51 protein-coding genes and 2 pseudogenes (1 of these 53 only partly in view) are annotated in these 56,313 nt (G+C 72.4%); 15 read left to right on the top strand and 38 right to left on the bottom strand.

The genetic code is table 11. The features are described 5' to 3' along the window. A protein-coding gene (locus tag ABZY13_RS14800; RefSeq protein ID WP_356630531.1) for an SURF1 family protein crosses the window boundary here: on the top strand, window positions 1-217 show its final stretch. The gene continues 647 nt to the left of window position 1, outside the view; 217 of the gene's 864 nt are visible here — the last part of the coding sequence; its start codon lies off the left edge, out of view; it ends in the stop codon at window positions 215-217. A gap of 72 nt (window positions 218-289) precedes the next feature. Here the strand turns inward: ABZY13_RS14800 and ABZY13_RS14795 are convergent, their stop codons facing one another. From ABZY13_RS14795 to ABZY13_RS14785, 3 genes are all read right to left on the bottom strand, one after another. Next, window positions 290-1,591: a hypothetical protein gene (locus ABZY13_RS14795; protein WP_356630529.1), complete on the bottom strand. Its 1,302-nt coding sequence runs from the start codon at window positions 1,589-1,591 to the stop codon at window positions 290-292. After that, entirely contained in the window at window positions 1,588-2,271 is a 684-nt protein-coding gene (locus ABZY13_RS14790) for a SigE family RNA polymerase sigma factor (RefSeq protein WP_356630527.1), read from the bottom strand. The genes ABZY13_RS14795 and ABZY13_RS14790 overlap by 4 nt, the downstream gene beginning before the upstream one ends. Before the next feature lie 333 nt (window positions 2,272-2,604). Next, window positions 2,605-3,651 carry an aspartate-semialdehyde dehydrogenase gene (locus ABZY13_RS14785; protein WP_356630525.1) on the bottom strand — a complete coding sequence of 349 codons (1,047 nt, stop codon included), beginning with the start codon at window positions 3,649-3,651 and terminating at the stop codon, window positions 2,605-2,607. 45 nt (window positions 3,652-3,696) lie between these two features. Here ABZY13_RS14785 and ABZY13_RS14780 point away from each other — a divergent pair, with 45 nt between their 5' ends. Further along, window positions 3,697-3,945: a hypothetical protein gene (locus tag ABZY13_RS14780; RefSeq protein WP_356630523.1), complete on the top strand. Its 249-nt coding sequence runs from the start codon at window positions 3,697-3,699 to the stop codon at window positions 3,943-3,945. Here the strand turns inward: ABZY13_RS14780 and ABZY13_RS14775 are convergent. The 4 genes from ABZY13_RS14775 to ABZY13_RS14760 form a co-directional block, all read right to left on the bottom strand. Continuing rightward, on the bottom strand, window positions 3,924-5,201 hold the full coding sequence (locus tag ABZY13_RS14775) for an aspartate kinase (protein ID WP_356630521.1): 1,278 nt from the start codon (window positions 5,199-5,201) through the stop codon (window positions 3,924-3,926). The genes ABZY13_RS14780 and ABZY13_RS14775 overlap by 22 nt on opposite strands. A gap of 229 nt (window positions 5,202-5,430) precedes the next feature. Next, window positions 5,431-6,090, bottom strand: a complete 660-nt coding sequence (locus tag ABZY13_RS14770) for a DUF5063 domain-containing protein (RefSeq protein ID WP_356630711.1) — start codon at window positions 6,088-6,090, stop codon at window positions 5,431-5,433. 1 nt (window position 6,091) lies between these two features. Further along, window positions 6,092-6,691, bottom strand: a complete 600-nt coding sequence (gene recR, locus ABZY13_RS14765; RefSeq protein WP_356630519.1) for a recombination mediator RecR — start codon at window positions 6,689-6,691, stop codon at window positions 6,092-6,094. Between the two features lie 61 nt (window positions 6,692-6,752). Beyond that, on the bottom strand, window positions 6,753-7,094 hold the full coding sequence (locus ABZY13_RS14760; RefSeq protein WP_356630517.1) for a YbaB/EbfC family nucleoid-associated protein: 342 nt from the start codon (window positions 7,092-7,094) through the stop codon (window positions 6,753-6,755). A 234-nt stretch (window positions 7,095-7,328) separates the two neighbouring features. Here ABZY13_RS14760 and ABZY13_RS14755 point away from each other — a divergent pair, with 234 nt between their 5' ends. Beyond that, entirely contained in the window at window positions 7,329-8,093 is a 765-nt protein-coding gene (locus ABZY13_RS14755; RefSeq protein WP_356630515.1) for an SLATT domain-containing protein, read from the top strand. 396 nt (window positions 8,094-8,489) lie between these two features. On the opposite strand, the gene ABZY13_RS14750 is transcribed toward ABZY13_RS14755, so the two are convergent. From ABZY13_RS14750 to ABZY13_RS14740, 3 genes are all read right to left on the bottom strand, one after another. Continuing rightward, a complete protein-coding gene (locus ABZY13_RS14750; RefSeq protein WP_356630513.1) occupies window positions 8,490-10,307 on the bottom strand; it encodes a protein kinase in 1,818 nt (605 codons plus the stop codon). A 140-nt stretch (window positions 10,308-10,447) separates the two neighbouring features. Further along, on the bottom strand, window positions 10,448-10,918 hold the full coding sequence (locus ABZY13_RS14745) for a MarR family transcriptional regulator (RefSeq protein ID WP_356630511.1): 471 nt from the start codon (window positions 10,916-10,918) through the stop codon (window positions 10,448-10,450). Further along, window positions 10,915-11,535, bottom strand: coding sequence for a DJ-1/PfpI family protein (locus tag ABZY13_RS14740; RefSeq protein ID WP_356630509.1), 621 nt, complete (start codon window positions 11,533-11,535; stop codon window positions 10,915-10,917). The genes ABZY13_RS14745 and ABZY13_RS14740 overlap by 4 nt, the downstream gene beginning before the upstream one ends. A gap of 185 nt (window positions 11,536-11,720) precedes the next feature. Between ABZY13_RS14740 and ABZY13_RS14735 the strand changes: the two genes are divergently transcribed. The 3 genes from ABZY13_RS14735 to ABZY13_RS14725 all read left to right on the top strand — a co-directional run bounded on the left by ABZY13_RS14735 (window position 11,721) and on the right by ABZY13_RS14725 (window position 14,690). Next, a complete protein-coding gene (locus ABZY13_RS14735; RefSeq protein ID WP_356630507.1) occupies window positions 11,721-13,112 on the top strand; it encodes an aspartate aminotransferase family protein in 1,392 nt (463 codons plus the stop codon). A gap of 109 nt (window positions 13,113-13,221) precedes the next feature. Next, window positions 13,222-13,923, top strand: a complete 702-nt coding sequence (locus tag ABZY13_RS14730; RefSeq protein ID WP_356630505.1) for a GntR family transcriptional regulator — start codon at window positions 13,222-13,224, stop codon at window positions 13,921-13,923. 116 nt (window positions 13,924-14,039) lie between these two features. Then, entirely contained in the window at window positions 14,040-14,690 is a 651-nt protein-coding gene (locus ABZY13_RS14725) for a hypothetical protein (protein ID WP_356630503.1), read from the top strand. Window positions 14,691-14,713: 23 nt separating this feature from the next. Here the strand turns inward: ABZY13_RS14725 and ABZY13_RS14720 are convergent, their stop codons facing one another. The 3 genes from ABZY13_RS14720 to ABZY13_RS14710 all read right to left on the bottom strand — a co-directional run bounded on the left by ABZY13_RS14720 (window position 14,714) and on the right by ABZY13_RS14710 (window position 16,779). Continuing rightward, window positions 14,714-15,004, bottom strand: coding sequence for a hypothetical protein (locus ABZY13_RS14720; RefSeq protein WP_356630501.1), 291 nt, complete (start codon window positions 15,002-15,004; stop codon window positions 14,714-14,716). Window positions 15,005-15,042: 38 nt separating this feature from the next. After that, window positions 15,043-15,351 carry a hypothetical protein gene (locus ABZY13_RS14715; RefSeq protein WP_356630499.1) on the bottom strand — a complete coding sequence of 103 codons (309 nt, stop codon included), beginning with the start codon at window positions 15,349-15,351 and terminating at the stop codon, window positions 15,043-15,045. 144 nt (window positions 15,352-15,495) lie between these two features. After that, entirely contained in the window at window positions 15,496-16,779 is a 1,284-nt protein-coding gene (locus ABZY13_RS14710; RefSeq protein ID WP_356630497.1) for an adenylosuccinate synthase, read from the bottom strand. 187 nt (window positions 16,780-16,966) lie between these two features. Between ABZY13_RS14710 and ABZY13_RS14705 the strand changes: the two genes are divergently transcribed. Then, window positions 16,967-17,830 carry a diacylglycerol kinase family protein gene (locus tag ABZY13_RS14705; RefSeq protein WP_356630495.1) on the top strand — a complete coding sequence of 288 codons (864 nt, stop codon included), beginning with the start codon at window positions 16,967-16,969 and terminating at the stop codon, window positions 17,828-17,830. 100 nt (window positions 17,831-17,930) lie between these two features. On the opposite strand, the gene ABZY13_RS14700 is transcribed toward ABZY13_RS14705, so the two are convergent. Next, window positions 17,931-19,136 (bottom strand): cytochrome P450, encoded by a 1,206-nt coding sequence (locus ABZY13_RS14700; RefSeq protein ID WP_356630493.1) that lies wholly within the window; start codon window positions 19,134-19,136, stop codon window positions 17,931-17,933. Window positions 19,137-19,373: 237 nt separating this feature from the next. Next, a complete protein-coding gene (locus tag ABZY13_RS14695) occupies window positions 19,374-21,290 on the bottom strand; it encodes a rhamnogalacturonan lyase (RefSeq protein WP_356630491.1) in 1,917 nt (638 codons plus the stop codon). A gap of 647 nt (window positions 21,291-21,937) precedes the next feature. Here ABZY13_RS14695 and ABZY13_RS14690 point away from each other — a divergent pair. Together ABZY13_RS14690 and ABZY13_RS14685 are read left to right on the top strand one after the other, a co-directional pair. Continuing rightward, a complete protein-coding gene (locus ABZY13_RS14690; protein ID WP_356630489.1) occupies window positions 21,938-23,137 on the top strand; it encodes an alpha/beta fold hydrolase in 1,200 nt (399 codons plus the stop codon). 140 nt (window positions 23,138-23,277) lie between these two features. Beyond that, window positions 23,278-23,529: a hypothetical protein gene (locus ABZY13_RS14685; RefSeq protein ID WP_356630487.1), complete on the top strand. Its 252-nt coding sequence runs from the start codon at window positions 23,278-23,280 to the stop codon at window positions 23,527-23,529. 354 nt (window positions 23,530-23,883) lie between these two features. On the opposite strand, the gene ABZY13_RS14680 is transcribed toward ABZY13_RS14685, so the two are convergent. The 3 genes from ABZY13_RS14680 to ABZY13_RS14670 form a co-directional block, all read right to left on the bottom strand. After that, window positions 23,884-24,549, bottom strand: a complete 666-nt coding sequence (locus tag ABZY13_RS14680) for a response regulator transcription factor (RefSeq protein ID WP_356630485.1) — start codon at window positions 24,547-24,549, stop codon at window positions 23,884-23,886. After that, window positions 24,546-25,886, bottom strand: a complete 1,341-nt coding sequence (locus tag ABZY13_RS14675; RefSeq protein WP_356630483.1) for a histidine kinase — start codon at window positions 25,884-25,886, stop codon at window positions 24,546-24,548. Before ABZY13_RS14675 ends, ABZY13_RS14680 begins: the two co-directional genes overlap by 4 nt. A gap of 132 nt (window positions 25,887-26,018) precedes the next feature. Further along, window positions 26,019-26,885, bottom strand: a complete 867-nt coding sequence (locus ABZY13_RS14670) for an alpha/beta hydrolase (RefSeq protein WP_356630481.1) — start codon at window positions 26,883-26,885, stop codon at window positions 26,019-26,021. 198 nt (window positions 26,886-27,083) lie between these two features. Here ABZY13_RS14670 and ABZY13_RS14665 point away from each other — a divergent pair, with 198 nt between their 5' ends. Beyond that, the gene (locus tag ABZY13_RS14665) at window positions 27,084-27,689 is read left to right on the top strand and encodes a TetR/AcrR family transcriptional regulator (RefSeq protein WP_356630479.1); all 606 of its coding nucleotides are present in this window, start codon (window positions 27,084-27,086) and stop codon (window positions 27,687-27,689) included. Window positions 27,690-27,723: 34 nt separating this feature from the next. On the opposite strand, the gene kynU is transcribed toward ABZY13_RS14665, so the two are convergent. The 9 genes from kynU to ABZY13_RS14620 form a co-directional block, all read right to left on the bottom strand. Further along, window positions 27,724-28,911: a kynureninase gene (gene kynU, locus ABZY13_RS14660; RefSeq protein WP_356630709.1), complete on the bottom strand. Its 1,188-nt coding sequence runs from the start codon at window positions 28,909-28,911 to the stop codon at window positions 27,724-27,726. 52 nt (window positions 28,912-28,963) lie between these two features. Further along, entirely contained in the window at window positions 28,964-29,794 is an 831-nt protein-coding gene (locus ABZY13_RS14655) for a tryptophan 2,3-dioxygenase family protein (protein ID WP_356630477.1), read from the bottom strand. Between the two features lie 144 nt (window positions 29,795-29,938). Further along, window positions 29,939-30,352: a DUF3151 domain-containing protein gene (locus ABZY13_RS14650; protein WP_356630475.1), complete on the bottom strand. Its 414-nt coding sequence runs from the start codon at window positions 30,350-30,352 to the stop codon at window positions 29,939-29,941. Window positions 30,353-30,549: 197 nt separating this feature from the next. After that, window positions 30,550-31,581: a class II fructose-bisphosphate aldolase gene (gene fbaA / locus ABZY13_RS14645; RefSeq protein WP_356630473.1), complete on the bottom strand. Its 1,032-nt coding sequence runs from the start codon at window positions 31,579-31,581 to the stop codon at window positions 30,550-30,552. A gap of 140 nt (window positions 31,582-31,721) precedes the next feature. Then, window positions 31,722-32,273 (bottom strand): orotate phosphoribosyltransferase, encoded by a 552-nt coding sequence (gene pyrE, locus ABZY13_RS14640; RefSeq protein ID WP_356630471.1) that lies wholly within the window; start codon window positions 32,271-32,273, stop codon window positions 31,722-31,724. A gap of 10 nt (window positions 32,274-32,283) precedes the next feature. Next, window positions 32,284-33,072: an aldose 1-epimerase gene (locus ABZY13_RS14635; RefSeq protein WP_356630469.1), complete on the bottom strand. Its 789-nt coding sequence runs from the start codon at window positions 33,070-33,072 to the stop codon at window positions 32,284-32,286. 51 nt (window positions 33,073-33,123) lie between these two features. Continuing rightward, a complete protein-coding gene (locus ABZY13_RS14630; protein WP_356630467.1) occupies window positions 33,124-34,011 on the bottom strand; it encodes an SRPBCC domain-containing protein in 888 nt (295 codons plus the stop codon). A gap of 63 nt (window positions 34,012-34,074) precedes the next feature. Then, window positions 34,075-35,718: a polyamine aminopropyltransferase gene (locus ABZY13_RS14625; protein ID WP_356630465.1), complete on the bottom strand. Its 1,644-nt coding sequence runs from the start codon at window positions 35,716-35,718 to the stop codon at window positions 34,075-34,077. 299 nt (window positions 35,719-36,017) lie between these two features. Further along, on the bottom strand, window positions 36,018-36,566 hold the full coding sequence (locus tag ABZY13_RS14620; protein WP_356630463.1) for a DUF2617 family protein: 549 nt from the start codon (window positions 36,564-36,566) through the stop codon (window positions 36,018-36,020). 875 nt (window positions 36,567-37,441) lie between these two features. Here ABZY13_RS14620 and ABZY13_RS14615 point away from each other — a divergent pair. Then, complete coding sequence (locus tag ABZY13_RS14615; RefSeq protein WP_356630461.1) at window positions 37,442-38,635, top strand: pyridoxal phosphate-dependent aminotransferase; 1,194 nt, start codon at window positions 37,442-37,444, stop codon at window positions 38,633-38,635. A 48-nt stretch (window positions 38,636-38,683) separates the two neighbouring features. Here ABZY13_RS14615 and ABZY13_RS14610 read toward each other — a convergent pair whose 3' ends face one another. Both ABZY13_RS14610 and clpB read right to left on the bottom strand, forming a co-directional pair. Continuing rightward, the gene (locus tag ABZY13_RS14610; RefSeq protein WP_356630459.1) at window positions 38,684-39,223 is read right to left on the bottom strand and encodes a YbjN domain-containing protein; all 540 of its coding nucleotides are present in this window, start codon (window positions 39,221-39,223) and stop codon (window positions 38,684-38,686) included. Window positions 39,224-39,509: 286 nt separating this feature from the next. Continuing rightward, a complete protein-coding gene (clpB, locus tag ABZY13_RS14605) occupies window positions 39,510-42,107 on the bottom strand; it encodes an ATP-dependent chaperone ClpB (protein WP_356630457.1) in 2,598 nt (865 codons plus the stop codon). A 147-nt stretch (window positions 42,108-42,254) separates the two neighbouring features. Between clpB and ABZY13_RS14600 the strand changes: the two genes are divergently transcribed. Continuing rightward, window positions 42,255-42,677 carry a TIGR03618 family F420-dependent PPOX class oxidoreductase gene (locus ABZY13_RS14600; RefSeq protein WP_356630455.1) on the top strand — a complete coding sequence of 141 codons (423 nt, stop codon included), beginning with the start codon at window positions 42,255-42,257 and terminating at the stop codon, window positions 42,675-42,677. 272 nt (window positions 42,678-42,949) lie between these two features. Here the strand turns inward: ABZY13_RS14600 and ABZY13_RS14595 are convergent, their stop codons facing one another. Both ABZY13_RS14595 and ABZY13_RS14590 read right to left on the bottom strand, forming a co-directional pair. Next, entirely contained in the window at window positions 42,950-43,285 is a 336-nt protein-coding gene (locus ABZY13_RS14595) for a hypothetical protein (RefSeq protein WP_356630453.1), read from the bottom strand. After that, window positions 43,282-43,566: a hypothetical protein gene (locus ABZY13_RS14590; protein ID WP_356630451.1), complete on the bottom strand. Its 285-nt coding sequence runs from the start codon at window positions 43,564-43,566 to the stop codon at window positions 43,282-43,284. The genes ABZY13_RS14595 and ABZY13_RS14590 overlap by 4 nt, the downstream gene beginning before the upstream one ends. 104 nt (window positions 43,567-43,670) lie before the next feature. Between ABZY13_RS14590 and ABZY13_RS14585 the strand changes: the two genes are divergently transcribed. Next, window positions 43,671-44,687 (top strand): helix-turn-helix transcriptional regulator, encoded by a 1,017-nt coding sequence (locus ABZY13_RS14585; RefSeq protein WP_356630449.1) that lies wholly within the window; start codon window positions 43,671-43,673, stop codon window positions 44,685-44,687. Here ABZY13_RS14585 and ABZY13_RS14580 read toward each other — a convergent pair. Both ABZY13_RS14580 and ABZY13_RS14575 read right to left on the bottom strand, forming a co-directional pair. After that, window positions 44,641-45,714, bottom strand: a complete 1,074-nt coding sequence (locus ABZY13_RS14580) for a LuxR C-terminal-related transcriptional regulator (RefSeq protein WP_356630447.1) — start codon at window positions 45,712-45,714, stop codon at window positions 44,641-44,643. The genes ABZY13_RS14585 and ABZY13_RS14580 overlap by 47 nt on opposite strands. A 227-nt stretch (window positions 45,715-45,941) precedes the next feature. Further along, a complete protein-coding gene (locus ABZY13_RS14575; RefSeq protein ID WP_356630444.1) occupies window positions 45,942-47,051 on the bottom strand; it encodes a substrate-binding domain-containing protein in 1,110 nt (369 codons plus the stop codon). A 292-nt stretch (window positions 47,052-47,343) separates the two neighbouring features. On the opposite strand from ABZY13_RS14575, the gene ABZY13_RS14570 reads away from it, so the two are divergent. After that, entirely contained in the window at window positions 47,344-49,074 is a 1,731-nt protein-coding gene (locus tag ABZY13_RS14570) for a PA14 domain-containing protein (protein WP_356630442.1), read from the top strand. A 71-nt stretch (window positions 49,075-49,145) separates the two neighbouring features. On the opposite strand, the gene ABZY13_RS14565 is transcribed toward ABZY13_RS14570, so the two are convergent. From ABZY13_RS14565 to ABZY13_RS14545, 5 genes and pseudogenes are all read right to left on the bottom strand, one after another. After that, entirely contained in the window at window positions 49,146-49,598 is a 453-nt protein-coding gene (locus ABZY13_RS14565; protein ID WP_356630707.1) for a helix-turn-helix domain-containing protein, read from the bottom strand. Window positions 49,599-49,611: 13 nt separating this feature from the next. Further along, window positions 49,612-50,784, bottom strand: coding sequence for a molecular chaperone DnaJ (dnaJ, locus tag ABZY13_RS14560; protein WP_356630440.1), 1,173 nt, complete (start codon window positions 50,782-50,784; stop codon window positions 49,612-49,614). Window positions 50,785-50,820: 36 nt separating this feature from the next. Next, on the bottom strand, window positions 50,821-51,477 hold the full coding sequence (gene grpE / locus ABZY13_RS14555; RefSeq protein ID WP_356630438.1) for a nucleotide exchange factor GrpE: 657 nt from the start codon (window positions 51,475-51,477) through the stop codon (window positions 50,821-50,823). After that, entirely contained in the window at window positions 51,474-53,318 is a 1,845-nt protein-coding gene (gene dnaK / locus ABZY13_RS14550) for a molecular chaperone DnaK (RefSeq protein WP_356630436.1), read from the bottom strand. The genes grpE and dnaK overlap by 4 nt, the downstream gene beginning before the upstream one ends. A 917-nt stretch (window positions 53,319-54,235) precedes the next feature. Further along, window positions 54,236-55,198, bottom strand: a pseudogene (locus ABZY13_RS14545) (MraY family glycosyltransferase); the annotation flags it as partial. A gap of 327 nt (window positions 55,199-55,525) precedes the next feature. Between ABZY13_RS14545 and ABZY13_RS14540 the strand changes: the two are divergent. Next, window positions 55,526-56,313 (top strand): annotated as a pseudogene (locus ABZY13_RS14540) (Fe-S oxidoreductase); the annotation flags it as partial.

Below are 56,313 nucleotides of genomic sequence, written 5' to 3'. Positions count from 1 at the left end.
CTACACCGGCGAGTGGTTCGTGTTCGCGGGCTTCGTCGTCTTCATGTGGTTCCGGCTGTTCCGCCGCGAGGCGGAGTTCGTCCGGGACGCGGAGATGGGGCTGCTCCCCCAGGAGGCCCAGGATCCCCGGGAAACCCCGGAAACCCCGGACTCCCGGGGGTCGCACGAACCGCAGGAGGACCGGCGGACGCCGGCCCCCAGCGACGTCCAGGCCTAGCCCCCGGCCCTCCAACGCTCCACCAGGCCCTCCGGGTCCACCAAGCCCTCGGTTCCTCCGGGCCCTCCGGGCCTAAACGCCCGCCAGCACCCCGGTCCGGTACACCGTCCCCGCGCAGGCGTTCGTCACCGTCGCCGAGACCGTCGGGGAACCCGCCTCCGCCGTGTAGGAGACGACGACGCTGCCGTCCTGGGTGCCGTCCGCCCCGAACAGCTGCGGGGCCACCCCGGTGTCGCCGCCGGTGGAGCTGCCGTCCGTGGTGGTGCCGGGGTTCTGCGTGGGCGACGGGGCGGGCGAGGGGCCGCCCGTGTCGCCGCCGTCGGTCTCGCCGGAGTCCGTGGGGCAGGTCTGTGAGGGCACCCAGGCGAACCTGACCTCGTAGGAGGAGCCCGGCTGGAGGACCAGCTGGGGAACCTCGGTGGACGGGTCGGGCAGTGCGGCCGCCGCGTCGCCCGAGGTGTGGGCGAGCACGCTGATCCGGGTCGGGTCGGCCGCGCCCTGGGCGAGCGGGCTGACCGTGCCGGCGCCGCCGACCGTGCAGCCCGCCTCGGAGACGTTGGTGATGCGGAAGGTGCCGTAGACGGAGCCCGCGGAATCGGGGACCTCCGTGGTGGCGGTGGCCGAGCCGAGCTGGTCGGCCGTGCAGACCGGGGCGGTCATGGCCGCGGTCGCCGAGGGGTACGCGTCGGCGGCCTTCTCCGCCTCGTCCACGGGCCGTCCGCTCTCGCCGTCCGCGCCCTCGGTCCTCCCGCCGTCGGCCTCGCCGTGGTCCTTCTGCTCGCCGGAGCCGCCCGAGGTCTGCTGCGCGCCCTCGGTGCTGAGGCCGTCGCCCGAGCCGCCCTGCGCCTGGGAGCCGTGGCCGGCGATCGAGGGGTTGGCGTCGGAGCCGGAGGAGTGGGAGATCTGCACGGCGGCCGGTACGGCGGTGCAGACGAACAGCGCCGCGGCGACCATGCCGACGGCGGCCTGCCGCTTGCGTGCCTTCCGGGCGGGAACCGCCCGGCGCAGATGGTCCAGCGTGCCGTCGCGAGGCTCGATGTCCCGCACCGCCTGGTGCAGCAGCCTGCGCAGTGCCAGCTCGTCCGAGTCGAGCCCGGCGGGTCCCTGACCGTCGGGGCCCTGGTCGTCGGGGCCGTGGTTCACAGTTCCGTTCCCAGCGTGCGAATGGTTCGGCTGTTCCTCTTGCGCCTCGGTCGGCTCCCGCAATGTACCGGAGTCGTCCGCACCGACCGGACGGGCCGGGCCGCCCCCCGCGGGGACGGGACCGGCCGGGTCGTCCCCCGCACGGGGCTCGCCGTCGCGCGTCGGCTCGCGCCACTCGTACGGCTCGTGCGGCGCGTGCGGGTGCCGCCGCCCCTTGTCGTCGTCGGTCATGCCGGCGCCCCCATGGCGACGCGCAGGGCCGCGATGCCGCGCGAGCCGTACGCCTTCACCGAACCCAGCGAGATGCCCAGGGTCTCGGCGACCTGGGCCTCGGTCATGTCCGCGAAGTAGCGCAGCACCAGCACCTCGCGCTGGCGGCGCTGGAGGCCCTTCATGGCCTTGATCAGGGAGTCGCGCTCCAGCTGGTCGTACGCGCCCTCCTCCGCGCTCGCCATGTCCGGCATCGGCTTCGACAGCAGCTTGAGGCCGAGGATGCGGCGGCGCAGCGCGGAGCGGGAGAGGTTGACGACCGTCTGGCGCAGATAGGCCAGGGTCTTCTCCGGGTCGCGGACGCGTTTGCGCGCGGAGTGGACGCGGATGAAGGCCTCCTGGACGACGTCCTCGCAGGAAGCGGTGTCGTCCAGTAGCAGGGCGGCGAGGCCCAGCAGGGAGCGGTAGTGGGTGCGGTAGGTCTCGGTGAGGTGGTCGACGGTGGTGCCGGCGGCCACGACGCCGTCGACGCTGTCGGCGCCGTCACGCGGACTGGGGATGCGGGCGGGCCGCGCTGCGGGCATGGGCGCGATCACCGGCATGCCGCCGGGCGCGCCGGACGCACGGAGGTGCGGCGGGCGCCGGGGCGGCCGGAGGGCCGTGCCGCGGGCCGCCACGGGGAAGTCGAGTACGTCTGCCACGCCAGTTGGACACGTCCGACCGGGTGAGGGTTGTACGTGCCGGACGTCACGTTCGCTCGCGCCTCGTCAGGCAGCACGGCCGACGGTGCCTCATTCGCCCTCATACATCCCGCTCTTCCCCTATGTCCCGTACGAGCGGGCGTCCCCTTGCCCGCTCTCGGCGTCCCCACGCCTGGCAACCACACCCGGAAGGGCGACCGCAAAGACGCGCCCCGCCTTCCGCGCGGTTGCGGGGGCGGGGAGAAAATCTTCGAACGCCGCTGGGCGCGGATCAAGAGCTGCGGATCATCGTCCGACTCACATCTCTTCCGGAGATCCTACAAACCGATCGACTCATGATCGGAACATGTTTTCACCGGACCACTCGGCGGCGATCAGTTCCGCGATCTGCGCGGTGTTGAGCGCGGACCCCTTGCGCAGATTGTCGCCGCAGACGAACAGCTCCAGCGCCGTGGGGTCGTCCAGCGCCCGCCGCACCCGCCCCACCCAGGTCGGATCGGTGCCGACCACGTCCGCGGGCGTCGGGAACTCCCCCGCCGCCGGATCGTCGAAGAGCACCACGCCGGGCGCCGTCGCGAGGATCTCCCGCGCCCGGCCGACCGTCACCTCGCCCTCGAATCGGGCGTGCACGGTCAGGGAGTGCGCGGTCACCACCGGCACCCGTACGCACGTCACCGCCACCGGGAGCCCCGGCAGCCCGAGGACCTTGCGGGTCTCGTCGCGCAGCGTCAGCTCCTGCGAGGACCAGCCGTCCTCGCGCGGCTGTCCGGCCCACGGCACGACGTTGAGCGCGACCGGCTCCGGGAAGGGCCCGGTGTCGTCCCCCACCGCCCGCCGTACGTCCCCCGGACCGGTCCCCAGCTCGGTGCCGGCGACCAGGGACAGCTGCCGGCGCAGCGTCTCCACGCCCGCGCGTCCGGCCCCGCTCACCGCCTGGTACGAGGAGACGACCAGCTCCCGCAGCCCGAACCCGGCGTGCAGCGCGCCCAGGGCGACGATCATGGAGAGGGTGGTGCAGTCGGGGCCGGCGACGATCCCGCGCGGACGGGCGCGGACCTTGTGCGCGTTGACCTCGGGCACCACCAGGGGCACCTCCGGGTCGGCCCGGAAGACGGGCGAGCCGTCCACGACGACCGCGCCCCGGGCCGCGGCGCGCGGCGCCCATTCGGCGGCGACCGCGTCCGGCACGTCGAACATGGCGATGTCGACCCCGTCGAAGGCGTCCTCCGACAGGGCGACCACCTCGACCTGCTCGCCGCGCACGGCCAGCTTGCGGCCGGCCGAGCGGGGCGAGGCGATCAGCCGGATCTCGCCCCAGACGTCTGCGTGCTGGGACAGGATCTGGAGCATGACGGTGCCGACGATCCCGGTCGCTCCCACGACCGCGAGCGTCGGCCTGCCGGTACGGCCGGCGACGGGACGGGCGTGCTCGGCGGGCCGGGCAAGTTCGGCGCGGCCGGCACGCTCGGCCCGGTCGTCACGACCGGCACGGTCGTCACGACCGGCACGGCCCGCACCACCGGCACGACCTGCAGCGCCGACACCACCGGCACGACCGGCACGACCGGCACCGCCGACACCGCCAGCACGGTCCGCACCACCCGCACGGCCGACACCGCCGGCGCGGCCGGCACGCTCGGCCCGGTAGGCCATCAGCGGCCGGTGCCCCCGTAGACGACGGCCTCGGTGCTGTCGGAGTCGAGTCCGAAGGCGGTGTGCACGGCGCGCACCGCCTCGGGCACGTCGTCGGCGCGGGTGACGACCGAGATGCGGATCTCGGAGGTCGAGATCAGCTCGATGTTCACGCTCGCGTCCGACAGCGCCTTGAAGAAGTCGGCCGTGACGCCCGGGTTGGTCTTCATGCCGGCGCCGACGAGGGAGATCTTGCCGATCTGGTCGTCGTAGCGCAGCGAGTCGAAGCCGATGCCGCCCTTGTTCTTCTCCAGCGCGTCGATGGCCTTGCGGCCCTCGGCCTTCGGCAGCGTGAAGGAGATGTCCGTCAGGCCCGTGGAGGCCGCGGACACGTTCTGCACGATCATGTCGATGTTGATCTCGGCGTCGGCGATCGTGCGGAAGATCGCGGCGGCCTCGCCCGGCTTGTCCGGCACGCCGACGACCGTGACCTTGGCCTCGGAGGTGTCGTGCGCGACACCGGAGATGATGGCCTGCTCCACCTGCTTGTCCCCTTGCTCGATCGGCTCGCTGCTGACCCACGTGCCCTGGAGCCCGCTGAAGGAGGAGCGGACGTGGATCGGAATGTTGTACCGGCGGGCGTACTCCACGCACCGGTGGAGCAGCACCTTCGACCCGGACGAGGCCAGCTCCAGCATGTCCTCGAACGAGATCCAGTTGATCTTCCGGGCCTTCTTCACCACGCGCGGGTCGGCGGTGAACACGCCGTCGACGTCGGTGTAGATCTCGCAGACCTCGGCGTCGAGCGCGGCGGCGAGGGCCACCGCGGTGGTGTCGGAGCCGCCGCGGCCCAGCGTGGTGATGTCCTTGGTGTCCTGGCTGACGCCCTGGAAGCCGGCGACGATGGCGATGTTGCCCTCGTCGAGCGAGTCGCGGATGCGGCCCGGCGTGACGTCGATGATCCGGGCTTTGTTGTGGACCGAGTCGGTGATGACACCCGCCTGGCTGCCGGTGAACGACTGGGCGGAGTGGCCCAGGTTTTTGATCGCCATGGCCAGCAGCGCCATGGAGATACGCTCTCCGGCGGTCAGCAGCATGTCGAGCTCGCGCCCGGCAGGGATCGGGGAAACCTGCTCGGCGAGATCGATCAGCTCGTCCGTCGTGTCGCCCATCGCGGAAACCACGGCGACCACCTGGTGGCCGTTCTTCTTGGCTTCCACGATCCGCTTGGCGACGCGCTTGATGCCCTCGGCATCGGCTACGGAGGAGCCTCCGTACTTCTGCACGACAAGGCCCACGTGCGCTCCTCGCTCATTCCGTCTCTTTCCGCACGTACGCATATGCGGTGCGGTCGGCTCAGTCTAACGAGCGTCCGAAAAACCCCTCCGTGATACCGCATGGTGAGATTTCCGCCGGACGTCCGTCCAGGCGGGCTCATGCCCGGGCCGCGCGCGGACCACTCGGAAAGTGCGCCGGGTCACAGGGACGCGGGCCGTACGGGCCGTCTCACCGCGTACGCGCGGCGCCTCATGTGGCCGGGCGCAGCCCCAGCGGGCCGCCGATCTCCTCCGCCATCACCTTGCCGGCCTCGAACTCCAGGGTGTCGTCGCCGACGCTCTGGTCGGTGTCCAGGCCGTCCAGCTCCTCCAGGGGCTGGTTGAGGCGGACGTGCGCGACCACCGACTGCAGGGCGCGCAGGCACGCGGAGGCGGTGCCGCCCCAGTTGGAGAAGTAGGAGAACTGCCACCACCACAGCGCCTCCGTGGTGCGGCCGGCCCGGTAGTGGGCCATGCCGTGGCGCAGGTCGGTCATGACGTCCGCGAGGTCGTCCGAGATGCGGGCGGGCACCGGCGCCCGGCGCGGTTCGTAGGGGTCGAAGACCTCGGAGTAGACGTCGATCGGCTCCAGCAGCCGGGCCAGGTTCTCGCGCAGACCGTCCACGTCGGGCTCGGGGCCCAGGTCGGGCTCGTAGCGCTCGTCGGGGAGGATGTCCTCGTGCGCGCCCAGCCGGCCGCCGGCCAGCAGCAGCTGGGAGACCTCCAGCAGGAGGAAGGGAACGGCCGAGTCCGGTTCGTCGCCCCGGGCGACCTCGGTGACGGCGACCAGGAAGCTCTCGATCTGGTCGGCGATCTGGACCGCGAAGTCGTCGGGGTCGCGCGTGGCGACGTGCAGCGTGGCGTCAGACATCTCAGACATCTAGGAGTCGTCTCCCCTCGAAGGCGCGGCCGAGGGTGACCTCGTCCGCGTATTCCAGGTCGCCACCCACCGGGAGGCCGCTGGCCAGGCGGGTGACCTTGAGGCCCATGGGCTTGATCATCCGGGCGAGGTACGTCGCTGTGGCCTCGCCCTCCAGATTCGGGTCCGTGGCCAGGATCAGCTCGGTGACGGTGCCGTCCGCGAGGCGGGCCAGCAGCTCCCTGATCCGCAGATCGTCGGGTCCGACGCCCTCGATCGGGCTGATCGCCCCGCCCAGGACGTGGTAACGGCCGCGGAACTCACGCGTCCGCTCGATGGCCACGACGTCCTTCGGCTCCTCCACGACGCAGATCACCGAGGGGTCGCGGCGGGCGTCACGGCAGATGTTGCACCGCTCCTCCTGCGCGACGTTGCCGCACACCGCGCAGAAGCGGACCTTCGCCTTCACCTCCATCAGGGCGTGGGCGAGGCGTCGTACGTCGGCGGGTTCCGCCTGGAGGACGTGGAAGGCGATCCGCTGCGCGCTCTTGGGACCGACGCCGGGCAACCGCCCCAGCTCGTCGATGAGGTCCTGGACCACGCCTTCGTACAACGGACTGCCGTCCTTCCGGGGTATGACGTTCTGTTCGTACGGTAGTTTCCCGCGGGCCTTCTTAGAAGGGCAGTCCGGGAATGCCGCCGCCGCCCAGCCCCTGGGCCAGCGGGCCGAGCTTCTGCTGCTGGAGCGTCTGGGCGTTCTCGTTGGCCGCCTGGACGGCCGCGACGACCAGGTCGGCGAGGGTCTCGGTGTCCTCCGGGTCCACCGCCTTCGGGTCGATCACCAGGGCGCGCAGCTCTCCGGCGCCGGTGACGGTCGCCTTCACCAGCCCGCCGCCCGCCTGTCCCTCGACCTCGGTCCGCGCCAGTTCCTCCTGGGCGTTCGCCAGGTCCTGCTGCATCTTCTGGGCCTGCTGCAGCAGCTGCTGCATGTTCGGCTGGCCACCACCGGGAATCACGATCAGCTCCTTGGCACCGCTCGGTACGGCTGTTCAGCACGAGCCTACGTGGTCCGCGCGGCCGTCGCCCCAGCACTCTTTCGAGTGAGGCGATGCGCCGTCCTATACCTGATCAAGGCCCTCTTCCGGGCGGAAAAGTGACGAAACCCGCAGCTTCGCCACCCATTGGGCGGTAGGAAGGGGTCCGGCGCATCGGATCAGCCGTGATCAGCAGTGATCAGTAGGGAGTGCCGGGTGGGTCAGCCGGAGACGCAGCCCGAGGGACCGCCGGACGAGAGACCGCCGGACGAGGGGCGGCGCGAGGACCCGGCCGGTCCCCGGCCGGGCGACCTGGCCGGACGGGCGTTTCCGCTCGGCGACTGGGGCGATCCGGCCCGGCGGCTGGACGAGCTGTACCGCTGGGTGGAGCGCGGGGCGCTGGACACGGCGGCCTGGTATCTCGCCGACCGGGTGCGCAAGCGGCGCGGGGCGCGGGCGCTGCGCTGCGGGGCGGCGGCCGGGGCGGTGACCGGGGCGGCGCTGCCGCTGCTGGATCTGACCGGGGTGCTGGGCGGGGCGGCCCCGTGGGGGTGTCCGGCGCTGCTGCTGGCGGTGTCCTGCGTGGCGGTGGACCGGTTCTTCGGGGTGACGTCGGGCTGGATGCGGGACATGGCGACCGCGCAGGCGGTGCAGCGGCGGTTGCAGGCGTTGCAGTTCGAGTGGGCGGCGGAGAGCGTGCGCGAGGTGCTGGGCCCGGCGGAGGGCACGGCCGGGGAGGCGGCGGAGCGGTGCCTGGGGGTGCTGCGGCGGTTCGCGGAGGACATGGCGGAGCTGGTGCGGGCGGAGACGGCGGACTGGATGGTGGAGTTCGGCGCGCGGTCCGCTCCGCTCGGCGTCCGGTCGGCGATGGCGCCCGGCGCGCGGGCGGAGCCGGGTCCGCCGCCGGGCCGTTTCCCGGTCCCCCCGGGTCCGGCCCGGCCGAACATGCCGCGCCAGCGGCCCCCGGAGGCGCGGGGATGAAGTCTGGCGGCGCGGGGGCGGGGCTCCTCGGCTCGGGTCAGCGGCAGAGGTCCCGGCGCTGGCCGCAGGGGATGTGGCCGTGGTCCCTGATCGTCTTCCGGCTGGTGTTCTCGTCGAGGTGGGCGAGGAAGCTGTGCGCGAGGGTGCCGGGGGGCGGGTCGCCGTAGGTGTAGGCGTACTCGACGCCCCGGTACGGGCAGCTGTCCCACCCGGCGCTCGTACCAGAGCATCACGCCCGACGCGACGATGCCGAGGAGCGCGGTGACCACGGCGACGACGTTCTCGGCCCTGAGAAGTTCCCCCACGGCCGGAAACCGTACGGCTGTCCGAACAGGCCGTCAGCTCCCCGTCCGGGAGGCTGGCCCGTCGTTCAACTCACCTCCCCCGTACGTCACTTCACTGCTCGTTGTAGGTGACCGTCTCCCCGGTCGCGGTGTTCACGCGTTCCAGCGTGCCGTCCGGCAGCAGCGTGATCTCGGTGGCGGGGCCCGGCGCGCAGGTGGGCGCCTCACCGGCCGTCACCCGGGAGGGGCCGATGCGCACCGGGCCGTCCGTGCCCGGGTCCGCCGCCAGGTCCGCCTCGAACTCGCAGTGGTAGCGCCCGCCGCCCTCGGCGGGTCCGTCGGCGACGAGGGTCAGCACCGTGTCGCCGACCTCGCCCTGCCGCAGGGTCAGCCGCCGGGTGTCGCTTCCGTCCGCGCCGGTGTCCGCGGCCCAGGCGCCCACGTAGTCGGCGGGTATCGCGCCGTCCTGTGAAGCGGAGGGCGACGGGGACGGCGAGGGCGGCGGCGACGAGGCGCCGGTCGGGCCGGAGGTCACGCGGTCGCCGTCGGCGGTGGCGGTGGCGGTCGGCCCGGCCTTGACGTCGTCGCCGTCGCCGTCGCCGCTGAGCAGGGCGTACACCGAGCCGCCCGCGCCGAGGGCGACGACCAGCGCGACGGCGACCAGCGCGGCCGTACCGCGCCCGCTGCGCCGGGACTCCTCGGGCGGAGGACCGTAGGGCGGAGGACCGTAGGGCGGCGTGGCGGCGGTGCTGTAGGGGTTGTAGGGCGCCGGCTGCCCGTATCCGCCGGGCCCGGCGGGACCCTGGGGCTGCTGCGGGTGGCCGTACGCCTGGTGCGGGTAGCCGTAGGCGGGGTGCGACGGGGGCGTGGCGCCGGGCCCGGGGGGCACGGCCGTCGGGGCCGGGCGGCCGGGCGTGGCGGCGGGCGTCTCGTCGGGGGCGGGAGAGTGTTCCGGCGAGGGGGAGGCGTGCTCCGGCGACGGGGAACGGGGCAGGGTGAGGCTCGCCGTCTGCGGGTCCTCCGTGTCCAGCAGCCGAACGGCGTGCCGGCCGAGCTGGGCCACCAGCGCGCCGGGCAGCCAGGGGTCGCGGGAGCGTCCGTCGGAGACGGTGTCCTCCGCGCCGGTGCGCTCCAGGATCCGCTCCAGCGTCGGCCGGGCGGCCGGATCCTTGCGCAGACAGTCCCGTACGAGGTCGGCGAGGCCCTCGGGGACCCGGGAGAGGTCGGGTTCCTCCTGGGCGATGCGGAACATCAGGGCGTGCACCCCGCTGTCGGCGTCGCCGAAGGGCATCGCGCCGGTGGCGGCGTACGCGAGCACCGAGCCGAGGCAGAACACGTCGCACGCCGGCGTGATCCGGTCCCCGCGCACCTGTTCCGGCGCCATGAAGCCGGGGGAGCCGACCAGGGCGCCGGTGCGGGTGAGGCCGCCCTCGGACACGGTCTCCATGGCCCGCGCGATGCCGAAGTCGATGACGCGCGGCCCGTCGATGGTCACCAGCACGTTGGACGGCTTCAGGTCGCGGTGGACGATGCCAGCGGCGTGGATGTCCCGCAGGGCGTGCGCGAGCCCGGCGGCCAGGATGCGCACCGACCGCTCGGGCAGCGCCCCGTGCTGCCGCGCGACGACCCGCTCCAGGCTGGGCCCGGCGACGTAGCCGGTGGCCACCCAGGGCACCGGCGCCTCGGTGTCGGCGTCGAGCACGGGCGCCGTCCAGTGGCCGCCGACCTGCCGCGCCGCCTGCACCTCCTGGCGGAACCGCGCCCGGAACTCCTCCCGCGCGGCGAGTTCCCGGCGTACGAGCTTCACCGCGACGGTACGGCCCCGGTCCGACCGCGCGAGATAGACGTGCCCCATCCCGCCGGCGCCGAGCCGTGCCAGCAGCCGGTACGCGCCGATGCGCGGCGAATCCCCAGGCCCGAGCTTCTCCATGGCCGCGTCATCCTCCCCGTGCGTGGGCGCCGCCGCCCACAGCCCGACCATAATGCCGCCGGATGAAGAGTCGGCCGGGACCGGGTCCGCGGTTCCCGGCCCGACCGGCGTCAGCCCCCGTCCCCGCCCCGTCCCCGGCGTCAGCCCCCGTCCCCGGCGGCCTCCGCCGGAAGCCCCGCCTCCTCCAGCGCCCGCGACAGCCGCTCCAGCGCCCGTACGGCCTCCGCCAGCCCGTCGTCGCCCAGCGCCTCGGCGAGGCGGTCGGCGTAGGCGGCGTGGCCGGGGCCGATGCGGGCGACGGCGGCCAGGCCCTCCTGCGTCGGTGCGAGGAGTTTGGCGCGGCGGTGGGCCGGGTTGGGCCGGTACTCGGCGAGTCCCCGGTCGACCAGCAGGTCGGCGACGCGCTGCACGCTCTGGCGGGTGATGCCCATGACGCGGGCGATCCCGGCCACCGGCAGCGGCTCGCGCAGCACCGCGCCGAGCACCTGCCACCAGGCCGCCGTCAGCCCGGCCGGCCGCGCCAGCTCCTCGGCGACGGCGAGGAACTGCCCGTTCAGCCGGAACACACCGAGCGCGCCACGGCTGAACAGGTCCTGTCGCTCCCGGCTCACCGCGCCTCGGCCCCCTCCAGGACGGCGTACGCCTCGGCGTCGGAGTCGTGGAACAGCCGGTACCAGGCGTCGAGCACCTCTGCCTCGTACACCCCCAGCAGTCCGAGGATCTCCCGGGCGAAGGCGACCGGCTCGGTCGGCCCGGCGGTGATCAGACCGCGGTCGGCGACCGCGTCGGCGTCGACGTACCGCTCGCCGCCCCGGTAGCCGGTCGCCGCGAGGTAGAAGGAGACGGCGCTGGTGTGGTCGCGGTCGTCGAGCAGGCCCTCGCGGGCGAGCCCGGCGGTGGCGCCGCAGATCGCGGCGACGGGCACCCCGGCGTCCAGGAAGGCGCGGGCCGCGCGGGCGAAGGGGGCGAGGTCGTCGCCGGCCTCCCAGAGGTCGGCGCCCGGCAGGATCAGCAGGGAGCTGTCCCCGGGGCGCAGGTCGGCCAGCGCGAGGTCGGGACGGATGCGCAGTCCGCCGATGCTGCGGACCTCGTCGCCGGAGGGGCCGACGGTGCGCACGTCGTACCCGGCGCGGGCGAGGGACGCCGTCGCGTGGCCGGTCTCCCAGTCGGCGAGCGTGTCGTAGACGGCGAGATGGACGGGCTTGTCAATACGGCCGCTGCTGCTCATGGCTCCTCCTGGGGGTGAGGACCATCCGCCCTCATGACAGAAGGCTGTCATTTAGACAGCTTCCTGTCAACAGTGGCCGGCGGACTCGGACGGGCCTGCCCGTCGACAACCTGTCGCGGAAACCCCCGCACCGCAGACAGGACGCCGATACCGCCTCCCCCGCCCCGACGCCTACGCTCGCCCGCATGACCCCTCAGCCCCACCAGCCCCAGCAGGCCCACCAGGTCCACGAGGTCCACCCGCAGGCCGGTGCCGCCGTGAAGGCAGCGGACCGCGCGCACGTCTTCCACTCCTGGTCCGCCCAGGAGCTCATCGACCCGCTCGCCGTCGCCGGCGCGGAGGGCTCCTACTTCTGGGACTACGACGGCAGGCGCTACCTCGACCTCACCAGCGGGCTCGTCTTCACCAACATCGGCTACCAGCACCCGAAGGTCGTCGCCGCGATCCAGGAGCAGGCCGCGCGGATGACCACCTTCGCGCCCGCGTTCGCGGTCGAGGCCCGGTCCGAGGCGGCCCGGCTGATCGCCGAGCGCACCCCGGGCGACCTGGACCGGATCTTCTTCACCAACGGCGGCGCCGACGCCGTCGAGCACGCGGTGCGGATGGCCCGGCTGCACACCGGCCGGCCCAAGGTGCTGTCGGCGTACCGCTCGTACCACGGCGGCACCCAGCAGGCCGTGAACATCACCGGCGACCCGCGCCGCTGGGCCTCCGACGGCGCCTCGGCCGGGGTCGTGCACTTCTGGACGCCGTTCCTGTACCGCTCCCGCTTCTACGCGGAGACCGAGGAGCAGGAGTGCGCCCGGGCGCTGGAGCACCTGGAGACCACGATCGCCTTCGAGGGGCCGACGACCATCGCCGCGATCATCCTGGAGACGGTGCCGGGGACGGCGGGGATCATGGTGCCGCCGGCCGGTTATCTGGCCGGGGTGCGGGAGATCTGCGACAAGTACGGGATCGTGTTCGTGCTGGACGAGGTGATGGCCGGGTTCGGGCGGACCGGCGAGTGGTTCGCGGCGGACCTGTTCGGGGTCGTGCCGGACCTGATGACCTTCGCCAAGGGCGTCAACTCCGGCTATGTCCCGCTGGGCGGCGTGGCCGTCTCCGAGGAGATCGCGAAGACCTTCGCCCGGCGGCCGTATCCCGGCGGGCTCACCTACTCCGGGCACCCGCTGGCCTGCGCCGCGGCCGTCGCCACGATCAACGTGATGGCCGAGGAGGGCGTCGTGGAGAACGCCGCCCGGCTCGGCGCGTCCGTCGTCGGACCGGGGCTGCGGGAGCTGGCCGCGCGCCACCCGAGCGTGGGCGAGGTGCGGGGCGTCGGCATGTTCTGGGCGCTGGAGCTGGTGCGCGACCGCGTCACCCGCGAGCCGCTGGTGCCGTACAACGCGGCCGGAGAGGCGAACGCCCCGATGGCCGCGTTCGCGGCGGCGGCCAAGGCGCACGGCGTCTGGCCCTTCGTCCACATGAACCGCACCCACTTCGTGCCGCCCTGCAACGCGAGCGAGGCGGAGCTGAAGGAGGGCCTCGCGGCGCTGGACGCGGCCCTGTCGGTCGCCGACGCGTACACGCAGTGAGCACCGGGGGGCATACGGCGTAAGTACAAGGGGGCATACGACCGCGTATGGTGGCGTGCTCGTAGACATGTACGAGCACGTCGTATACGCGTAGAGGAGTCCCCCGACCATGCCCGGCACCGGCGGCAACGGCGCTGTCACCCGTAGCACCCTGCGGCAGCAGATCGCGGACGCGTTGCGGGACGAGGTGCTGGCCGGGCGGCTGGAGCCGGGGAAGGCGTTCACGGTCAAGGAGATCGCCGACCAGTACGGCGTCTCCGCGACGCCCGTGCGCGAGGCGCTGGTCGACCTGTCGGCGCAGGGGCTGCTGGAGGCCGACCAGCACCGGGGCTTCCGCGTCCGCGAGTACTCCGTCGACGACTTCCGCGACCTGATCCAGGCCCGCTCCCTGGTCACCGGCGCCATGTTCCAGGCCCTCGGCTCACGGCACCCGGACTACCCGGAGGCCGAGGAGGCGAGCATGGCCGCCGCATTCGCCGTGGTGCGCCGCCGCGGCGAGGAGGCCCAGCGCGCCGCCCTCGCCGGCGACCTGACCGTCCTCATCGGCTACGACCTGCGCTTCTGGCGCGAGCTGAGCAATCTGTACGGCAACGCCTACCTCGCCGAGTTCCTGCACCGGACGCGGGTGCAGACGTGGGCGTGCACGGTCCAGCACCTGCGCCGGATGACCGACCTGCGCGGACGGCTGTGGGCCGGGCACACGGAGCTGGTCGACGCCCTGATGAGCCGGGACCCCGAGGCCGCGCGGTCGGTCGTCGCCGGGCACAACGCGTACGCCCTCGAACTGATCGAACGGCTCGCCTCCGGCTGACCGGCCCGGCCGGTGGGTATGGGAGGTGCACGGGAGGGGACCTGTGCGGTCCCCAGCCATTACGCTGCCCAGAACCATCGTGCGATCACCGGACGACCGCCCCGAGGAGCCCCCTTTTGGCCTGTGACCTGTGGCTGGTACCGCTCGTCGACGTGTTGTGCCACACCCCCGACAACCCCTTCGCCGAGGAACTCGCGCAATACAACAAGGTGCTCGCCGAGGCCGGGCTGCCGCCGGTGCCGGTGTACCAGTACATGCCGGGCCTGTCCGGCGAGGTCGCCCCGGTGGCCGGGTTCGACTACGACGCGCTGCACTTCCTGCGGCGCGCGTATCTGCTCCAGGTGTGCGGTCTTGCGGTGACGCCGGTGGACGAACTGGGCGGCGACTACGAGCAGTTGCTGGAGATGTTCGAGGCGACGGCCCAGCGCTCCCACCTTGTCTGGCACTACGACCACGCCGGGGCATACGTCCCTCTCGACTTCCCGCACCCGCTCGCCGACGACGAACTCCTCGCGGGCGGCGGCCCGTTGGGCTCGTCCCAGGCGCTGCTGCGGGAGCTGGAGTTCGTGGCCCCGTCGATCGGCATCGACCCGGCCAACCCGCCCGCGGTACCCCAGGCCCCGCCCGCTCCCACGGAGTTGGAGGAGCCCGCCGTACCGCCCCCGTACGACCCCAGCCCCTTCGCCCGCGAACGGCATGTGTGGCTCGGTCTGCACGCGGCGGCGACGCGGAGTCTGGCGCAGGGGTCGATGATCGTCTTCAGTTGAGGACTGCGGGGGCAGGGGTGGGATCAGCGCAGCTGGGAGATTCCCTTCTGCAGATCGTCGCGGTTCATGACCGGGAACACCTCGACGTCGGCGCCGAGCCGGTCGAAGAGGGGCTCCAGCTTGGGGGGCAGCTCCGAGCTGTCCTGCATGTCGCAGACGAGGAAACAGGTCCGGCATCCGCCGTGGGGCCCGAAGTAGGCGGCCTCCGGCTGGATCCGGTCGAGGATCTCGCCCATGAGTTCGGGCATCTTGCCGCTGCGGAACACTTCGTTCGACTGGTCCGTGTCCAGACTGGCCTTGATCATCACGCGCATCGCGATCACCTCTTCCGGACGACGCACAGGGCACGGGATCAGGATATGCCCGTTATGTCGGCAAGGGGCGGTCGGTCGCAGGAGCGCCGGTGCTCCAGGTGCGGGAAGAGGGCGTCCCCCTGGCCCGCCGGAACGTCCAGCGGGTACGCGGCGCACATCCGGTCGTAGCGGCGGTCGGTGTCGAAGTCGAGGACGAAGGTGACCCGGCCGCTCCCGGAGCCGTGGACGTGCCTGCTTGCCCGGACGTCCCAGAACCTGAGAGGCGCTCCGGCCTCGACGGTCGCCAGCGTGTTGGGTCCCGCGGACCACAGGTCGCCCGTGCTGAACGGGCCCCCGGGCTGTCGCACCCCGCCGTTCGCGCAGTGGATCACCCGAACGAGGGGCGTGAGCCCGGCGTGGGCCGGGAACGCCGCCGCCACAAGCCCCCGGACGCCCTCCGGCGGCCGGCCGTCAGTGCGGACCGGCCGCCGGAGGGGCGGGGCATGGTCGTCCTACAGGAACGAGTTGATCTGGATCGTCTCGTCCCGGCCCGGGCCCACGCCGATCGCGGAGATCGGGGCGCCGGACATCTCCTCCAGGGCCTTCACATAGGCCTGGGCGTTCTTCGGGAGGTCGGAGAACGACTTCGCCTTGCTGATGTCCTCGCTCCAGCCGGGGAGCATCTCGTAGACCGGCTTCGCGTGGTGGAAGTCGGTCTGCGAGTACGGCAGTTCCTCGACGCGTCTGCCGTCGATCTCGTACGCCACGCAGACCGGGATCTGCTCCCAGCCGGTGAGGACGTCGAGCTTGGTGAGGAAGAAGTCGGTCAGGCCGTTCACGCGGGTCGCGTAACGGGCGATGACCGCGTCGAACCAGCCGCAGCGCCGGTCGCGCCCGGTGGTGACGCCGCGCTCGCCGCCGATCCGGCGCAGGGCCTCGCCGTCCTCGTCGAACAGCTCGGTCGGGAACGGGCCGGCGCCGACGCGGGTCGTGTACGCCTTCAGGATGCCGATGACCCGGCTGATCTTCGTCGGTCCCACGCCCGCGCCCGTGCAGGCGCCGCCCGCGGTCGGGTTGGAGGAGGTGACGAAGGGATACGTGCCGTGGTCGATGTCCAGCAGCGTGCCCTGGCCGCCCTCGAAGAGCACGACCTTGTCGTCCTCCAGGGCCTGGTTGAGCACCAGCACCGTGTCGGCGACGTAGGGCGCCAGCTTGTCGGCGTAGGCCAGCAGCTCCTCGACCACCTGGCCGACGGCGATGGCGCGGCGGTTGTAGAGCTTGGTGAGGATCTGGTTCTTGACGTCGAGCGCCGCCTCCACCTTCTGGGTGAGGATCGACTCGTCGTACAGGTCCTGGACGCGGATGCCGACGCGGTTGATCTTGTCCGCGTAGGTCGGGCCGATGCCGCGGCCGGTGGTCCCGATCTTGCGCTTGCCGAGGAAGCGTTCCGTCACCTTGTCGACGGTCACGTTGTACGGCGTGATGATGTGGGCGTTACCGCTGATCAGGAGCTTGGACGTGTCGACGCCGCGCTCGTTCAGACCGCTCAGCTCGGAGAGCAGGACCGAGGGGTCGACGACGACTCCGTTGCCGATGACCGGCGTGCAGCCGGGGGACAGGATCCCGGAAGGGAGCAGGTGCAGGGCGTACTTCTGATCGCCCACGACCACCGTGTGGCCGGCGTTGTTACCGCCCTGGTAACGCACCACGTAGTCGACGGATCCACCGAGCAGGTCCGTCGCCTTTCCCTTGCCTTCGTCACCCCACTGAGCACCGAGCAGCACAAGTGCGGGCACGCGCGTACACCCCTTCCGGGCGGGGCATGTCCAAGGTCGGGGGCGTACGCGGCGGAGCGTTCCACCGCGTGCACCGCGACCGTCATTGGCCGCCAACCGTCGGACCGGGTGCCCCGGAATAGACGAAGCCCCTGGCGCAATAGCGCAAGGGGCTCTTGCACAAAGATGCTACCCGAGGAAGCGAGGCATGACCGAGGTGGCGACTTCCCGGACGTCCGAACGGCTGCTCGTGATCATCGATCCGGTTGCTCTGCGGGCCGACGGGGAGTCCGCCCGGATCGCGAAAGACGTGCTCAGCGCGGGTGCGGCGACCAAGGTGTGCGTGCCGGAGGGGCCGGAGGAATTCGCCCGGGCGCTGGAGCGCCGGGGGTCGCGGCGGCCGGTCGTGGTGGGCGACGACCGGGCCCTGCTGCGGGCGGTGTCCCTGCTGCACCGCCGGCGCGAGCTGGCCGGATGCGCGCTGTCGGTGGTGCCGGTGGGCGGCGCGCTCGCCCTCGCCCGGTCGCTGGGGGTGCCGACGGGAGCGGTGGCGGCGGCGCGGGCCGTGCTGGAGGGCGCGGAACGGCGGCTGGACCTGCTCGTCGACGACAGCGACGGGGTGGTGCTCGGCGCGCTGCGCATCCCGCCGGTGGGGGCGCCCCGGGAGGAGCGGTCCGCCGAGGCGGGGCACCCCTGGCTGCGCACCTGCCAGTCGCTCGTCCGCACCCTGGTCCCGGCCCGCCATCCGTCCCGCCTCGCCGCCGCCCCGGGCGACGGTCCCTCGCGGCTGCGGGTGGAGGTGGACGGGCGGACCCTCGTCGACCTGGACCAGCCGGTGCAGGGCGTGTCGGTGAGGCCGGGCGGTCCCGGTGGCCGGGCGCGGGTGGAGGTGCGGCCGGCGTCGGTGGGCGCGGAGGCTTCGCCGCTGCTGACCGAGGGGCGCACGGTGACGGTGTCCGGGGCGCACTTCCGCTACCGCGCGGACGCGGCGGTGCGGGGGCCGGTGGGGACGCGGACGTGGGCGGTGCGGGAGGGGGCGTGGGGGCTCGTACTGCCGACGGGGCGGGCGTGAGGCAGCCCCTCTGTCCGGCTCTGCTCGTTCACGGCGGGCCCTCTGTGCGTCTCGTCGGTGGCGGCGACGACTGACCGGCTCCCGTGTCCGCACTCCCCCGTCAGCCCACCTCCACCCGCAACTCCTCCATCCCCCGGATGACGAAGTTCGGTTTGCGCACCGGTTCCTCCGCGAGGGCCAGGGTGGGCGCCCGTACCAGCAGGGCCCGCATGGAGGCGGCCAGCTCGATGCGGGCCAGCGGGGCGCCGATGCAGTAGTGGATGCCGGCGCTGAAGGAGATGTGCGGGTTGTCCGTGCGGGCCAGGTCCAGTCGGCCGGGGTCGGCGAAGACCCGGTCGTCGTGGTTGGCGGAGCCGAAGAGGAGGGCGATCTCGGCGCCGCGCGGGATGGTGACGCCGTCGACCTCGATGTCGTCCAGCACCCAGCGCTCGAACAGCTGGAGCGGGGTGTCGTAGCGCATCAGCTCCTCGACCGCGGTGGGGACGAGGGAGTGGTCGGCGCGCAGGGCGGCGAGCTGGCCGGGGTTGCGGAACAGGGCCGCCCAGCCGTTGACCGTGGCGTTGACGGTGGCCTCGTGACCGGCGTTGAGGAGCAGGACGCAGGTGGAGATCATCTCCTGCTCGGTGAGGCGGTCGTCCTCGTCGTGGGCGGCGATGAGGCCGGAGATCAGGTCGTCGCCGGGCCGCTTGCGCCGTTCGGCGATGAGCTCGCGCAGGTAGTCGGAGAACTCGACCGACGCCCGTACCGCCTTCGCCGCCGTCTCCTCGGAGGGGTTCAGCTCGTACATCCCGCAGATGTCGGCCGACCAGGGCCGCAGGGGCGCGCGGTCGGACTCCGGGATGCCGAGCATCTCGGCGATCACGGCGACGGGCAGCGGCTCGGCGACGTCGGTCAGCAGATCCCCGCCGCCCGCCTCGACCAGCGCGTCGACCAGGTCGCCGGCGAGGGCGTCGACGTACGGCTTCAGGCTCTCGACGGTGCGGGGGGTGAACGCCTTGGACACCAGACGCCGGATGCGGGTGTGGTCCGGTGGTTCGAGGTCGAGCATCCCGTGGTCGTTGAGCGTGTGGAACGGCTCGTGCTCGGGGGGCGGGGGCGTCCGCCCGAACTCGTCGTGCGAGAAGCGGTGCAGATACGTCCGCCCGAGCCGCCGGTCGCGCAACAGCGCCGAGACGTCCGCGTGGTGCGGGACCAGCCACTGGTCGGTGGGCTCGAAGTAGTGCACCCGGCCCCGGGCGCGCAGCTCGGCGTAGGCGGGGTACGGGTCGGAGACGAACGCCGGGTCCCAGGGGTCGAAGGCTGCCATGGGGGGACGCTAGCCGGGTGGGTGGGGGTGTGACCAGGGGGAACGGACGCGGCACGGACCGATTGGACGGCGCGCACGGCACGGACGGCACGGATGGCGGCGCGCGCGGCGATGATCTCGCCGTGCGCGCCGCCATCCTCGGGGGGTGCCGGTGCCGGTGCCGCGGTCCCGGCCCCTCCCCGGTGCGGCGCCCGTCAGCTCGTCAGTCGCGTCAGCCCGTCAGTCGCGTCATTCGCGTCATTCGCCCGCGTAGCGGATCGCCGGGCGGGCCGGCCGGTCCATGTCCTGGCCGATGAAGTAGCCGGTCCACGGAGGCTGGTTGTAGCCGACGTTCTGCCAGGCCACGCCGAGGCGGTAGACCGGGTCGTGCATCAGGGTGGGCAGGCGCAGGCCGGTCTCGGCGGTGGTGGTGAAGATCCGCAGCGCCGACTCGTCCGACGTGCGCAGGACGACCTCCTCACGCCAGTCGCCGAGCAGGTCGGCCTGGAGGGACGGGTTGCCCTTGGTGCCGTTGTTCGAGTACACGCCCTGCGGCGTGAGGATCTTCTCCTCCCGCTGCGTCGCCGGGTTCCACTCGGCGATGTACGGGGCGCCGCCCGGCGCGGGGTTGGCCTCGTCGTACTCGTGGTTGAGGATCTCGCGCAGCGGGTCGCCGTCCCACCAGATCATGTGGTTCGCGGAGGGGATGGCGGTGCCGATCTTCGTGCCGTCGGCGGCGCGCAGGTCGCCCTCGCGGGAGTTCCACGCGCCGGTCGCCGTGACCGCCCAGGACTCGGCGCCCGGGTGGGCCGGGTCGATGTCGCCCGCCGCGCCTCGGCCGGTGTCCCGGGTGCCCGGCATGGACCACAGCACCTCGCCGGTCCGCGCGTCGCGGAACGTTCCGCCGCGGTTGCCGGAGGCGCTCATCGACTCGTGACTGGCGAAGACCTCCAGGCCCTCGCGGGCGGGGTCGAGGTCGCTCACGTGCAGAGCGTCGCCGTGGCCCAGCCTGGTGGAGTAGAGGCCGGTGCCGTCGTCGTCCAGGGTCATGGAGCCGTAGACGATCTCGTCCCTGCCGTCCTGGTCGACGTCGGCGACGGACAGCTGGTGGTTGCCCTGGCCCGCCCACTGCGCGCCGGCGTCCTTCGAGTCGAACGTCCAGCGCTTCTCGAGACGGCCGTCCGCGTAGTCGTAGGCGACGAGGACGGTGCGCGTGTAGTAGCCGCGGGCGAAGACGACGGAGGGCTTCTTGCCGTCCAGGTAGGCGACGCCCGCGAGGAAGCGGTCGCCGCGGTTGCCGTAACAGTCGCCCCAGTCGCACACGCTTCCGCGCCCGGGCTCGTAGTCGACGGTGTGGCGGGCCGCACCGGTCCTGCCGTCGAAGACGGTCAGGTACTCGGGGCCCTCCAGCACGTACCCCCGCGTGTTGCGGTAGTCCGCGTCCGCGTCGCCGAGGGTCCTGCCCTGGCCGTCGACCGTGCCGTCCGCGGTCTTCATGACCACCTCGGAACGGCCGTCACCGTCCAGGTCGTAGACCATGAACTGCGTGTAGTGCGCGCCCGAGCGGATGTTGCGGCCGAGGTCGATGCGCCACAGCTTCTCGCCGTCCATCGTGTACGCGTCGATGACGGTGTTGCCCGTGTAGCCGGCCCGGGAGTTGTCCTGGGCGTTGCTCGGATACCACTTCTGGACGATCTCGTACCGGCCGTCGCCGTCCAGGTCCCCGACGGACGAGTCGTTGAGGTGGTAGGTGTACGCCTTGCCGTCCGGGGTCGTGCCCCCCTCGGGCCGGTCCACGGGAATGTCCTTGTACGGCTGCGCCTCCACGCCGAAGACACGCGTGCGCCCGGTCACCTCGCCCTTGCGCACCTCCTCGATCCGGTACCGGGAGCCGGCCGTGCCGTCGAGGTCGGTGAAGCTGGTGGCGTCGGTCAGCGGCTGATCGGTGATCCGCTTTCCGTCGCGCAGGACGTGGAAGGCGACGTCCTCCCGGTCCAGACCGAGCAGACGCCAGGAGACGAAGACGCCGTCGTCCGTCATCAGGGCCACGGGAGCGCGGTCGAGCTTCTCCATGAGGCGCTTCACCGTCGTGGCGGCGGAGGCGGCGGTGTCCGGGCTCTCGCCGGTCTCGGCCATGGCGGGCCCGGCGAGCCCGGCGGCACAGGCGGCGAGCACGACCGCGACCGCTCCGACGGCCGCGCCTCTACGGCGAGCCGGACGGCGTACGGGTGACGTGGCCATCGGTACTCCTCTGGGTGGGGTGGGGTGGGGACGGGGGTTCGGGCAGGGATCCGCCGACCGGCCGCAGAAGGTGACGAGGTGAAACGTTTCATCGACCTCGTCGAACCTGCCGCTAGAAAGCGCATTCCATGGGAGGGGAGCCTGTCCGCCGCCCGGAGGTGACGTCAAGACTCGTGCACACACTTCTCCAGAGCGGAGGTTGATTCGTTTCATCCGCCGGGTGGTCAGCCATCGTCGGCAACTGACACCCGCGGACGGCCCAGCGCCCGCCGTCGGGACCACCGGGACCGCCGCCGAAGTTGCCCGCTACGCCGAACGGGTGAAGGCTGGTGAGGGCAGGGCTTCATGCCCTCACCAGGTTCGCGGCGCCGGACGCGCCGCTCGCGTGTGACTCCATGCTCTGTGCCCGCCGAGACGACCCGCGCCGGTCGGGCAGGAACGCATCTGCCGCCGCCGCTCGCCGCACATGCCCGTCAGGCCGGCCTGCGAACCCGTCCCGCTCCCCGTCTCCCGGGGACGGCGGAGGTATCGGCCAACCCCGGGACAACAGTCACTCAGGGCGAGCAGTCACCGGAGCAACCATGTCGCACCTCACTCCCACCGACCACAAGGTGAAGCACCCCTCAACCATCCCGGCGAATTTCGGCGACGAGATCGAGCTCTTCGTACGGGAATACAACACCGCCGGATCCGGCGGCACCCCCAAGCCGGTCCTCATGCTCCACGGCAGGAGTGTTCCGGCGCTCCCCGGATTCGACCTCGTGCGCCCCGCGCAGGGCGGCTCCCCGCACCCGGACACCAGCCTGAGCTGGGCGCAGATGCTGGCGGGCAAGGGCTACGACGTGTACCTCATGGATCTCCAGGGATCCGGCCTGTCCCCCCGCCCGAAGATGGACGATCCGTGCAACGCCAACCCGGCTCAGCGCGGACTCCTGGAAACCCATCCCGGCACGGCGAATTGCGGCCCGGGAGCGAACTACGCGGCCCAACTGGGAAACTCCAAAAGCGAATGGGACGAACTGGCGACAGTCGTCAAGTTCATCAGAGGGCGGTGCAACAACGAGAAGGTCGCCTTCGTCGGCTGGTCCGCGGCATCGTTCGTCATGGGCCCGTACGCCCTGCAAAAGCCCGGAGACGTGGCGAGCGTTTTCCTTCTCGCGCCCATGTTCCCCCCGAACGGCCGCTGGTCGACCAAGCCCTCCGATCCCTTCGCCCCGCCTCCCGGAACGCCCCTGCCCACGAAGCCCGTGACCGAGCCGCCCGCGGTTTTCGGCTTCCCGATGAACCTGACCAGCAAGGCGGGCGTCCAAGGCGGCATCAGCGACAAGGCGCTGGCCGAGGACGTGTGGCGGCTCATCATGGACTGCGACGGCGTCGGCCGGAAGTGGGGCGGCTCGACCGCGACACCCGAGGGCGTCATGCGATGGCGCAACTCCTACTGGTGGGGCTGGAACACCAGCACAGCGCCGCACGGCCCCACGCTCGGCAAAACCGTGCCGGTGTGCATCGTCTACGGCGACCAGGACAGGACGGCCAACACGCCACCGGAGATGGGCCCCGTACTGCACTTCTCCGTCCCGAAGCTCTACGCCGCGATCCCCGGCGCCGACAAGCTGATGTTCCGCGTCCAGGACTGGGACCACAACCCGGTCTGGGAACGCAAGCCCGCCCAGACCCTGCAGCACATGTCCTGGAAGTGGCTCCAGGGCAAGAAGGTGTACGGCGTCGAACGTGGAAGCTGGTTCATGGACAGGGACGGTGTGCTGGCGGAAGTGGAATAGAGCAGGTGTCGTCAATCCGCAGACATGCGGACGGGGGCGCCCGGCACCTCCCGTGACGCGGGAGGCAGAAAGGGGACTCCGAGGCGAACTGGCTGATGTGCCTCTTTTTCCGGGCGCGCTGTCTCGGGAGCGGTTCCACCATGGCGACCCTGTACCTGACGTACAACACTTCCAACGGCTACAAGTGCGCTGTCACGGTGAACGACCTGGGCAAACCCGTACCCCTGGGAGCAGGGATCAAGCGGAGCTCGGCAAGCTCCTGGGTCAAGGACGAAGGCACGTACACCTCGTACGCGGGCCCTGTGTACACGTACGCGCAGGGATCCTGTGTGGACGTCTACGGCTCCGTCAACGGAGTGTCCGTGACCCGGGTGAACCAGTACTGCAAGTAGCAGGTCGTGCGACGGTGCCCCCGCACGACAGGGTGCCGGGGGGTGCGGGGGCACCCTGTTCGGTGCCCAGTGATCCGTGGGCAGGGCCTATCTCGACGCGGGTGTCACCCTCACCCCCCAACGGAGTAGGCGGACTTTCGCCAGCGTATGGCCTCGGGCACGCCTTGCCTCACTTCGGTCGGCACTGCATGGCGCGGCTGCCCTTCAGCGCTCTGACGAAGGTGGCGAAAGACGCGGCGGGAACTGAGATGCTGCCGTAAGCAGGGACCTTCGAATCTCGTATCGCTATGGCGCTCTCCCGGTACGGCAACGGGGGGAAGTACGTGTGGTGCGAGCTGGTGGGAGCCGCCGTCGTCACCCCGGCGTCACCAGGCGCGCCTCGTACGCGAACACCGCCGCCTGCGTACGGTCCCGCAGGCCCAGCTTGACCAGGATGCGGCTGACGTGGGTCTTGATCGTCGACTCGGCCACCACCAGCCGCTCCGCGATCTCCGCGTTCGACAAGCCCTGGGCGATCAGGACCAGGACCTCCGTCTCGCGCTCGGTCAGGTCGCCGTAGGCCGACTGGGCCGCGCGCAGGGGTCGGGGGCCGTCCGAGAGGCCGGCGAATTCGGTGATCAGGCGCTTGGTGACCGACGGGGCCAGCAGGGCCTCGCCCGCCGCCACCACGCGTACGCCCTCCGCGAGTTGGCGGGCCGAGGCGTCCTTGAGGAGGAAGCCCGACGCTCCCGCGCGCAGCGCTTGGTAGACGTACTCGTCCAGGTCGAAGGTGGTCAGCACCAGCACCTTCGCGTCGCCGTCCGCCGCGATGATCTCCCGTGTCGCCTCGATGCCGTTCAACTCGGGCATGCGGATGTCCATCAGGACGACGTCCGGGGCGAGTTCGCGGACCTTCTCGACCGCATCGCGGCCGTTGACCGCCTCCCCCGCGACCTCGATGCCCGGCATCGCGTTCAGCAGGACCGAGAAGCCCTCGCGGACCATCATCTGGTCGTCGGCGATCAGTACGCGGATCGTCATGCCCCGTCCTCGGTCTCGGCGGGCGTCGACGGTACCGGCAGGAACACCGTCACCTCGTAGCCGCCGTCGGGCGACGGGCCCGCCGTCATCTCGCCGTTGAGCATCGTGACGCGCTCGCGCATGCCGGTGAGGCCGTGTCCCGCGCCGGGCGAGGGCTTGGCCGGCGCCGGTGCGGGCGGCGGTCCGTTGACGACGCGCAGGCCCAGGCCGCCGAGGACGTAGCCGATCTCCACGCGGGCGTTCGCGCCGGGTGCGTGACGCAGGGTGTTGCTCAGCGCCTCCTGCACGATCCGGTACGCCGACAGCTCGAGCCCCTGCGGGAGTTCGCGGACGGCTCCGGTGACCGCCTTGTCCACGTCCAGGCCCGCGTCCCGGACGTTGGCCAGCAGCGCGTCCAGGTCGGCCAGGGTCGGCTGCGGGGCGTCCGGGGCCTCGTAGTCCTCGGCGCGTACGACGCCCAGCACGCGGCGCAGCTCGGTCAGGGCCGCCACCGCGTTCTCCCGGATCGTCGCGAAGGCGCGCTCCAGCTCCGGCGGCGGGTTCTCCACCCGGTAGGGCGCGGCCTCCGCCTGGATCGCGACGACCGACATGTGGTGGGCGACGACGTCGTGCAGCTCCCGGGCGATCGTCGTGCGCTCCTCCAGCAGCGTGCGCCGGGAGCGCTCGTGCTCGGTGACCGTCTGCTGGGCAGTGACCTCCTGCTCCGCGTCCCGGCGTATGTGCCAGACGGTGACGACGAGCAGCAGCAGGGCCAGGACGACCAGCATGGGGCCCGTGTTGGCGGAGTAGCCGTAGCCGCCGAAGCCGGCCTCGGCGAAGAAGCCGTACAGCGCCGTCGCCACCCACATCCAGGCCGCCGTGCGGGGCCGGGTGCGCAGCGCCACGACGGTCGCCACGGTCAGGTGGGAGAGGAAGCTGCCCGGAGGCCAGGGCCGGTCGCCCCAGGGGTCGCCCAGCACCGAGACGGCCGCCGCCGCCCCGAACGACAGCCAGAACGCACCGACCGGACGGAGGAGGGTCAGCAGCACCGGGCCGAGCACGAACACACCGCACAGCAGGGAGACCACGCCGCCGCCTTCGTCGGCGAAGGCGACGAGCATCGCCAGCACCCCCGCCGCACCCACCGCCGCGTGCGGGGTCCACGCCGCGTACTCCCGCAGCCTGCCCCGCAGCCGGCGGCTCAGCGGGCCGTCCACGCCCATCGGGGGCAGGGGGCGGTAGGCGAACACGTCATGGAGCAGGTCCTGCCGCAGGCCCCGCAGGGCGTCCATGGCCAGCCGGAACTCGGGGCTCCGCGCCTGAGCCGGGGGAAGTGGGGTCCGGGTCGTCTCGGTCACGTGCCAACGGTAGAGCCGGGCGGCGGGGGCGGTCGTCAGCAGTGAGAGGGGTCCTCACGGGTCCGTCGCGAGTACCGGGTCCGTCTCAAGTACTACGGGCACGACGCCCCACCACAGGGGCGGCGCCCCCACTCACCACGCCAACTGCGCGATCTCCTCCGCCGCCACCGCGCACGCGTCCGCCGCCGGGTCGATCAGCGGGAAGTGGCCGACGTCCTCCAGCAGCGTCAGGCCCACGACCTCGCCCGCCTTCGCCGCCGCGTCCGCGTACGACTCGGCGACCGCCTGCGGCACCACGGTGTCGGCGCGGCCCTGGACCAGGGTCGTCGCGATGCCCGTCGGCAGCAGCAGTGCCGGGTCGGCCCACGGCAGCCGCTCGGCGAAGCCGTCGTCGCCGAGGAACTGGCGCACCGCGCCGCCGCACACCTCCAGCTTGTCGGCGACGGCGAGGTCCGCGATCGGGGCGAGGGCGACGACGCCGCGCAGCGGTGCGGGCCGGTCCAGCCGCCACGGGCAGCCTGCGGGCAGCACATGCCGGGACGCCGCCCACAGCGCCAGGTGGCCGCCCGCCGAGTGGCCGCCGATCACGATGCGGCGCGGATCGGCGGCGGGCAGGAGGCCGCGTACGAGGCCGGGGAGGGCGTCCAGCGCGGCGGCCACGTCGTCGAGGGTGTCCGGCCAGCGCCCGGCCGCCTTCCCGTCGGCCCCCCGCCGGTACTCCACGCTCGCCACCGCGAACCCCCGTCGCGCCAGGAAGTCCGCGAACGGGCTGATGTGCCGCCGGTCGTACCCCGCCCGCCACGCACCCCCGTGCAGGACGGCGACCAGCGGCGCCTGCGCGGTCGGGCCCGCGGGCTCGGCGGCGCGGGGGGCGTAGAGGTCGATCACCTGGTCGGGGTGCTCGCCGTACGCGGCGGTGGCGTCGGGGGCGACCGGGGCGTGCGAGAAGGCCGACCGCTCCTCGGCGGCGGCCCTGGCTGCGGCGGCGTCGTCCGGCATGCTCCAACCTCTCAGCGGGAAACGGGTTTGGAAGGGCGGGTACGGCGGACCAGGTGGGGGAACAGGGGCCGTTCGCCGGGACGGTATCAGGCGGATGACGTGCGCCCCACATGCGGATGTCACGCTGGGTAAGGGCAAACGGTCCTGTCGTGCCGTTACGCTGGCAGGACCGCCCGCACCCGCGCCGAGGAGACCGAAATGTCCGCCGAGCCCGGCACCGTACGCCCCGGAGGCCGCACCGCCCGTGTCCGCGCCGCCGTACTGCGGGCGGCCGGCGACGTGCTGGCGGAGCACGGGTTCGCCCACCTCGATCTCACGGACGTCGCCCGCCGCGCGGAGGTCGGGAAGACGACCGTCTACCGCCGCTGGGGCTCCGTGACGGGGCTGGTGGCCGATCTGCTGGCCGACATGGCCGAGCAGTCCCTGCCCAGGGAGGAGACCGGGTCCGTGCTCGGCGACCTGCTCGCCAACGCCGACCTGGTACGGCGCACGCTCGCCGATCCCCGGCAGGGCGCGCTGTTCAAGGCGGTGATCGCCGCCGCGACCTGCGACGAACGGACCGCGGACGCGCTGCGCCGGTTCTACGAGGTGCGGGTCGCCGAGTGGGCGCCGTGCGTCGAACAGGGCGTGATCCGCGGGGAGTTGCCGCGGGGAACGGACGCGGCGGCGGTCGTGCGGGCGGTGTCGGCGCCCCTGTACTACGGGCTGCTGACGACCGGCGCCGCCCCCGATGCCGCCGCCGCGGAACGCGCCGCCCGTGCGGCCCACGCGGCGGCGGTGGCCGGGGTCTACGTCACCGCCTGACCGGCGCCCGGCCCGGGACCGGGCGCCTTCGCCGTCAGGCCCCCAACGTCTCCCCCAGCACCCGAGCCGCCCGCTCCACGTCCGCGAACCCCACGTACAGCGGCGTGAAGCCGAACCGCAGCACGTCCGGGCGCCGGAAGTCGCCGACCACCCCCCGCTCGATCAGCCGCCCCATGACCTCCCCGGCGTCCGCGCAGCGCAGCGCCACCTGGGAGCCACGCTCCGCGTGCGCGGCCGGCGTCAGCGACTCGACGCGGCCCTCGGGGACGTACCGCTCGACGCACTCCAGGAAGAAGTCCGTCAGGGCCAGCGACTTGGCGCGCACCGCCTCGACCGACACCCCGTCCCACACCTCGAGGGCCGCCTCCAGGGCGAGCATGGAGAGGATGTCCGGCGTGCCGACCCGGCCGCGCACCGCACCGGCCGCGGGCTCGTAGTCGGCGCGCATGCCGAAGGGGTCGGCGTGCGAGTTCCAGCCGGGCAGGGGCGAGTCGAAGCGGTCCTGGAGGCCGGCGCGGACGTACAGGTACGCCGGTGAACCGGGGCCGCCGTTCAGGTACTTGTAGGTGCAGCCGACCGCCAGGTCGACGCCGTGCTCGTCCAGCCCGACCGGCAGCGCGCCCGCGCTGTGGCACAGGTCCCAGACGGCGAGCGCGCCCGCCCGGTGGACGGCGGCCGTCAGCGCGGGCAGGTCGTGCAGGCGGCCGGTGCGGTAGTCGACGTGGTTGAGCAGCACCGCCGCCGTACGGTCCGACAGCGCCGCGGGCACCTCGGTCGGTGTGACCGGGCGCAGCGTCCGGCCCGTCATCCGGGCCGCGGACTCGGCGATGTAGCCGTCCGTCGGGAACGTGGTCGCGTCGACGAGGATCTCGTCCCGCCCGTCCCCGGCGAGCCGCACCGCGCCCACCAGCGCCTTGAAGAGGTTGACGCTCGTGGAGTCGCCCACGACGATCTGCCCGGCCGCCGCACCGACGAGCGGGGCGATCCGGTCGCCGATCCGCTCGGGCGCGGTCCACCAGCCGCTCTCCGTCCAGGACCGGATGCGCAGTTCGCCCCACTGGCGGCGCACCACGTCCTCGATCCGTCCGGGAACGGCGGCCGGGAGCGCGCCCAGCGAGTTGCCGTCGAGGTAGACGGCGTCGTCCAGGACGAACCGCTCGCGCAGCGGCGCGAGTTCGTCGGAGGCGTCCAGTTCCTTCGCTTTCCGGGTCGGATCGCTCAGGGCGGGATCGCTCAGGGCGGACTCTTTCGGGGTGGGCTCTTTCGGGGTGGGCTCAGACATGCGACCGGGCCGTCCACAGCTCGGGGAAGACGTTCTTCCGGGCCCGCTTCTCCAGCCAGGCGACGCCGGCCGAGCCGCCCGTGCCCGGCTTGGCGCCCATCGCCCGCCGGGTGGCGACCAGATGGTCGTTGCGCCATCGCCACACCAGTTCCGCCACGTTGGTCAACGCCTCTCCCAGCCGCGCCAGTTCGTCGTTCTCGTCGCCAGAGTAGACCGCCGCCCAGACCGCCTCGACGGCCTCGGACTCCTCGTACTTGCGTGACACGTCGCGCCGCAGCACCGACTCCGGGACGGCGTGCCCGCGCCGGGCGAGCAGCCGCAGCACCTCGTCGTACAGGCTCGGCTCGTGCAGCGCCTTCTCCAGTTCCGCGTGCACCCGCGGCGATCCCCGGTGCGGAACGAGCATGGACGCGGACTTGTCGCCGAGCAGGAACTCCATCCGCCGGTACATCGCCGACTGGAACCCGGATCCCTCGCCGAGGGCGCCGCGGTAGGAGTTGAACTGCGCGGGGGTGAGCTGGCCGAGCGGCTTCCAGGAGGCGTCCAGCGCCTCCAGCTCGCGCACCGAACGTTTCAGCGCGGCGATCGCCGTCGGCACGTCGTCCCGGCGCAGCGCCTGCGCGGCCGTCTCCCACTCGTGGACGATGACGGTGAACCACAGCTCCATCACCTGGGTCGTGACCAGGAAGACCATCTCTCCGGGATCGTCGGAGAGGGTGTGCTGGAGGTGGGTGAGCACGTCCGCCTTGACGTAGTCCTCGTACGGCGTCGTGCCCTGGAAGTCGAGATGCGGGGTCTCGGGCTCATGAGCCTCGTGGGACATCGCTGTCTCCTGCAATTACTCCGGGTAGCGGTCCGCCCCTGCCTTGTCGACACGGGGGCCCCGGTCCCCACTCGATCCTCCGCGATCCCCTCGCACATCGCAAGGCCCGCCTGGTCACACCACCGGGCGGGCCTCGCGAGGGTCTCAGCCGAGCGTCCGCGCCGCCGTCTCCGAGGAGTCCTTCAGGAACTGCGTGCAGCGCTCGTACTCCGCCTGCTCGCCGATCGCGCCGGCCGCGCGGGCGAGGGCGTGCAGGGCGCGCAGGAAGCCGCGGTTCGGCTCGTGCTCCCACGGGACCGGCCCGTGGCCCTTCCAGCCGTTGCGGCGCAACGCGTCCAGACCGCGGTGATAGCCGGTGCGGGCGTAGGCGTACGACTCCACGACGCTGCCCCGCTCGAAGGCGTCGTCGGCCAGCTGGGCCCAGGCCAGCGACGAGGTGGGGTGCTTCGCCGCCACCTCGGCGGGCGCGGTACCGGCCGCGAGCAGTTCGCGCGGCTCGGGGTCGTCGGGGAGGTGCGTCGGGGGCGGGCCCCCGAGGAGGTTCTCGTGAATGGACATGGGTCCAGTCTGGGGGATGCGCGGGCGGCAGGGGACCGGGGGCACGGCGGACCGGGAATGCGGCGGACCGGACACACGGCAGGCCCGGACACACGGCAGGCCCGGCGCGGATCGCGCCGGGCCTGCCGGTGGAACCGGGCCTGAGCCGGACCGTTCCGGCTCGGCCGGACTACGTCGGCCGAGCCGGACCAGCCGGACTACTTCAGCTTCGCGCCCGCCGAGCGCAGGTGCTGGCAGGCCTCCGCCACGCGCTGGGCCATGCCCGCCTCGGCGAGCTTGCCCCAGGTGCGCGGGTCGTAGGTCTTCTTCGCGCCGACCTCGCCGTCGACCTTCAGGACGCCGTCGTAGTTCCTGAACATGTGGTCCACGACGGGACGCGTGAACGCGTACTGCGTGTCCGTGTCGATGTTCATCTTGACCACGCCGTTCTCCAGCGCGGTGAGGATCTCCTGCTCGGTGGAGCCGGAGCCGCCGTGGAAGACGAAGTCGAACACCTTGTCGCCGGCCGGGCGGCCGTACTTCGCGGCGACGCCCTCGTTCAGCTCCTTGAGCAGCTCGGGGCGGAGCACCACGTTGCCGGGCTTGTAGACGCCGTGGACGTTGCCGAAGGACGCGGCCAGCAGGTAGCGGCCCTTCTCGCCCAGGCCGAGGGCCTCGGCGGTGCGGAGCGCGTCGTCCACGGTGGTGTACAGCTCGTCGTTGATCTCGTGGGTGACACCGTCCTCCTCGCCGCCGGTGGGGGTGATCTCCACCTCCAGGATGATCTTGGCGGCGGCGGCGCGGGCGAGCAGCTCCTGCGCGATGGAGAGGTTGTCGGCGAGGGTCTCCGCGGAGCCGTCCCACATGTGGGACTGGAACAGCGGGTTCTCGCCGCGGGCGACGCGCTCCTCGGAGACGGCGAGCAGCGGACGGACGTACCCGTCGAGCTTGTCCTTCGGGCAGTGGTCGGTGTGCAGCGCGACCGTCACGTCGTACTTCTTGGCGACGATGTGCGCGAACTCGGCCAGGGCGACGGCGCCCGTGACCATGTCCTTGTTGTGCTGGCCGCCCAGGAACTCGGCGCCGCCGGTCGAGATCTGGATGATGCCGTCGCTCTCGGCCTCGGCGAAGCCGCGCAGAGCCGCGTGCAGGGTCTGGGACGAGGTGACGTTGATGGCCGGGTAGGCGAACTTGCCTGCCTTCGCCCGGTCGAGCATCTCGTTGTAGACCTCGGGGGTTGCGATGGGCATCTGTCCGCTCCTTGGTGTGCGGGTGGTGTTCTGCGGTTACGGCCCTGACCTAGACCTTGGGTGCGACGTCATCGTCGGCCCCATCTTTCCAGACGGCCCGGGGTTGTCCGAGTGCTGGACCCCGGACCCTCGGCGGACCCTCAGTCCAGGCCCAGTTCGTCCTTCGAGAACGCGTACAGATACGGCACCCCCGCGCCCTCCCGGATCTTCTCCGCGGCCCCGGTCGCCCGGTCCACGATGGTCGCGACGGCCACCACCTCGGCGCCTGCCTCGCGGACGGCCTCCACGGCGGTGAGCGGCGAACCGCCGGTGGTGGAGGTGTCCTCGACCACGAGCACGCGCCGGCCCTTGATGTCCGGGCCCTCCACGCGCTTCTGCAGCCCGTGCGCCTTGGCGGCCTTGCGGACGACGAACGCGTCCAGCCGCCTCCCGCGCGCGGCGGCCGCGTGCAACATCGCGGCGGCGACCGGGTCGGCGCCCATGGTGAGGCCGCCGACCGCGTCGAACTCCAGCCCTTCGGTCAGGTCCAGCAGCACCTGGCCGACCAGCGGCGCCGCCTCGCCGTCGAGGGTGACGCGGCGCAGGTCGACGTAGTAGTCGGCCTCCAGACCGGAGGAGAGCGTCACCTTGCCGTGCACCACGGCCTTGTTCTTGATCTGCTGCAGCAGCGCGCCGCGCACGTCGTCCGTCATGCCGACCAGCTTAGATGCGCGTCCAGCTCCAGGTCGTCGTCGCCTCCAGCGGCTCCAGGGGCGTGACCAGGCGCGGGAGGGTGTTGAGTCCGTTGGGCGGGCCGGTCTGCGGCTCCACGCACACGGCCGCCTCCTGCTCGTCGTAGACCACGACCCACTCCTCGGGGCTGGTCACCTTCAGCTCCAGCAGCCCCGGCCAGGTGAGGGTGACGTCGACGCCGTCGGGCATGCCGAAGCAGTCGTCCCACGGGCCGGGCTTCGGGTCGACGCGGTTGCCGGTGGGCAGGTGGTCGGCGCCCCGCTCCTCCTGCCAGGCGGCGGCGAAGTCCAGCTCCACGGACGCCCCTTGCAGGGTGCGGTTGAACCAGGGGTGCCAGCCGAGCTGCGCCTGGAAGGACGACTCGTACGTCTCCACCGACATGGTCAGCGTCAGGGCGTCCGGGGTGAGGGCGACGACCTGGGTGACGCGGCCGGGGTAGGGCCAGGGGTCGACCAGGTCGTACGTCATCACCGCCTCGTCGGCGCTGACGCGGGCGGTGCGCCAGGCGCCGTCGCGCACGGTGCCGTGGATGGCGTGGGGCGGGGCGTTGAGCGGCATCCGGTGCACGGTCGCCCCGTCGCGGAACCGTCCGTCGCGGATGCGCCCGCACCAGGGCGCCATCGGGAAGCAGCCGAACCGTTCCCCCTGGCGCAGCAGCTCGATGCCGCCGACCCGCAGCCCTCCGACCCGGCCGCCGTTGCCCGGCTGCACGGTCACCTCCGCGTCGCCCGCGGTCAGCGTGATGTCTTCGTTACTCACGGGACGACCCTACTGGGGCGATCAAGAGCGCCGTCCGGTCACCCGCTCCGGTCACCTGCGCCGCCGCAGCGCCCGGCCGACCAGGATCGCGGAGGCCACGATCAGCGCCGCGGCGGGCGCCGCCCAGCGCAGGGTGGTGCCGGGGACGACGGTCTGCGGCGCCGGCACGGGCGCGTACCGGCCGCGGGGCGGGGCGTGGTCGACCTCCTCGGCGCTGCGGCCGATCATGGTCCGCCGCGCGTGCGCCGCCTCGGCGGGCGGCTCGTCGTCGAGGTCGTCGACGTCGTCGAGGTCGTCGTCCAGGACCGAGGCGTCGTCCACGTCGATGATGTCGTCCACCAGGCCGTCGTCCGCGTCGGCGTCCAGGTCGAGGTCACCGTCGTCGTCCTCGTCCAGGTCCCCGGCGAGGGCGGGCGGGGGGATCTCGGCGTCGAAGACCGAAGGGGCGGGGGCGTCCGGCCCGGACGCCGGCTCTTCCTCGGCCGGTTCCGCTGCCGCCGCCCGCTCCCGCTCCCCCTCCCCGAGGTTCTCCGCGAACCGGGTCAGCAGGCGTGTCAGCGACGAGGCGACCGTCTCCCGGGGCAGCTCCGTGATGCGGCCGTCCGCCGTCGCCGTGCCGGTGAAGGTCAGGGTGGAGCCGGCCTCGGGCCCGGACGCGGGGCGGACGGAGACGCTCAGGGCCAGCTTGGCCGTGCCCGTGCCGCGGGTCTCGGCGGCGTCGCCCTCGACGGCGTACCCGCCGTCCCCGCCCGGCGTCAGCCGCAGCGTGCCCCGGTAGGTGATGGAGTGGTTGCCGACGCGCACCTTCAGCCGCCCGGCGACGGGCTCGGCGCCGGCGTCCTGCTGGAGCCCGGGAACCGCCCGGGCGACCCGCGTCGGGTCGGCGAGCGCCTCCTTGAGCCGCTCGGCCGCAACCGGAACGAACACCTCATGCTCCATGTCAGCGCAGCCTACCCAGCGCGGCCCGCGAGTACGCCCCCTCTGCGGCAACCAGCGGGCCGCTCAGTAGCGGGGATGCACCAGCGTGGAGGCGGGCAGCGGGGCGATCCGGGTGCGCCACGCCGTGCGGGCGCCCGCGGCGAGGCGGGCCGGGGTGAGGGTGCGCGGGGCGGGGCCGTCCGCGGCGAGGGCGAGGCGGGGGCGGTGTTCCGCGGCGGCCAGCACGAATCCCCAGTCGCGGGGTGCGCGGGAGGCGTCGGTGCTGTGGTCGGGGCCGGGCGTGTAGGCGGAGGCGCGGCCGGTGACCCGGTAGGGGGCGGTGTGCAGTCCGGCGGCGCGCACGGTGGCGTCGACCGTCCAGAAGACGCGCAGCCGGGAGTCGACCGGCCCGGCGTGCACCGCCAGCCGCCCGCCGTCGGCCAGCGCCCGGCGGGCCAGGCCGTAGAACTCCTGCGAGTACAGCTTCGTGCTCGCCGTGATGCCCGGGTCGGGCAGGTCCGAGACCACCACGTCGTACGCCGCCCGCGGCGCCCCGCGCAGCCAGGCGAACGCGTCGGAGGTGTGCACGCGCACCCGCGGGTCGTCCAGGGCGTGCCCGTTGAGCGCGGACAGCGCCCGGTCCGCGCGCGCCAACCGCACCAGCTCCGCGTCGAGTTCGACCACGTCCACCCGCCGCACCCCCGGGTGGCGCAGCACCTCCCGCGCGGCCAGCCCGTCGCCGCCGCCGAGGATCAGCACACGCGCGTGGGGTCCGGTCATCGCCGGGTGCACCAGCGCCTCGTGGTACCGGAGTTCGTCGCCCGCGGCGACCCGCAGCCGTCCGTCGAGGAACAGGCCGAGGGGACGTCCTTCGACGCCGCCGGTGAGCACCACCTGCTGTACGTCGGTGTGCAGCACCGCCCGGACGTCGCCGCCGTACACCGCGTCGCGCGCCGCCCGTTCGAAGTCGTCCACGAGCACCGCGGCGGTGGCGAGCATGCCGAGCACGGCGAGGTTGGCGGCGAGCAGCAGTCGGCGCGCCCGGCGGGACAGGTCGCCGCGGAACAGGCCGAGGACGAGGGCGCCGCCCGCCACGACGTTGACCGCGCCGGTCAGCAGCGTCCCCGTCAACTGGCCCAGCAGCGGCAGGAGAAGGAAGGGAAAGGCGAGTCCGCCGACGAGCGCGCCCACGTAGTCGGCGGCGAACAGGTCGGCGACGGCGCCGCCCGCGTCCTGCCGGCGCACCCGCTGGATCAGCTCCATCAGCAGCGGCACCTCGGCGCCGATCAGCAGCCCGATGGCGAGGGAGTAGGCGACCAGCAGCCAGCGCGGCCCGTCGGTCCACAGGCCGCCCCAGTGCCCGGTCCAGGCGAAGACGGCGTACAGGGCCATCGCGCTGGTGCCGCCGACCAGGGCGAGCACCGCCTCGATGGCGGCGAACCCGGCGGCGGCGTGCCGGCGCAGCCGCTTGGCGGCGAGGGAGCCGATGCCCATCGCGAACACCATCACGGAGAGCACGATGGACGCCTGGGTGACCGAGTCGCCGATCAGGTACGAGGCGAGCGCGACGAGTTCCAGTTCGTATACGAGCCCGCAGGCGGCGCAGACGAAGACGCCCGCCAGGACCAGGAACCGCCCCGTGGCCGGACCGACCGGAAGCCGTGCGGGACGGGGGCCGCGCCACGGCGGCGGTGCTTGGGGCGGGGCCGGCGTGGACGGTTCGATCACGACTGCGACGTTACGTCACCGGAACACGACGCCTTGTCCCCCACACGTGTGATGTCGGGGGCGCGAAGCGCCGGTGCGGCGACGACGACCGAACTGGCCGCGCATCCGTTCCCCACGCGCCCCGTGACCCGAGTCCGCGCCCGCCCCGTGACCCGAGTGCGCACCCGCCCGAGGCCCCGCCCCCGCACGCGCCCCGTGACCCGTTCCGCACGCGCCCCGTGACCCGAGTCCGCACCCGCCCGGGGTTCGCTCCCGCGCCCGGTCCGTCTCCGATCCCACCCGGTCCCTGACCCGGCCCGTCACCCGGCCCCTGACCCGGCGAACAGGCCCGGGCGGTCGGCGTGCTGTCTCACCCCCACCCGGGTGCGCGTCGCCACCAACTGGCCGTCCTGCGGATAGGCGTGCCAGGTGCGCCAGTGGAACTGGCCCTCGTGGCGCTGGGCGAGCAGGGCGGTGAAGGCGTGCGGACTGCCGGGGAAGACCCCGGCGAGCCCGTGGGGGTGGTCGCAGACCAGGGCGAGCAGCTCGGATGCGCGGCCCGCGAAGGCGCCGGGCGAGAGCATCTCGACGCGGGCGGCGAACTCGTACTCCCAGTTCCCGACGCGTTTGGCGACGCCCAGCGGCAGCGGGGTGCTGCTGCCCGCGATGCACGCCACCGTCTCCGAACAGCTGCCCTGCTCCTCTTCGAGCAGTACCTGGTGTGAGGCGCCGAGGAGCCTCAACTGCAGCCGGGCCCCGGCCAGTTCGAGATCGAGGGTGGCGAGGGCGGGCAGCGGCTCGCGGCCGAGCGCCCAGGCGAGGTCGGCCGCCCGCGTATCGGTGTAGGAGGTCTTGAGGGTGGTGAGCATGGATCGGCTCCGCTGGCACGCAAAAGTTAAGGCGGTGTAGGTCGGCGCACCCCGGTCGCCACCGGTCGGCACCGGTCGACGCCGGGGAATCTGCCCGGTCAGCCCCAGTCAGGAACTCCGTCGAAGGAGCGGTCCGCAGGACGTCCGAGGGCTGCGTTGGTGAAGAGAGCGAATCATGAACTGAGGCCCCACCACAGCGTTTTTACCCAACTTCGTGGGCTTTCCATCCCTCGGTGGGCTACTCAGCTCATCTGTTCAACCGGGGCGCACGCCCGTCCGAGAACGGCGTGCGCCGGGGGCGGCCGGAAAAAGCGGAGCGCCCGCCGGTTCTTTCACCGGCGGGCGCCCGCGGAGGAGGATGCGGTTCCCCCTTCAGGAGCTCGGCTGCCCCGTGTCAGCTGCCTCCACCGCATCCACCGCCGCCTCCCCCGCAGGACGACGATCCGCCTCCGCAGGAGTGGCCGCCGCCCGAGCTGTCCCCGCCGCCGGCCCACCAGCTGCCGGACTCCGCGCCCGAGCCGCTGCTCCCCGCGCCGCCCCGGCGCCGGCGCGCGGTCGTGGTCCGCGACCCCCCGCCGCTCACCCGTCCCGCCAGGACGAGCGCACCCGTGATCACCGCAGCCGTCAGAATGATGCCCAGGATCATGGCGTCACCCTCCTTCCCGTTCTTCCGAACGTCCCCCGAAGCGGCCCCCCGTGGGCGCCTCGTGTCCAGCGTGACGGGGAATTGCCCGCGGCGGAACGCGGCGAAAGCAGAGTTGAGCAACTTCAGAGGGTTCCGGCCGGGCAACAGCACGTGACCTGTGGGGAAGGACCGGCTCCGGACGGCGCGCGGCACCCCCGCGTGTTGAGGAACCCCCGGCCCTCGGCGCAGGATGGCCGTCATGACCTCTGCCGCGCGCCCCTTCCTCAACCGCCGCCTCGCCGAGTTCGGGACGACGATCTTCGCCGAGATGTCCGCGCTGGCCCTGCGGACCGGGTCGATCAACCTGGGCCAGGGCTTCCCCGACACGGACGGCCCCCAGGAGATCCGTGAGGCGGCCGTGCGGGCGCTGCGCGAGGGCCGGGGCAACCAGTATCCGCCGGGTCCGGGCGTGCCCGAGCTGCGGGCGGCCGTCGCCGCGCACCAGGAACGGCGGTACGGGCTCGCGTACGACCCGGACAGCGAGGTCCTGGTGACCGCGGGCGCGACGGAGGCGATCGCGGCGGCGCTGCTGGCGCTGGTGGAGCCGGGCGACGAGGTGATCGCCCTGGAGCCGTACTACGACTCGTACGCGGCCTGCATCGCCATGGCGGGCGGCACGCGCGTGCCGGTGACCCTGCGCCCGGACGGCGGGGCGTTCCGCCTGGACCTCGACGAGCTGCGCGCCGCCGTCACCGGCCGGACCCGGCTGCTGCTGATCAACACCCCGCACAACCCGACCGGCACGGTGCTCTCCCGCGCCGAGCTGACCGCGATCGCGGAGCTGGCCGTCGAGCGGGACCTGCTGGTCGTGACGGACGAGGTGTACGAGCACCTGGTCTTCGACGACGCCGAGCACGTGCCGCTGGCGACGCTGCCGGGGATGCGGGAGCGGACGGTGACGATCGGGTCGGCGGGGAAGACGTACTCGTTCACCGGCTGGAAGGTCGGCTGGATCACCGCGGCGGCGGCGCTGGTGACGGCGGTGCGGTCGGCGAAGCAGTACCTGACGTACGTCGCCTCGGGGCCGTTCCAGTACGCCGTCGCGGAGGCGCTCGCGCTGCCCGACGACTACCTCGCCGCCTTCCGCACGGACATGCAGGCCAAGCGGGACCTGCTGGCGGCGGGGCTGGCCGAGGCGGGCTTCGGCGTGTTCCGGCCGGCGGGCACGTACTTCGTCACCACCGACATCCGCCCGCTCGGCGAGAGCGACGGCTTCGCCTTCTGCCGCTCGCTGCCGGAGCGCGCGGGCGTGGTGGCCATCCCGAACGCCGTCTTCTACGACCACCGCGAGGCGGGCGCGCCGTTCGTGCGGTTCGCGTTCTGCAAGCAGCCCGCCGTGCTGGCCGAGGCGGTGAAACGGCTGAAGGGGGCGCTGGGCGGCTGACCGCCGTCCGCGCCCCCTTCGGGGAGCCCTCTCGGGGTGCGGCGACGGCTACGCGTCGTCGCCCTCCGGCTTGTCCGTGCCGTCGGCGTCGTCGATCTCCTTCTCGAGGCCGAGCTGCTCGACCAGCCAGCGGTCGAACTCGATCGCCGCGCGCACCCAGCTCACCGTCGAGGACACGAAGTACTCGAGGTTGACGCCGGTGCCGATGAGCATCTGCGCCTCGCCGATGAGACGGACGGTGCCGTCGTCGTGCGTGTGGCTGTAGACCTTCGGCCACAGGGTGCGGCGGTTCCAGTCGTCGATCGACTCCAGCAGCTGGGGCTTGTCGTCGATCGGGTGGGGGCGGTCGTAGAACGTCCGCACGGAGAAGACCTGCTGCTCGCCCTCACCGCGGAACATGAAGTACGTACGGAACTGCTCCCACGGCGCCGCGAGGTCCCCCTCCTCGTCGACGACGTACTTCAGCTCCATCTGGTCCAGGAGCTGCTTCACAAGGTCCTGATCCGGGACGACGGGGCCTGCCGGGCCCTGGGGCTGCGGCTGGGGCTTGCCCCCGAAGTTCGGAATCGAGGACGGGTCGATGGTCACCGTGAATTTCCCTTCGTACGGATTCCGCCATCCTCCCCCATGCGGGGAGGGGGGTGGCAACCCCCGGCGTACCCTGTCCGCCGTCCGGTGACACGATCCGGCCGGTCGGGGGACGGACGGGCCGGACGGACGGGCCTCGAGCGCGGGCGCCGGCGGGCCGCCGGAAACGGACCCGTCCGGCGCGGCGCCGGACGGAGGCGGGCCCGCCCGGTGCCAAGCCGCACGGTCGGCACCGCCCGGTGCCAAGCCGCACGGTCGGCCCCGCCCGGCGCCGCGCCCGCCCGCGCTACAGCGTCTTCCCCGCCGCCGGCCCCACGATCAGCCCGTCCTCGAACGTGTCCACCCGCACCGTGTCCCCGTCCTTGATCTCGCCGGACAGGATCTCCTTGGCGAGGCGGTCGCCGACGGCCGTCTGGATCAGGCGGCGCAGCGGGCGGGCGCCGTACGCCGGGTCGTTGCCCTCGTCGGCGAGCCAGGCCAGGGCGGCCGGGGTGACGTCCAGGGTGAGGCGGCGCTCGGCGAGGCGCCTGGCCAGCCGGTCGATCTGGAGCCTGGCGATGCGCTCCAGCTCGGGCTTGGTCAGCGCGGAGAAGACGACCAGGTCGTCGAGCCGGTTGAGGAATTCGGGCTTGAAGGAGGCGCGGACCACCTCCAGGACCTGTTCCTTCTTCTCCGCCTCGGTGGTGAGGGGGTCCACCAGGAACTGGCTGCCCAGGTTGGACGTCAGCACCAGGATCGTGTTGCGGAAGTCCACCGTGCGGCCCTGTCCGTCGGTGAGCCGCCCGTCGTCCAGCACCTGGAGCAGGATGTCGAAGACCTCCGGGTGGGCCTTCTCCACCTCGTCCAGCAGGACGACGGAGTACGGCCGCCGCCGCACCGCCTCGGTGAGCTGGCCGCCCTCCTCGTAGCCGACGTAACCGGGCGGGGCGCCCACCAGCCGGGCCACGCTGTGCTTCTCGCTGTACTCCGACATGTCGATGCGGACCATCGCCCGCTCGTCGTCGAAGAGGAACTCGGCGAGCGCCTTGGCCAGTTCGGTCTTGCCGACGCCGGTCGGGCCGAGGAAGAGGAAGGACCCGGTCGGCCGGTCGGGGTCGGCGATCCCGGCCCGGCTGCGGCGCACCGCGTCGGACACCGCGCGCACCGCCTCGGTCTGGCCGATCAGCCGCGTGCCCAGCTCGTCCTCCATGCGCAGCAGCTTCTGCGTCTCCCCCTCCAGGAGCCGTCCGGCCGGGATGCCGGTCCAGGAGGCGACGACGTCGGCGATGTCGTCGGCGCCGACCTCCTCCTTGACCATGGTGTCCCGGGCGACCTCCTCCTCGGCCTCGGAGGCGGCCTCCAGGTCCCGCTCCAGGGCCGGGATCTCGCCGTACAGCAGCTTGGAGGCGGTGTCGAAGTCGCCGTCGCGCTGGGCGCGTTCGGCCTGGCCGCGCAGGTCGTCCAGCTTCTCCTTCAGCTCGCCGACCCGGTTGAGGGACTGCTTCTCCTTCTCCCAGCGGGCGTTCAGGCCCCGCAGCTCCTCCTCCTTGTCGGCGAGGTCGCGGCGCAGCTTCTCCAGGCGCTCGCGGGAGGCGGCGTCCGTCTCCTTGGCGAGCGCCAGCTCCTCCATCCGCAACCGGTCGACGGCGCGCTGGAGTTCGTCGATCTCGACCGGGGAGGAGTCGATCTCCATGCGCAGCCGGGAAGCGGCCTCGTCGACCAGGTCGATGGCCTTGTCGGGCAGGAAGCGGGAGGTGATGTACCGGTCGGACAGGGTCGCCGCGGCGACCAGCGCGCTGTCGGCGATCTGGACCTTGTGGTGGGCCTCGTAACGGCCCTTGAGCCCGCGCAGGATCGCGATGGAGTCCTCGACGGACGGCTCGGCCACCAGCACCTGCTGGAAGCGCCGCTCCAGCGCCGGGTCCTTCTCGATCCGCTCGCGGTACTCGTCCAGGGTCGTGGCGCCCACCATGCGCAGCTCGCCGCGGGCCAGCATCGGCTTGAGCATGTTGCCCGCGTCCATGGCGGAGTCGCCGCCGGCGCCCGCGCCGACGACGGTGTGCAGCTCGTCGATGAAGGTGATGATCTGCCCGTCCGAGCCCTTGATCTCGGCGAGGACGGTCTTCAGCCGCTCCTCGAATTCGCCGCGGTACTTGGCCCCGGCGACCATGGCGCCCAGGTCGAGCGCCACCAGCCGCTTGTTCTTCAGCGACTCCGGCACGTCGCCCTTGACGATCCGCTGGGCGAGGCCCTCCACGACGGCGGTCTTGCCGACGCCGGGCTCGCCGATGAGGACGGGGTTGTTCTTGGTCCGGCGGGACAGCACCTGCACGACGCGCCGGATCTCCTGGTCCCGCCCGATGACCGGGTCGAGTTTGCCCTCGCGCGCCGCCTCGGTGAAGTCGGTGCCGAACTTCTCCAGGGCCTTGTACTGGCCCTCCGGGTCCGCCGTCGTCACCCTGCGTCCTCCCCTCGCCCTGCGGAACGCGTCCAGCAGCTTCTTGTCGGTGGCCCCCTGCCGGGCCAGCACCTCGCCGGACGCGCCGCCCTTCGCGGCGACGCCGATCAGCAGGTGCTCGGTGGAGAGGTACTCGTCGCCCAGCTCCCGTGCCCGCGACTGCGCGTCCGCGATGACGGCGAGCAGCTCACGGTTGGGCTGCGGCGGCGCCACGGTGGACCCGGTCACGCTGGGCAGCTGGGCGAGGACCTTCTCGGCGCCTGCGCGCACGGCGGCCTGATCGGCGTCGACGGCGGCGAGCAGGTCGGTGATGTTCTCGTTGTCCCGCCCCTCGAGCAGAGCCAGGAGCAGGTGCGCGGGGGTGAGGTCGGGGTGCCCCTCGGTCACGGCCCGGTTGCCGGCCGCGTTGATCGCGTCCCGGCTCCGGTTGGTCAGCTCGGCGTCCACGGGTCCGTTCTCCTCCTTGCGTGAGCGTCTGTCGGTCGCCCCGGGTCATGGCTGACTGAGGCAACGTACACAAACTTGAGTCTATTCCACTCAAGGTCGGGGAGGGGAGGCGGCGTGAAGACGAGGGCTCGGCTAGCTTGACGGACCATGACCACCACGACGACGTACTCCCTGGACCCGGGTGCCCCGGACGAGGCGTATCTCAGCTTCTGGCGGGAGCGGCACCTGTGCACGCTGACGACCCTCCGTCCGGACGGCACCCCGCACGTGGTGCCGGTGGGGGTGACCTACGACCCGGCGGCCCGGCTGGCGCGGGTGATCACGGACGGGTCGAGCGCGAAGGCGCGGCACGTGCGGGCGGCGGGGCCCGACGGGGCGCCGGTGGCCGTCTGCCAGGTGGCCGGGCGGCGCTGGGCGACGCTGGAGGGCCGGGCCTTCGTGCGGACCGATCCGGACCGGGTCGCGGAGGCGGTACGGCGCTACGCGGAGCGCTACGAGCGCACGCCGGGCCCGAGGCCGACGCGCGTGGTGATCGAGATCGCGCTCACCCGGGCCCTCGGCAAGGCCTGAGCGCGCGGGCCTTCAGCGGATCCATAGTCGATTTCAAGCCACCCTCGACCCCGCCGACACAGCACCGGAAATCCGCTGAAACTCCAATGAAACCCCACCGCACGTCGCCGCGCCCCGGCACGACCGCCGCAGCCCGCCGCACGCGGCCGAAAACCGGCGCAACCAATCCGGCACAAGGGCGAAAACTGCAGCGGCGTCACCGTGTTCAGGTCACGGTGACGCCGCTGCGGGGGGGAAGCGCCTGAGCGATCTTTTACGACGGGGGAATCGCGTCAGGCGCTGCGGGGGGTGGCCGAGATGGTCACGGGGCCGGAGGTCTCCGGCTCCGCCAGTTGGTGATCCCTCTGGTCGAGGTTCACGAAGATCATTCCGTACCGGATGGCACAGCGAACCGGCTGGGGGGCGCCGCGGGGCCGGCGCAGGCACCGGTAGGCCCGCACGTCCCCGTCCTCGTCCCGGGTCACCACCACGGGCTCGCCGAAGACGGTCACCATCAGCGAGTCACCGTCGTGGGGGATGGCGGTGACCAGGTCGATGAAGTGCCATCCCGAGCGGTAGGCGGTGGCCATCTCCCGGCGGAAGGAGCGGTCGTCAGGCGGAGTGGTCACCTCGACCCCTCCGCACCGTCTGCGCCAATCACCGGCCAGCTGGTGTCGTCGGTGTGGTCTCCGGACCCGGCCCCCGGCCAACTGGTGTCGTTGGTCGTGGCGCCGGAGCCGGCGCTCGGCCAACTGGTGTCGTTGGTGGTGTCGGCGGACTCGGCGACCACCGGCCACCTCGTGTCCGCTCGAACGTCAACCTTCCCGCCGGAGAAGCCTGCCAGCACTCCCAAGGCCGCAGCGGCGGAGAAGGATGCCACAAGCACCGAGCGAAGCATTCTCTTGCCCATAGTCGGCTTCGTCCTCACTTGAAGGTCCCCTCTTCCCCCGTCCGGTATGACGATGGCTCATTCAGGCATGTGGTGGCCACATAATCGATGCATCATGTTCCTGCATGTTCAGGGTCCTGGGGGGTGGAGATTTGGCAACGAATCGGACTAAAGCAGTACATCCCCATGCGGTGACCGAGATGTGTGAACTGGGTAGTCGTCTCTACGCGACCGCTCTACGCACCGGACGCATCTCCCGCACGGATGGGGAGTCGGCCCCCTGCCTGATGGAATTCGCCCTGCTGCACCCGGATCCGGACGATCCGGACTGGTTGCGTCCGGTGCCCGCCCCGGTGGCCCTCGCCCAGCGCCTCAACCCCATCGAGCGCGAGATCAGCGAGCGCCGCCGGCTCTCCGTCGAACTGGCGGACTTCTTCGAGCCGTTCATGACCCTCAGCGCCACCAGCAACGCCACCGAGGCGATCACCGTGCTGGAGGGCGGCGAGCGGATCAACGCGGCCCTCAACCTGGCCACCGCGCAGTGCCAGTCGGAGGTGCTCACCGTCCAGCCCCAGGACCGCTTCTCCGAACGGAGCCTGCTGCGCGGGCTGGAGCGCGACCGGCCGCTGATCGAACGCGGGGTGAAGATCCGCACGCTCTACCAGCACACGGCCCGGTACAACCCGGAGAAGCTGGCCTACGTGGCGCACCTGTCCAACGGCAAGGTGGAGTACCGCACCATCGACGAGCTGGTCGAGCGGCTCATCATCTGCGACGAGACCGTCGCCTTCATCCCCACCCGCGACGACCAGCAGGTCGCCCTCGAACTGCGCCACCCCGGCCTCGTCCGCTATCTGATCAAGGTGTTCGAGTTCATGTGGGGCCGCGCGGTGCCCCTGACGGCCGGCGCCCCCTACGAGGCGGCCGCCGACGGCATCACCAACATCCAGCACTCCATCGCCAAGCTGCTGGTCGAGGGCCATGTCGACGAGGCGATAGCGCGCCGCCTCGGCATGAACGTCCGCACCTGCCGCGCCCACATCGCCAAGCTGGCCTCGGCGCTCGGCAGCGGCAGCCGCGCCCAGCTCGGCTACCTCATCGCCCAGTCGGGGATTCTCGACCAGGGGGAGACGACGGGCTGAGCAGGCCGAACCCGATGTCCCGGCCGGACGGGCCCGACGGCGGCCGCGGCGGCCCGTCCAGCCCCACCTGCGCGATCCGCACCCCGAGCTGGGTACGGCTCGCCGCGCCCAGCGTCTCCGACAGCCGCGCGATGTGCGCCCGGCACGTCCGGACGCTGATCCCCAGCCGCTCGGCGATCACCGCGTCCTGGTGCCCCTCCGCCAGCAGGGCCGCGATGGACTGCTCGCGGTGCGAGATGCCCTCGAAGCCGGTGTCGGGCAGCGGCGCGGTCAGCGGGATCGCCAGCCGCCACAGCCGGTCGAACACGGTCACCAGGTAGGCCACGAGCCCGGGGTGGCGCAGCTCCAGCGCGATGGTGCGGTCCGCGTTGGCGGGGATGAAGGCGACCGTGCGGTCGAACAGGATCAGCCGGTCGATGACCTCGTCCAGGGTGCGCGCCTCCACCGCGTCGCCCATCAGCTCCAGGTAGTTGAGCAGGCCCTGCCCGTGCCGTGCGACGTGGTTGTACAGGTCCCGCATCCGCACGCCCCGGCCGCGCAGCGCCAGCGCCCGGTGCAGCCCCTCCGACAGCTCGTGCTCGCGCCGGATGCCTCCGGGCTGCACGGTGAGCACCTCGGTGGTGCAGGCGTCGGTCGCCTCGTCCAGCGCCGCCTGGATGCGCGCCGGGCCGTCCAGGACGCGCAGCGCGGAGCCCTCGGAGGCGGCCGGCGCGGCGGCGGGGCCGCCCAGTCCGGCGTACGACTCGAAGGCGGCGACGGCGGAGCCGACCCGGCGCTGGCTGGCGCTCAGCTCGTCGCGCACCTCGCGCAGCAGCCGGGTCATGACCTCCTGCGGGGAGGTCGGCACCAGCCAGTCCATGTCGTCGGGGTCGGGGTGCAGCAGGGCGAGGTCGAGGAGGCAGGGCACCGGCTCGGCGTCGCCGCGGGGCACCCTGCCGCGCCGTACGGCCCGGGAATACACGCGCCCCCCGGCCTCGCACAGTCGGTCAGCACCATGCGGATGCTCGTCCGTCCCGTGCCCGGCCATGGCCCATTCCACCCCCGGTTCCCGCCTCTTCCGCAGCGCAACTATGCGCGGAGAGTGCCCGGTCCGCAACACGGCTCTCCCGGCCGCGTCCGAGGGACTGCACCGGTATGCGCGGGTTCGACCGGGAGCTTTCCGGGGCGCGCAGCGCAAAACCGGGCGCCCGGAAAACGCGCGGAGGGGTGGCCGCGCCCGGCGCGCGCGCCACCCCCACGTCGCCGGTCACCGGACTACTTGAGCCCGATCTCCGCGCAGGCCGCCTTGTAGTCGGCCGTGCAGATGTCGGAGAGCTTGTGGATGCCGTCGGCGACGACGGTCTCCTCGATGTTCTCGCGGGTCAGCGCGACCACCGGGAGCAGCTGGGCGGGGATGCCCTGGTGGGTGGGGCTGTCGACCTTGTCGCGGGTGAGCGCGTCGAACTGGATGTCCCGGCCCTGCACCTTGGCCACGGCCATCTCCGCGGCGGCCTCGGCCTCCTGCGGGTAGGACTTGTAGACGCTCATGTACTGCTCGCCGGTGACGATCCGCTGCACGGCCGCCAGCTCCGCGTCCTGACCCGTGATGGGCGGCAGCTCGGTGACGCCCGCGGCCTTGAGCGCCTCGATGACGCCGCCGGCCATGCCGTCGTTGGCGGAGTAGACGCCGGCGACGTTGTCCTTGCCGATCGCGGCGATGGCCTCGGTCATGTTGGCCCTGGCGTTCTCGGGCTTCCAGTCCTTGGTGTCGAAGGACTTGGCGATCGTCACCTTGCCGTTCAGCTCCGACAGCGCGCCCTGCTTGAACTGCTTGGCGTTGGGGTCGGTGGGCGAGCCGTTCATCATGACGATCTTGTCGGAGGTGTCGGCCCCGCTGCCGAGCGCCTCCATCAGGGTGCGGCCCTGGACCTCGCCGACGAGCTCGTTGTCGAAGGAGATGTACGCGTCGATCGGGCCCTCGGCGAGCCGGTCGTAGGCGATGACCGGAATGCCCGCGTCCTTGGCCTTCTCCACGCCGTCCGCGATGGCGTGCGAGTCGACCGCGTCCAGCAGGACGACGTCGACCCGGTCGTCGATCAGCTGCTGGAGCTGGCCGGCCTGCTTGTCGGCGTCCGCCTCGGCGTTGGCGTAGACGACCTTGCCCTTGCCGTTGGTCAGGTCGGCGACCTTCTCCTTGATGATCGGGTAGTCGAACTTGTCGTACCGGGTGTTCGCGGTTTCCGGCAGCAGCAGACCCACGGTGATGTCGTTGCCCTTGGTGGGCGTCGCCTCGCTGCCGTCGCCGGTCGCGCCCAGTACTCCGCAGCCGGCCAGGGACAGGGCCAACGACGGTGCGACCACGGACATGGCGATACGACGACGCATGGGGGAACTCACTTCTGGTGCCTTCCGGACAGGTCGCGTCGATGCGACCCAGATGACTGAAAAGCCAACGCGCAGGCGACCCCCAGCGTCAAGCAGAACTACTTAACGAGATGGCAACATCACGTTCCGCTTGGCTTGTGCACACCTCGCGCAGTCACCCGCCCGAAGCCTCCACAATCCTTGCGCGACACGCTTCTTGGACGGAATACGGGTCCCTGCAACCAAATACTCCCGTCACTGGTCGTGATCACCGGGCCTCTCACGGCTCTCCCGAAATCGTCCAGGAGATCGAATGACTCCAGCCAGAAGCACGACGGCCAGAACCACGACCGTCACGGCCCTCGTGCTCGCCACGGCGGGCGGTCTGCTCGGCGCGGCCACCGCCACCGCCACCGCCACCGCCGCGACGACCTGCACCTCACCCGTCTTCAAGCGCCAGTTCTTCGCGAACACCACCTTCTCCGGCACACCGAAGAAGACGGACTGCGACAGCGTCGTCAACCAGAACTGGGGCACGGGCGCCCCGGCCGCCGGCCTGCCCGCCAACAGGTTCGGCGTCCGCTGGACGGTGACCCGGGACTTCGGCTCCGGCGGCCCGTTCACCTTCACCGTGTCCGCCCAGGACGGCGTCCGGGTCTATCTCGACGGCAAGCTCAAGATCGACCTGTGGAAGAACGTGTCGTCGACCGTGAGCCGGACGGTCCACCTCACCATCCCGGAGAACAAGCACAGCCTGCGCGTCGACTACGTCAACTGGACCGGCACGGCGAACGTCGAGTTCACCTGCACGCCCCGTACTTCGGCGACCGTGGACAAGGTCGAGCCCAAGGCGCCGACCGGCACGTCCGTCGCCCACGACGCCGCCACCGGCAGGGCGAAGGTCTCCTGGGCGAAGAACAAGGAGATGGACCTCGCCGGCTACCGCGTCTACCGCCGGCCCGCGGGCGGCGCCTGGACCAGGCTCGCGACGACCACCTCGACGTCGTACACGGACACCACCCTCCCGGCGACCGGAGCCTCGTACGCCTACCGCGTCCGCGCCCACGACAAGGCCGGCAACCTCTCCGACCCGGGCGCCGAGAAGACCGTCACGACGACCGACCGCACCGCCCCGGCCGCGCCTGCCACGCCGACCACCGCCTCGGAACCGGCGGGCCTGTGGATCGGCTGGACCCCGGTCCCGGACGCCGCCTCCTACCGCGTGTACCGGGCCGCCTCCCAGACCGGCGCGTACACCGCGGTCGGCAGTGCGTCCGGGGACTCCTTCGTGGACACCACCGCCGAGGAGGGCGTCACCCACTACTACCGCGTCACGGCCGTCGACGCCGCCGGCAACGAGTCGGACAGGTCCGCCGCCGTCTCCGGCCGACGCCGCGACCTCACCCCGCCGTCCGCAGTCACCGGCCTGACGGCCACCCCCACCACGTACGGCTTCCGCCTGGAGTGGGACGCCAATCCGACGCCGGACCTCCACCGGTACGTCGTCCACGCGGGCGACGTGATCACCGAGGACGGAGAGAGGTACTGCGACGCCTGGGAAGCGGAGTGGCTGTCCGCCGACACCACCACCGTCGACCTGGGCGGCCGCCCGGACGGCGAGGAGCGCTGCTTCTTCGTCGACGCCGTCGACGACGCGTGGAACTCCCACTACGAGTGGACGCACGAGCCCACCATCGTCGCCGCGACCGAGTTGGACACCACACCGAGCGTCCCCACGCCTGCGGGCGCCCCGCTCACCGTCACGGCGCGGGGCGTGGGCGGCGTCGAGATCGACGAACGCGGCGAGGGCAACGAGATCCGGTGGGAACGGTCCGCCGAGGAACCGCCGGCCCACTACCGCGTCCACCGCTGGAATCCCGAAACGTCGGCCTACGAGCGGATCGCCGAAGTCTCCGGCGACACCCTCTCCCACTTCGACGGCACGGCCCCGCGCGGCACCACGTCGTACTACTGGGTGACCGCTGTCGGCCACGACGGCGCCGAGTCCCTGCCCGCCGGTGACTACGCGATCCTCCTGCCCTGACGCCGCCCAACGCGCGGACAGGCCCCGGAGTTCGGCGAACTCCGGGGCCTGTCCGTACACGCGGCGCCGCGTCAGTCCGCCGACTGCTGGCGCTTGGGACGCCACACCACCAGCGCACTGGTCTGCTGGACCTCCTGGTACGGGACCAGGTCGCGGCGGTAGGAGGCGTGGACGGCGGCCTCGCGCTGGCGCATCGCCGCCGCCGCGCCGTCGAGCGCGTCCTCCAGCTCCGCCACCCGCGCCTGGAGGGCGGCGACCTGGTTCTCCAGTTCGATGATGCGCTTGATGCCGGCCAGGTTGATGCCCTCGTCCTGCGACAACTGCTGGACCTGGCGGAGCAGTTCGATGTCCCGGGCCGAGTAGCGACGGCCGCGTCCGGCCGTCCGGTCCGGAGACACCAGCCCCAGCCGGTCGTACTGGCGCAGCGTCTGCGGGTGCAGGCCGGACAGCTGGGCCGCCACCGAGATGACGTAGACCGGGGTCTCCTCGGTCAGTTCATACGGATTGCGCCGACGGCCGTTCATGTCCATGGCTGACTCATGCTCCCTTCGCGGCCTGGAACAGCTCCGCCCGCGGGTCCTCGCCCGCGGTCGCCTCGCGATACGCCTCGAGTGCGTCACGAGCCTTCCCCGACAGGTCCCGCGGAACACTCACCTCCACGGTGACCAGAAGGTCGCCGCGGGTGCCGTCCTTGCGGACCGCGCCCTTGCCCCGGGCGCGCATGGTACGCCCGTTGGGCGTGCCGGGCGGCAGCTTCAGCGTCACCGGCGGGCCGCCCAGGGTCGGCACCCTGACCTCCCCGCCCAGCGCCGCCTCGGCGAACGTCACCGGCACGGTCACCGTCAGGTTGTCGCCCTTGCGGCCGAAGACCGGGTGGGCGTCGACATGGACGGTGACGTACAGGTCGCCCGCCGGGCCGCCCCGCTCGCCGGGCGCGCCCTTGCCGCGCAGCCGGATGCGCTGCCCGTCCGAGACGCCGGCCGGGATGCGCACCTGCATGGTCCGGGACGACTTGGCGCGCCCCGAGCCGCTGCAGACCTCGCACGCGTTCTCCGCGATGAGCCCGCGGCCCTTGCAGTCCGGGCACGGGTCGGTCAGCGAGAACCCGCCGCCCGAGCCGCGCGCCACCTGCCCGGTGCCGACGCACGTCGGGCACACGCGCGGCGTGCCGTTGGCGTCGCCGGTGCCGGAGCAGGCCTTGCACGGGGCCTGGGAGGTCATCCGCAGCGGGACCGTGGCCCCCTCGACCGCCTCCGTGAAGCTCAGCGTGACCTCGGTGTCCACGTCCTGCCCGCGGCGCGGCTGGGTGCGCGCGCCGGTGGTCGTGCCACCCCGGTTGAACAGGCCCCCGAAGACGTCGCCGAGCCCGCCCCCGAAGCCGCCCGCCCCGCCCTGGGCGCCTCCGAAGAGGTCGCCCAGGTCGAAGTTGAACGAGCCGGCTCCCGCACCCGGGCCCGGACGGAAGCCGCCGTTGCCGAACAGCGCCCGCGCCTCGTCGTACTCCTTGCGCTTCTTGGGGTCGCCGAGGACGTCGTTCGCCTCGGAGATCTCCTTGAACCGCTCCTCGGCCTTGACGTTGCCCTTGTTGGCGTCCGGGTGGAACTCGCGGGCGAGCTTCCGGTACGCCTTCTTGATCTCGGCCTCGGTGGCGTCCTTGGGGACGCCGAGGACCTTGTAGTAGTCCTTCTCGATGAAGTCCTTGGTGCTCATCCCCGACGTCCCTCCTCTCCTGCGTGCGTGATTACGTCAGCCCTCCTCCGGGCCACCGTTCTCCTTGTCGTCGGCCGATTCGGCGTTCTCCTCCGCCGGCTTGACCGTCTGCGCGCCCGGCTGCGGCTCGGCGACCGCCACCCGCGCGGGGCGGATGGTGCGCTCGCCGATGCGATACCCGGGCTGGAGGATCGCCACGCAGGTCGTCTCGGTGACGTCCGGTGCGTAGCTGTGCATCAGGGCCTCGTGGATCGTCGGGTCGAAGGGCTCGCCCTCCTTGCCGAACTGCTGCAGGCCCAGCTTGGCCACGACGGTCTCCAGCGACTCGCCGACCGACTTGAAGCCGCCGACGAGTTCGCCGTGCTCCCGCGCGCGGCCGATGTCGTCGAGCACCGGCAGCAGTTCCGTCAGGAGGTTCGCCACGGCGATCTCCTTGACCGTGACCCGGTCCCGCTCCACCCGGCGGCGGTAGTTCTGGTACTCGGCCTGGAGGCGCTGCAGGTCCGCCGTGCGCTCGCCGAGGGCGGTGCGCACCTGGTCCAGCTGCGCCAGCAGGCCGGCGTCTGCGTTCGCGTTCGCGTCCCCGGCCGGGGCCGCCCCCTCCTCGGGGGCGGCCTTCGGCTCGGCGTCGTCAGGAGTGGCGCCGGAGGGGACGTCGGGCTTCTCCTCGAAGCCCGGGGTCTCCTCCGTCACGCGGCACCGTCCTTGCGCTCGTCGTCCACGATCTCGGCGTCCACGACGTCGTCGTCGCCCTTGGCGTCACCCGCGCCGGCGGACGCGCCGCCCGCGGCCTGGGCGCCCTGGGCGTCGGCGTACATCGCCTGGCCGAGCTTCTGCGACACGGCCGCGACCTTCTCCGTGGCCGTGCGGATCTCGGCGGTGTCCTCGCCCTTGAGCTTCTCCTTCAGCTCGGCGACGGCGGCCTCGACCTCGGTCTTGACCTCGCCCGGGACCTTGTCCTCGTTGTCCTTGAGGAACTTCTCGGTCTGGTAGACGAGTTGCTCGCCCTGGTTGCGGGTCTCGGCGGCCTCGCGGCGCTTGTGGTCCTCCTCCGCGTAGCGCTCGGCCTCCTCGCGCATGCGGTCGACCTCGTCCTTCGGCAGCGAGGAGCCGCCGGTGACGGTCATCTTCTGCTCCTTGCCGGTGCCGAGGTCCTTCGCCGTGACGTGCATGATGCCGTTGGCGTCGATGTCGAAGGAGACCTCGATCTGCGGGACGCCGCGCGGCGCCGGGGGCAGACCGGTCAGCTCGAACATGCCGAGCTTCTTGTTGTACGCCGCGATCTCGCGCTCGCCCTGGTAGACCTGGATCTGCACGGAGGGCTGGTTGTCCTCGGCGGTGGTGAAGATCTCGGACCGCTTGGTCGGGATCGTCGTGTTCCGCTCGATCAGCTTGGTCATGATGCCGCCCTTGGTCTCGATGCCGAGGGACAGCGGGGTGACGTCGAGCAGCAGGACGTCCTTGACCTCGCCCTTGAGGACACCCGCCTGGAGCGAGGCGCCGATGGCGACGACCTCGTCCGGGTTGACCCCCTTGTTGGCCTCCTTGCCGCCGGTCAGCTCCTTGACGAGCTCGGCGACGGCGGGCATGCGGGTCGAGCCGCCGACGAGGACGACGTGGTCGATCTCGTTGATCGAGATGCCGGCGTCCTTGATGACGTTGTGGAACGGCGTCTTGCAGCGCTCCAGCAGGTCCGCGGTCAGCTGCTGGAACTGCGCGCGGGTGAGCTTCTCGTCCAGGTGCAGCGGGCCCTCGGCGGACGCCGTGATGTACGGCAGGTTGATCGAGGTCTCGGTGGACGAGGACAGCTCGATCTTCGCCTTCTCCGCGGCCTCGCGCAGACGCTGCAGCGCCATCTTGTCCTTGGAGAGGTCCACGCCGTGGCCGGACTGGAACTGCTTGACCAGGTAGTCGACGACCCGCTGGTCCCAGTCGTCACCACCGAGGTGGTTGTCGCCGTTGGTGGCCTTCACCTCCACGACGCCGTCGCCGATCTCCAGCAGCGAGACGTCGAAGGTGCCGCCGCCGAGGTCGAAGACGAGGATCGTCTGGTCGTCCTTGTCGAGCCCGTACGCCAGCGCGGCGGCCGTCGGCTCGTTGACGATGCGCAGGACGTTCAGGCCCGCGATCTCGCCGGCCTCCTTGGTGGCCTGGCGCTCGGCGTCGTTGAAGTACGCCGGGACGGTGATGACCGCGTCGGTCACCTTCTCGCCCAGGTAGGCCTCGGCGTCCCGCTTCAGCTTCTGCAGCACGAAGGCGCTGATCTGCTGCGGGTTGAACGGCTTGCCGTCCAGCTCGATCTTCCAGTCGGTGCCCATGTGGCGCTTGACCGACCGGATCGTCCTGTCGACGTTGGTCACGGCCTGGCGCTTGGCCACCTCACCGACCAGCACCTCGCCGTTCTTCGCGAAGGCGACGACGGACGGCGTGGTCCTGGCGCCCTCGGCGTTGGTGATGACGGTGGGCTCGCCGCCCTCCAGAACGCTGACGACGGAGTTAGTCGTGCCCAGGTCGATGCCGACCGCACGTGCCATGGTTGATTCCTCCAGCGACTTGAGTGGAACGGACTCAAGTGTGCACCACGGCTTCCCCCGGGTCAACAGACCTGAGCCTGGTGGGCTCAAGTCTTATCCGCTCCTTACACGCAACTGCCTTCCGGCCTGGAAGGACGCGGGGGGAGGCGGGGTGGTTGCGCCGCCGGGGAGGACGGGCGGGGCGAGGGCGGCGGGGGCGGGGGCGACGACGGTCGTGCGGCTGCGGCGGTCCGGGTGGAGGGGACCGAAACCACGGCGGGGGTGCGGGCCTGGTGCGGGGCCGGGGGTCTCATGACGGGTGCGACGGGTGGTGCTACGGGTGCGACGGGGGCGGCGGACCCGTGCGATCCGACGCCTGAATCGGACATCTCCACACGAACACGTTCCTCCGCCCAATGCAAGCCGCTCACCGCGTCCCGCGCGCGAGGCGCCGCTCCGCCCGATGCGCCGCCCGCGCGGACCGTCCCCCGCGGCTCGGCGGGCGTACGCAGGGAGCCGCGCGACACCATGGGCGCCGAGCCGGCCGTGAAGTACGCCCCGGCCGGCGCGGGCGCGCGACCGCCGCCGGCCGGCGCCGTACGGGTCCCCGTCGGCGCCCGTCGCACACCGCCGGCCGGCGTGACGCGGTCCGGCCCGCCCGACGCCCGGCGCATGAGGGCGGGCAGCCTTCGCGCACGCGCCGACCGCAGCCGCGCACCCTTACCGGCCGGCCGCGTACCCGTCGTCCCCGGCCGTCGCTCCGCCGCCGCCCCGGTCCGCCCGGCCGGCACCCCGGGCCCGCCCCCCGCCGCCGCCTTCCGCCGCCGCTGCGGCACCCGCACACCGCCACCGGCCGGCCCGCTCCCGCCGGGTCGCCGTCCCCCCGGCACCGCCCGTACCCCCGTGACCGCCCCCGGCCGGCCCCCACCGGGCATTCCCACCCGCACCCGGAGCAGCCCGAGCACCACCACCCCCGCCGCCCCCGCCACCCACCACACGGCCCCGGGCCGCATCCACCCCCCGTGCACCAGCACCCCCACCGCCACCCCGCCGGAGGCAGCCACCCCCACCACCAGCGTCACGCCCCTCCCCGTCAGCCCCAGCCGGCGCAGCCGGTGCGTCACGTGATCCGGCGCGGGGCGGTGCACGGGCCGGCCCGCCAGCCGTCGGCCCAGCAGCACCAGGGCGATGTCCGCGCACACCACGGCGGCGAGGGCGAACAACACCGCCGCCGAGGTCAGCGGCTCGTACCCGGCGCGCACCAGCACGGCCGCCCCCGCGGCCACGAACCCGGTGAACAGCGACCCGCACGCGCCGAGCGCGATCCGCGCGGGCGGCCAGTTGTGCATGAGGAACCCCGTCAACGCCGCCGCCTGCACGCTCAGCAGCGTCGCGAGACCGTCCATCACCTCGACCGAGGCGCACACCGCCACGCCGAAGACGGTGACCATCCCGATCGTCCCGGCGAGCCCGTCGCCGTGGTCGAAGGCCCGGAACGCGACGGCGACGACGGTCACCCACATCACCGCCGCCACTCCGCCGACCAGGCCCGTCTCCTCGTACGGCATGACGCAGGCCGCCGCCACCGCCGTACCGCCGGCCGCCACGCGGGCCCGCAGCCGCCACACGTCGGCGGCCAGCCCGAGCAGGGCGACGGCGGACCCGGCGGCGAGCAGGTCCACGGTCTCGTCGTCCAGCGCGGCGAGGCCGGTCCAGTGGCCGGCGCCCGCGACGCCGACGGTGGTGAGGACCACGGCGACCCCACCCAGCAGCGGCACGGGCGGACCGCCCGCGCGGCGCCGGTCGAGCAGTCCGAGGCGGCGTGCGGGCGCACGGAGCAGGGCCGCGAGCAGCGCGGCGAGGAAGAGGGCCGCGGTGGCGGCGGCGATCCCATAGAGCACGGGCCCTAAACTAAGGCGAATGTCACGTTTTGTGATGAATACGGAGATCAGCCCGGCGCGCCGTGTCCCACCCAAAGGTCCCACCCACAGGTCCCGCACCGTCCCGCCCTCGGCCCGGGCGGGGTCGATCGGGGCCCTCCCGGGGGCCCATCGGCGGTCGATCCGGCGCCGACCCCGGACCCGCTGAGGCGACCCTGAGCGACGCACATCACGAGTCCGCTGACTACAGTGCAGCTCAGGGGGTGGGTAGTCTCAGACGGACTGCATAAGTTACCGCTTAGTAATGACGGATCTTCGGATCCCCCTCGCAGGCCCGAGGAGCCCCTCATGCAACTCGCCGCGATCATCGTGTCGCTGGTTCTCACCGTGGTCGGCGTCGCCCTGCTCGCCCGCGCCATCGGCCAGTTCGTCCGGTACTTCAAGCTGGGCCAGCCCGTGCCCGCCGGCAGCCGGACGGACAACCCGTACCAGCGCAGCGTGACGCTGACCAAGGAGTTCCTCGGTCACACCCGGATGAACCGGTGGGGCGTCATCGGCCTCGCCCACTGGTTCGTGGCCATCGGCTTCCTCACGCTGCCGCCGACCCTCGTCCAGGCGTTCGGCCAGCTGTTCCAGGCCGACTGGGTGCTGCCGGTGATCGGGGGGTTCCTGCCGTTCGAGCTGTACATCGAGTTCATCGGCGTGATGACGGTCCTGGGCATCGCGGTGCTCATCGTGATCCGGCTGCTCAGCCTGCCGACGCGGCCGGGCCGCAAGTCCCGCTTCGCGGGCTCCAAGTCGGGCCAGGCGTACTTCGTCGAGTACGTCATCCTCACCATCGGCCTCGCCATCTACGTGCTGCGCGGCCTGGAAGGCGCGCTGCACCACGTCGAGCACTACGAGGCGTCGTACTTCGCGTCGTACCCGCTGGTCCTGGCCTTCGACGGGCTCGGCGTCGGCACCCTGCAGAACCTGGTGTACCTGGTCGCCACGATCAAGATCGGCACTTCGTTCGTGTGGATGATCGTGGTCTCGCTGAACACCGACATGGGGGTGGCGTGGCACCGGTTCCTGGCGTTCCCGAACATCTGGTTCAAGCGGAACGCGGACGGGTCGACGGCGCTGGGCGCGTTGCA

Origin of the sequence: Streptomyces sp. NPDC006610, assembly GCF_040611575.1 — a bacterium.
Classification (GTDB): domain Bacteria; phylum Actinomycetota; class Actinomycetes; order Streptomycetales; family Streptomycetaceae; genus Streptomyces.
Note: the sequence above shows the minus strand (reverse complement) of the source record. Positions and strands in the feature narration are given on the sequence as shown.

Excerpts from the sequence above, each read along its gene's own strand:
- ABZY13_RS14795 (WP_356630529.1), bottom strand. The coding sequence starts at position 1,591 with ATGACCGACGACGACAAGGGGCGGCGGCACCCGCACGCGCCGCACGAG.
- ABZY13_RS14770 (WP_356630711.1), bottom strand. The coding sequence starts at position 6,090 with ATGTCTGACGCCACGCTGCACGTCGCCACGCGCGACCCCGACGACTTC.
- ABZY13_RS14750 (WP_356630513.1), bottom strand. The coding sequence starts at position 10,307 with ATGGAGAAGCTCGGGCCTGGGGATTCGCCGCGCATCGGCGCGTACCGG.
- ABZY13_RS14740 (WP_356630509.1), bottom strand. The coding sequence starts at position 11,535 with ATGAGCAGCAGCGGCCGTATTGACAAGCCCGTCCATCTCGCCGTCTAC.
- ABZY13_RS14735 (WP_356630507.1), top strand. The coding sequence starts at position 11,721 with ATGACCCCTCAGCCCCACCAGCCCCAGCAGGCCCACCAGGTCCACGAG.
- ABZY13_RS14730 (WP_356630505.1), top strand. The coding sequence starts at position 13,222 with ATGCCCGGCACCGGCGGCAACGGCGCTGTCACCCGTAGCACCCTGCGG.
- ABZY13_RS14720 (WP_356630501.1), bottom strand. The coding sequence starts at position 15,004 with ATGCGCGTGATGATCAAGGCCAGTCTGGACACGGACCAGTCGAACGAA.
- ABZY13_RS14705 (WP_356630495.1), top strand. The coding sequence starts at position 16,967 with ATGACCGAGGTGGCGACTTCCCGGACGTCCGAACGGCTGCTCGTGATC.
- ABZY13_RS14700 (WP_356630493.1), bottom strand. The coding sequence starts at position 19,136 with ATGGCAGCCTTCGACCCCTGGGACCCGGCGTTCGTCTCCGACCCGTAC.
- ABZY13_RS14690 (WP_356630489.1), top strand. The coding sequence starts at position 21,938 with ATGTCGCACCTCACTCCCACCGACCACAAGGTGAAGCACCCCTCAACC.
- ABZY13_RS14685 (WP_356630487.1), top strand. The coding sequence starts at position 23,278 with ATGGCGACCCTGTACCTGACGTACAACACTTCCAACGGCTACAAGTGC.
- ABZY13_RS14680 (WP_356630485.1), bottom strand. The coding sequence starts at position 24,549 with ATGACGATCCGCGTACTGATCGCCGACGACCAGATGATGGTCCGCGAG.
- ABZY13_RS14670 (WP_356630481.1), bottom strand. The coding sequence starts at position 26,885 with ATGCCGGACGACGCCGCCGCAGCCAGGGCCGCCGCCGAGGAGCGGTCG.
- ABZY13_RS14665 (WP_356630479.1), top strand. The coding sequence starts at position 27,084 with ATGTCCGCCGAGCCCGGCACCGTACGCCCCGGAGGCCGCACCGCCCGT.
- ABZY13_RS14655 (WP_356630477.1), bottom strand. The coding sequence starts at position 29,794 with ATGTCCCACGAGGCTCATGAGCCCGAGACCCCGCATCTCGACTTCCAG.
- ABZY13_RS14650 (WP_356630475.1), bottom strand. The coding sequence starts at position 30,352 with ATGTCCATTCACGAGAACCTCCTCGGGGGCCCGCCCCCGACGCACCTC.
- fbaA (WP_356630473.1), bottom strand. The coding sequence starts at position 31,581 with ATGCCCATCGCAACCCCCGAGGTCTACAACGAGATGCTCGACCGGGCG.
- pyrE (WP_356630471.1), bottom strand. The coding sequence starts at position 32,273 with ATGACGGACGACGTGCGCGGCGCGCTGCTGCAGCAGATCAAGAACAAG.
- ABZY13_RS14630 (WP_356630467.1), bottom strand. The coding sequence starts at position 34,011 with ATGGAGCATGAGGTGTTCGTTCCGGTTGCGGCCGAGCGGCTCAAGGAG.
- ABZY13_RS14620 (WP_356630463.1), bottom strand. The coding sequence starts at position 36,566 with ATGCTCACCACCCTCAAGACCTCCTACACCGATACGCGGGCGGCCGAC.
- ABZY13_RS14615 (WP_356630461.1), top strand. The coding sequence starts at position 37,442 with ATGGCCGTCATGACCTCTGCCGCGCGCCCCTTCCTCAACCGCCGCCTC.
- ABZY13_RS14600 (WP_356630455.1), top strand. The coding sequence starts at position 42,255 with ATGACCACCACGACGACGTACTCCCTGGACCCGGGTGCCCCGGACGAG.
- ABZY13_RS14590 (WP_356630451.1), bottom strand. The coding sequence starts at position 43,566 with ATGGGCAAGAGAATGCTTCGCTCGGTGCTTGTGGCATCCTTCTCCGCC.
- ABZY13_RS14585 (WP_356630449.1), top strand. The coding sequence starts at position 43,671 with ATGTTCAGGGTCCTGGGGGGTGGAGATTTGGCAACGAATCGGACTAAA.
- ABZY13_RS14580 (WP_356630447.1), bottom strand. The coding sequence starts at position 45,714 with ATGGCCGGGCACGGGACGGACGAGCATCCGCATGGTGCTGACCGACTG.
- ABZY13_RS14575 (WP_356630444.1), bottom strand. The coding sequence starts at position 47,051 with ATGCGTCGTCGTATCGCCATGTCCGTGGTCGCACCGTCGTTGGCCCTG.
- ABZY13_RS14570 (WP_356630442.1), top strand. The coding sequence starts at position 47,344 with ATGACTCCAGCCAGAAGCACGACGGCCAGAACCACGACCGTCACGGCC.
- ABZY13_RS14565 (WP_356630707.1), bottom strand. The coding sequence starts at position 49,598 with ATGAACGGCCGTCGGCGCAATCCGTATGAACTGACCGAGGAGACCCCG.
- dnaJ (WP_356630440.1), bottom strand. The coding sequence starts at position 50,784 with ATGAGCACCAAGGACTTCATCGAGAAGGACTACTACAAGGTCCTCGGC.
- dnaK (WP_356630436.1), bottom strand. The coding sequence starts at position 53,318 with ATGGCACGTGCGGTCGGCATCGACCTGGGCACGACTAACTCCGTCGTC.